We start from the raw sequence: 56,610 nt of genomic DNA, 5'->3' as shown, positions 1-56,610 counted from the left end.
AGCTGCCGTGCGGTGCGGGCCAGTTCCTGCGATTTCGCCTCAAGCTGGCTGGAATATTCCATGATCTGCGCGGTCTCATCCGCCACCGCCATCAGATCCTCGACCGAGACCGCCGCGCCGCCGACGATCTGGCTGATCATCGCATGGGCCGTCGCGGCCCCGACCGACCCCGACAATTCCCGCTCCAACTCTTGCAGGAACGTCGGGCTGGGTTCGGGCAGATACCCCGCCAACCCTTGCCTCTTGGCGGCCTCGGCAAAGAGCGCCTGCGCCTCGGTCGCCCCCATGATCCGCTGCGCCATGATCAACAGATCCTCGCTCTGCGCCATGCCGCCGGTCCAGCCGCCGGGCGTGCCGGAATGATCGAACACATTAACGAATTGCGCGCCCTGCAACCGCTCGACCGGCTGCGGAAAGCTGAGCAGCGAGCCAAGGACAAAGGCGGCGGTGTTGAGCAGCATCGACCACAGCACCGCATGCACCACAGGGTCCATCCCCTCGGCCCCAAAGAGCGCGCGGGGCCGCAGCCACTGCAGGCCAAAGAGCCCCTCGTCAAACACCACCTGCGGCAGCACAACCGAGGGTCCAAAGCTGGGCAGGAAGAGGCAATAGATCCACACCGTCGCCCCGACACAGAGCCCCGCCAAGGCCCCCGTGCGCGTAGCTCCGCGCCAGAACAGCCCGCCCATCAAGGCCGGCATGAACTGCGCCACACCTGCAAAGGCGATCAGGCCAATCGCCGCCAGCGCAGTCCCCCCTCCCGACAGGCGGAAATACATATAGCCCAAAAGCACGACCCCGGCGATGCTGAGCCGCCGCGCAAGCAGCGCCACATGCCGCACATCCCCCGACACCATCGCCGCACTTCCCGAAAAATGCAGCCAAAGCGGCATCACCACATGGTTCGACACCATGGTCGAGAGCGCGATAGCGGCGACGATGACCATCGAGGTGGCGCTGGAGAATCCGCCCAGAAACGACAGAATCGCCAACCCGTCGCGCCCATCCATCAAGGGCAGCGTCAAAACGAAGAGGTCCGGATTGGCCCCTGCCGGCATCACCTCCAGCCCCACCGCCGCGATGGGGACGACAAAGAGGCTCATCAACATCAGATAGGTCGGAAACGCCCAGGCCGCCGTGCGCAGATGGTCCTCGTCCTCATTCTCGACCACCATCACCTGAAACATACGCGGCAGGCACAAAAACGCCGCCGCCGACAGCATCGTAAGACCAACCCAGCGACTGCCTGACACCTCAAAGCGTGCAATGGCCGAGGCGTCGATCCGGTCGAGCGTCGCCGCCACCCCGCCCGATAGGCCCCAGACCACGAAAATCCCGACCGCCAAGAGCGCACAGAGCTTGACCACCGCTTCGAGCGCGATGGCCATGACCACGCCGTGATGGCGCTCGTTCGCATCCAGATTGCGCGTGCCGAAAAGAATGGTAAAGAGCGCCAGCCCCCCCGCCACCCAAAGTGCCGTGGATTGCATATCCGGCAGGGTCGTGGCCGTGGGATCGGTCTCGGCAAAGGCGGCAAAGGACAGCGTCACCGATTGCAATTGCAGCGCGATATAGGGCGTCGTGCCGATCACCGCCAACACCGTCACGATCACGGCCAGCAGGTTGGATTTGCCATAGCGCGAGGAAATCAGATCGGCGATCGAGGTGATCCGCTGACTGCGCCCCACCCGCACCATCTTGCGCAGGGTCCACCACCAGCCGATCATGATCAACGTCGGCCCCAGATAGATCGTGACGAATTCCAGCCCCGACCGCGCGGCAAAACCGACCGCGCCGTAGAATGTCCAGGCCGTGCAATAGATCGACAGCGACAGCGTATAGACATAGGGCGAGCGCAGCCAGCTTCCGCGCCCGCGCAGCGCCGCACGATCCGCCGCAAAGGCCACGGCAAAGAGAAACACCACATAAAGCACGCAAACAAGGATGAGGGCGTTGAGGATCGTCATCTAGCGCTCCTGCGATCCTTTCGGGTCATCCTCAGTATCAGTCGGGCGCAGCCGCGTCGAGATCACGCCCGAGATCACCGCCAGCACGATCCAGAGACCAAAGATATAGAACATCGCATCCGTGGTGCGCACCTCCCTCGTCTCCCACAAGAGCGGCAGCGAGAACAACACCGCCCCGGCAATCGGCAGCATCCGCGCCGCATCCGACAAACGCCGCAGCCGATAGGTGCGCCGCGCCAGAAACAACGGGCTGCGTTCGGGACTCATGGCACCACCAGCGCCCGTACCGCCGCCAGAACATCGGCGTTGGAAAACGGCTTGGTCATGTATTGGCTGGCTCCGGCACGCTCTGCCATCTCGCGATCCTTGGTCTGGCCACGTGCCGTCAGCATCAGGACCGGCGTGCGGCCATAGACGGCATCGGCGCGGATTTCCTGAAGGATGTCAAAGCCGCTCTTGCCGGGCAGCATCACATCCAGAATGATCAGATCCGGCGCGCGGGCGCGCACCGCTTCCATCGCATCATGGCCATTCGCGTGGGTCTTTACCTCCCAGCCATCCCGCGACAGGATAAAGCTGACAGCCTCGATGATGTTCGGTTCATCCTCGATCACCAGAACCCTCTTACTCATGCAACTGGCCTCCCCTCCGTTGCGCGCGCAGGCGCTGCCGCACGTCTGTCTGTCTGTCGGTCCATCCCGTCACAATCCTTTCGCGACAATCGACGGCTCACGCCGCGCCGCACAGTCGGGCACCGGACAGATCCGACAACTCACCCCCATCTGACGCAACCCGCCCCCCGCCTCGCCCGGATCGGGCACAAGCAGCATCAGCGCCTGCATCAGCGGCGGTCGATCAAAACCCGCAGCCACAGCCTGCGCGGCCACGGCAAAGGCCTCGACCACCTCGGCCCCGCGCCCCGCCTGCCGCAACCGCATCCGAATGGGCACCTGCGGCTGGCTCAGCACCTGATAGAGCGGCCAGAGCGTGCAGGCCCCCGCCATACGCGGCATGGCAAATCCGCCAATCGGCTTGCGAAATGTCAAGGTGCCCGACGCATCGCAAATCACCAGGCCGACCGGCCCCACCTCTGCCTCCGGCAGGCTCGCCAGACGCCGGAACACCCGCGCCATATCCGCCCCCGTCGCCTCTGCCAATCGGTCGGGCCTCAGCCCCAGCATCCCCACCCGCGCCAGAAACGCCCTGAGCGGCAAGGCCTGCGCATCCTCCATATACCGCAAAAGCGCGTCGCGCGTCAGGCTCTGCGCCGGACTCGACATGCCCTGCGCCGCGGCCGCCTCGATCAACCGCGCCACATCGCGCGGCCCCGCCATCTCGCGCTCCAATTCCGCCAGATGATAGCCGCGCGCGGCCAGAAAGGCATGCATTTCGTCCTGTGGCGACGTCAGTTCCGCCTCGGTATTGGGGGCCGCCTCCAGATACCGCACCAAGGCCTGCGCGCCTTCGGTCAACCGCGCGCTGTCCTCGTTGATGTTGCGATGAAACCGCGCCTGCCATTCCGGCTCGATCGCCTCGGTTTCGACCAGAATCGAAGACGTCGCCCGAATCGCCGTCACCGCCGAAATCACCTCATGCAGCGAATCCGACAGAAACGGGTCATGCGCCAGCCGGTCGGTCAATGTCTCGATGGTGCGCTCCAACGCCTGATTGCGGCGACGCAGCTCGTTCAACAGCCCCGCCCAACCGGGATAGCGCCCGGCGAATTCCTCGATCCGGTCCAGTTCAGGCCCATCCGTATCCGGCTTGCCCGCCGCCTCGCGCAGACCGGAAATCAACGTCACCTCAGCCCCTTGGGTCAATTGCGACGGCTCAACCTTGAGCGCCTCCGCAAGCTTGAGCAGGGTCTTGCCCCCGATCCGGCGGTGATTGTGCTCGATCAGGTTGAGATAGGAGGGCGAAATCCCGGCCTGCTGCGCCAAATCCGATTGCCGGATACCGTTCAACACCCGCCTCTCGCGAATTCTGGTGCCGATCATGAGCCGGTCCGGCATCTGGCGAGTCCTTGTCCCGGAGGGCTATCTGTGGGCAATCTGTGAGTGCGAGAATTTTTTTACAACAAGCGCACAAGACTTGTCTATAAGTTTACAGCCTGTTTATTCCACGAAAATAACACGGCGCGCAATATTCTTACGTCGATATCCGAGGTCACGTTTTCGTACAAGCCTGCGACCCTGCCCCAATGGCCCTCAGCACCCGAGAGGCCGCGCAGACCCCTGCCCGGTTTTTACGCATCCGCGTCGCAAAGAGGCGCGACAGTCGCTTTTGATCTCCCCAGCCTGAGACGACCCTAGGACACTGCGGCGCGCGCGCCAAACTGATAGAAATGGACCCCCATGGCCACGCTTTCGGCACATCCCACCCCCGCGCCGTCGCGCGCGCTGCAGGGGATACTCTGCGTCGAGATCGCCATGCTGCTCTTTGTCGGGCAGGATGCCATGATGAAAACGCTGCTGACCCTCTATCCGGTCTGGTTGCTGATTTTCGTGCGCTCCATCGTGACCCTCTTGGTGATGACGCCGCTCATCTTGATTCTCGGGGCCCCGCACCGCCTGCTGACGCCGCTCTGGCCGCTGCATCTCTTGCGCGCCTTCCTCTTCGCCACAGGCTTTTCCATGTTCTACGCGGCCTTCCCGTTCATGGGACTGGCCGAGGTCAGCACAATCTTCTTCTCCGCGCCGCTGATCACCGCACTCTTCGCCTCGGTCTTCTTGCGTGAAACCATCGGACCGCATCGCTGCGCGGCCCTCGTCGTGGGCTTTATCGGCGTGCTGATCGCCATGAACCCGGCGGGCGAGAATTTCTCTTGGGTGGCGATCCTGCCCTTGCTCTGCGCTGTGACCTACGCCATCTCGCAGATCATCGCCCGTCAGATCGGCGACCGCGAGAGCACATTGACCGTGGGTCTCTATACCCTGACCTTCGCCGGGCTGCTGATCCTGCCGATGGGCTGGCTGGTCAATCAGGTGATCGAGATCACCCCGGCCACCCACCACCTGCGCTGGGAATTACCACCCGAGGCCTTTGGCGACCTGCCACGCCTTGCCCTTTTAGGGGTCATCGGCATGGCAGCCTATTCGCTGGTCTCGCGGGCATACCAGATCGCCAACGCAAGCCTCGTGGCCCCCTTTGACTATACCTACCTGCCCTTTGCCGCGATCCTTGCCTACGTGCTCTGGGACGAAGTTCCGGCGCTGAATGTCCTTGCCGGTATGACGCTGATCATTGCCTCTGGCCTCTATCTCGGCTGGCGCGAATTGCGCGCGGCGCGCCATAGCGACGAGGTGCCTGTCACCGCCGAGGCGATCTTTGCCCCCGGCAGTCCCCTGCCGCCGCAAATCCCCGACGAAGAAAGCGCCAAATGACCACCGTCCTGACCCGGTCCGAGCGGGACCTGCGCGGCTATGCCCTTGTGTTTCTCGCCGGTCTGGTCTGGTCCACCGTGGGCCTTGGCATCCGCCTGATCGACGAGGCGCAGGTCTGGCAGATTCTGTTCTACCGCTCTGTCTCGATGACGCTGTTGCTCTATGGGGTGATCCGCCTGCGCACCGGACAAGATCCGCTGCGCCTTGCGTGGCGCATGGGTTGGCCCGGGGTGATTGGCGGGCTGTCACTGGTTGCGGCCTACACAGGCGCGATCTTTGCCATCCAGACCACATCCGTCGCCAATGCAATGATGCTTTTCGCCTGCTCTCCGCTCTTGGCCGCTGTCCTTGGCCGTGTGATCCTTGGCGAATATGTGCGGCCCCAGACATGGGTCGCCATTCTCGTTGCGGGCTGTGGCATCGCGGTGATGGTCTGGGACAAGTTCGGCGGGGCCGCCCTCTTGGGCAATCTCGCCGCCATCGGCTCTGCGGTGGGGTTTGCGACCTTCACCATCACCCTCCGCTGGGGCAAGGCAACAGAGATGATGCCCGCCGTCTTTCTGTCGGGTGTCTTTGGCATGGTGCTGATGGCGATCATCTGCCTCTGGCTTGGCCTGTCGCTCGGGATCACCCCCGGCGACATGGGGATTTCGCTCGGAATGGGCGTGTTTCAGGTGGGTTTGGGGCTGATCCTCTATACCATCGGCTCCAAGACCGTGCCGGCCGCCGAACTGACGCTTCTGTCCTTGGCCGAAGTGGTGCTGGGCCCGGTCTGGGTCTGGCTTGTGCTCGGCGAGACGGCCACCCCGAATACCCTGATCGGCGGCACGATCCTTTTGACTGCGATTGCGGGCAACGCCCTCTCGGGCGCGCGGCGCAGACCCCCGCCACCGATGCTGTGATCGAATATCCGCCGCTCCTCCGGTTTCCCGGATGGAACAAATCCCCCGACCCTGCGTTGAATCCTGTGTTCAAACCAAATCAAAAGGGGATTACCATGAACCGCAGTCTCATTCTCGCCAGCGTCACCAGCCTCGCCCTTGCAGGCTGCATGCAGGGCGTCAGCGACCGGGAACTGGTCGGCGGCGCAGCCGGTGCAGCCGGTGGTGCCTTGCTCGCCTCCGCCTTTGACGCCGATTCCGGCTGGACCGTCGTTTCGGCACTGGCAGGGGCTGCCGCAGGCACGCTTGTGGCCCGCAACACCGCCAAGAACCAATGCGCCTACTCGAATGGCGACGGCACCTATCGCACCGTGCCCTGCTGATGCGAAAAGTGGAGGGTCTTGGCCTTTAGGTGACGTCGGCCCCAAGCGGCGCTTAAGCGCGGACTCAAGCCCGAAGGGCGCCGCGCAATCGCTGGGCCGACGTCCCCGTCAGGCCAAACCCTGCCCCTCACCCTCTCCCGCGATAGGGTGGCACACCTTGATCAGGAATCCAGAGCCCCTCGGGCATCACCCCGGTCTGCCAGAAGACATCAATCGGAATGCCGCCACGCGGATACCAATAGCCGCCAATCCGCAGCCACTGCGGCTCCAGAAACGCCACCAAGCGCCGCGCAATCGAAATCGTGCAATCCTCATGGAATGCCCCATGATTGCGGAAACTGGTGAGATAGAGCTTGAGCGACTTGCTCTCGACCAGCCATTTGCCCGGCACATAATCAATCACCAGATGCGCGAAATCAGGCTGGCCGGTCATCGGACAGAGCGAGGTGAACTCGGGCGCAGTAAACCGCACGTTATACTGCACATCCGCCTGCGGATTGGCCACCCGCTCCAACAGCGCCTCTTCGGGGGTCTGCGGTATCTGTGCGGCACCACCCAACTGCTTGAGATCCTTGTAGATATTCTCGCTCATCGCTCTCTCCTTCACACGCCCCGCTTGTTGCCCCAGAGCATCACATGCAGTTGCGGCAAAACCTTTGCGTCAAACCATCCGTCGCCCGTCACCCGGTCCACCAACCAACGCATCCGGTCGTCAATGCCCGCCTGATCGACGGTCGCGGCATCGTCCTCGGGCGGTGGCGGCGTGTGATTACCCGGTTGCAGATAGAGCGGCAGATGCGGATAACGCCCCGCCACCTGCCGCGCCCATTGGTAATCCACCTCGTCAAACACGACGATCTTGAGCACGCTTGCCGCGCCCTTGGCCGCCGCAACACATTCCTCGAACAGCGCCCAATCCACCACCATGCTAGATGACGGCGGCTTGGGGCTGAGCACCAGCATATCAAGCGCCGCAAACCAGTCGCGCGCCACGGACCCCTGCGTTTCCATCGCGAACCGATAGCCCTGCGCATGGCCCAGGTCGATCAACGCCCCCAGCGGTTGAATCGCCGGATTGCCCCCCGACAGCGTCACCATGATAGCCCGCCCGCCCGAGAGGCGCACCACCTCGGCCATCACGGCCTCAGCGCTCATCGGCACCCAAGTCTCGCGATAGGCCGATTCGACCGCATGCAGGCTGTCGCACCAGCTACAGCGATAGTCACAGCCCCCCGTGCGCACGAATACCGTCGGCTGACCGATCAGCGCGCCCTCGCCCTGTATCGTCGGCCCAAAGATTTCCGATACCCGGATCGCGTCGCTCACGGACGAAACTCCGCCCAGGTCTTCGGCGTTTCGCTGACCTTGACCGCCGTCACCTCCGGCCAGCGCGCATGGCACCAGTCGTAAAAATGCTTGGCCATCCGCTCTGCAGTCACACAATCGTCCCCCAGCACATCGTTCAGATGCCGGTGATCCAGCGTGTCATCAATATACCGCTTCAGATCGCCCAGATCGAGGTAATCGCGCACGAACCCATGCGCGTTCAACTCGGCGGCGGTCAGTTCCACCACCACTATGTAATTATGCCCGTGCAGCCGCGCGCATTGATGCGTCTCAGGCAGGCCAAACAGCTGATGCGACGCGGAAAAATGGAATTCCTTGGTGATCCGGTACATCACGCCCCCCGTCCGGCCAGAGCCGCCAGCCAGAAATCGCGGTCCTCATAGTCGGTCGGATCAACCACCCCCGCCAGATGAAACGCCTCGCGCCGCTCCACACAGGTGCCGCAGCGCCCGCAATGCCGCGCACCGCCCTTGTAGCAGGACCATGTCTCGGCAAAAGGCGTGCCATGCTTTGCCCCATCGGTGACGATATCGCCCTTGGACCCCTGCAAATAGGGGGTATAGAGCCTGACCTCGGCATAGCCCTCCAGCGCCGCATCCTGCATTGCCTGAAACGCGTTGATGAAACCGGGGCGGCAGTCAGGGTAGATGAAATGATCCCCGCCATGCACCGCCGTGGCCACCGCATCGGCCTTTTCCGCCGCTGCCATGCCAAAGGCGATGGCCAGCATGATCGCATTGCGATTGGGCACGATGGTGATTTTCATGGTTTCTTCGGCGTAATGCCCATCCGGCACCGCCACATCATCGGTCAGCGCCGATCCCGACAGGGCCGCGCCAATCTGGCGAATATCCACCACCTTATGCGGCACGCCCAGACGGCGCGCGCAAGCAGCGGCGTACTCCACCTCTTTCACATGGCGTTGCCCGTAATCAAAGCTCAAAAGCCCCGCCAATTCATGCTCAGCGGCCACCTTATGGGCGAGCGATACGGAATCGAGCCCGCCCGAGCAGATAACAATCGTCCTCATCTTTCATCCTTGTTTTTTAAAGCGGGTAGGCTGCGACCGCTCGACCCCGCGCATCTAGCGCCTTTGATCGGCGAAAACAAGGTGGGGTTACTCGGCGAAACGCCCCCGCAACTCGGTTTTGAGCACCTTGCCGTAATTGTTCTTGGGCAGTTCGGCCACCGCTATATAGCGCTTGGGCCGCTTGAACCGCGCGATCTGGTTCAGACAATGCGCGTCAAGCGCCGCCTCATCGAGCTCGCCGTCACAAACCACGAAGGCCACCACAATCTCACCCCATTCGGCATCCATCTGCCCCACAACCGCCACCTCAATCACCGATGGATGGGTCAAGAGCACCTCTTCCACCTCGCGCGGATAGATATTACTGCCGCCCGAGATGATCATGTCCTTGGACCGATCCTGCAAGGTCACATAGCCATCGCCGTCCATCCGCCCCAGATCCCCGGTCCAGAGCCAGCCACCCCTGAGCGCCTTTTCACTGGCCGCGACATTCTGCCAATACCCCGGCATCACCGCATCGCCGCGCACGAGGATTTCACCGACCTCGCCCGGCGGCACCTCGGCCCCTGTCTCATCGGCAATCCGCACCTCCCCCACCGATTGCGCCCGACCGACAGAGGCCAGCCGTTCGCGCCAACGCGGATGGCTGCGGTCCGCCACATCGACGCGGGACAGCGCCGTAATCGCCATCGGGCATTCCCCCTGCCCGTAGATTTGCAGAAAAACCGGGCCAAAGACCTCAACCGCCTCGAGAATATCCGCCAGATACATCGGCCCCCCGGCATAAACCACGCTGCGCAGCCCCGCGACCGTCTCGCCGCTCACACGCGCCCGCGCCGTCAGCCGCTTGACCATCGTCGGAGCCGCAAACATATGCACCCGGTCATGATGCCGCGCGAGATCGAAAATCTCGGCCTCGTCAAACCCGCCCGACGCAGGGCAGACATGCCGCGCCCCGCGCAGCACATGCACCATCGCATAGAGCCCCGCACCATGGCTCATCGGCGCGGCATAAAGCGTGGCATCCGCGCCCGTCACCTCATCCACATCCGCCAGATAGCTCAGCGACATCGCCACCAGCATCCTATGCGTGATCCGAACCCCCTTGGGCCGCCCGGTGGTGCCGGAGGTGTAAAACAGCCACGCCAGATCCTCCGGCGCACGGGTCTCCACCTCGGCCACGGCCTCGCCCCGCGCCACCGCCTGCGCCGCAACGCCCTCTGCGGCCAAAGCCTCGCGCCGCGCCGCATCCGCCAGAACCACAGCTGCGCCCGCGTCCGCAATGATCCACGCCGCCTCTGCCCCGTGCAGCTTGGCGTTGATCGGCACAGCGGCCGCCCCGGCATACCAGATGCCATAGAGCGCCAGCAGATACTCGGGCGCATTGCCCATGAAAATCGCCACCCGGTCGCCGGCAACCACGCCTTGCGCCATCAACCCGCCCGCCACCTCGCGCGCCGCGCGGTCAAACCCCGCATAATCCGCGACCACGTCGACACCCTGAAACAGCGCCTCGCGCGCGGGCCACGCACGCGCCGCCCGCTCCAGCCAAATCCCGATATTCATCGCCCAATCCTCCCCGTCGCCACCAAACCACCGACAAAGCCCCGGCACAATTCCGTAGAAACACGCAAAGCCCTTGGCGCGCCGCCTCCCGCGCGCCATAAACGGGCCATGGAGACCGCCATGGAGATCAAGGAACTCGCCTTTGACCACGCCCCCGTGGGCCTCGCGCTGCTGGAACACCGCATCATCCGGCAGTGCAATCAAAAATTTGCCGTGATCTTTGGCGACGCCCCTGCCGATTACACCAACATCCCCCTCGCCCGCTATTACCCCTCGATTGAGGATTATCGCCGCATCGGGGCGGATGCGCTCTCGATCATGCGCAAGACCGGGCGCTATTCCGACGAGCGGGTGATGAAACGGCGCGATGGCACGCTCTTCTGGTGCCGGGTGCGCGGCCAATCCCTCACCCCCGAGGCCCCGTTTCAGCGCGGCATCTGGTCGTTTTCCGATCTCTCTAACGAACGCCCCATGGTGCAACTCACCCAACGCGAACGCGAAGTGGCGATTCTCACCTGTCGTGGCCTCACCTCCAAGGAAATCGGTCTGGATCTCGGCCTCAGCTACCGCACGATCGAGGTCTACCGCGCCCGCCTGCTTGAGAAATTTCAGGCCCGCAACCTTGCGGAACTCGTGGCCAAACTTTCGGGCATGCCGCTCTGAATACGCGCGCCTCTCGCAAAATTGCCCTCCCACCCCCAGATTATTGGGCAATGGCCGCTTTTCTCAGCCTCCGCCTTGCCCTATAAGCGGCCAAAACAAAATGCCATGAGCCCCGGACGGGACATCATCGCGCTGTGGTCGAGGAAGATATGTCGAACAAATCCCATGAATCGGACGTGGCCTTTATCAAGGCGTTAGCGGAACTCTTGAACGAGAACGATCTGACCGAACTGTCGGTCAAACGTGAATACGGCGACTCGGACACGCTCAACGTGCGCGTCAGTCGCCGGGGCGAGACTGTCACCACCCATTACACTCCCCCCGCAGCACCCGCCCAGATACACGCCCCCTCCGCCGCCTCGGCCCCGGTCGCCGCAGCGCCCACCGAAGACCCCGCAAGCCATCCCGGCGCCGTGACCTCGCCCATGGTCGGCACCGTCTATATGCAGGCCGAACCGGGCTCGCCCGCCTTTGTCAGCGTCGGCGCGCAGGTGGCCGAGGGCGACACTTTGCTGATCATCGAGGCGATGAAGACGATGAACCATATTCCCGCCCCGCGGGGCGGCACCGTCAAACGCATCCTGATCGAGGATGGCGCGGCGGTCGAATATGGTGCGCCCCTGATGATCATCGAATAAGGCCCGCTGCACATGTTCGAGAAAATCCTGATCGCCAACCGGGGCGAGATCGCCCTCCGCGTGATCCGCGCCGCCCGTGAAATGGGGATCAAGACCGTCGCCGTGCATTCCACCGCCGACGCCGACGCCATGCATGTGCGCATGGCCGACGAATCCGTCTGCATCGGCCCGCCTTCCTCCTCCGAGAGCTACCTGTCGATCCCCTCGATCATCGCCGCCTGTGAAGTCACGGGCGCGCAGGCCATTCATCCGGGCTATGGCTTTCTGTCGGAGAACGCCAATTTCGTGCAGATCGTCGAGGATCACGGCCTGACCTTCATCGGCCCGTCTGCCGAACATATCCGCATCATGGGCGACAAGATCACCGCCAAGGACACGATGAAGGCGCTTGGCGTGCCCTGCGTTCCCGGCTCAGAGGGCGGCGTCGCCACTCTCAAGCAAGCGCAGGCGCTCTGCGCTGACATCGGCTTTCCAATCATCGTCAAGGCCACCGCAGGCGGCGGCGGGCGCGGCATGAAGGTGGCGCAGAACGCCGCCGAGTTGGAAAAGGCCTTCCTGACCGCCCGCTCCGAGGCCAAGGCGGCCTTTGGCAATGACGAGGTCTATATCGAGAAATACCTCACCACGCCGCGTCACATCGAAATTCAAGTGTTCGGCGATGGCAAGGGCGGTGCGGTGCATCTGGGAGAGCGGGACTGCTCACTCCAGCGCCGCCACCAAAAGGTGCTGGAAGAGGCCCCCGGCCCCTGCATCACCGCCGAGGAACGCGCCCGTATCGGCAAAATCTGTGCCGATGCCTGCGCGAATATCCAGTATCGCGGCGCGGGCACCATCGAGTTTCTCTATGAAAAGGGTGATTTCTTCTTCATCGAGATGAACACACGGTTGCAGGTCGAGCATCCCGTGACCGAGGCGATCTTTGGCGTCGATCTTGTGCAGGAACAGATCCGCGTCGCCGAAGGCCTGCCGATGTCCTTTACGCAGGACGATCTGATCATCAACGGCCACGCCATAGAGGTCCGCATCAACGCCGAGAAGCTGCCTGATTTCGCGCCGCGCCCCGGTCGGATCACCCAGTTTCACGCCCCCGGCGGGCTGGGCGTGCGGATGGATTCGGCGCTCTATGATGGCTATAAGATCCCGCCCTATTACGACAGCCTGATTGCCAAGCTGATCGTGCATGGCAAGGACCGTCACAGCGCCCTCCAGCGTCTGGCCCGCGCCCTTGGCGAATTGATCGTCGACGGTGTCGACACCACCGTGCCGCTCTTTCACGCGCTCTTGCAGGAAGAGGACATCCAGTCCGGAAATTACAACATCCACTGGCTGGAACACTGGCTGGAAACGCATCTGCGCGACTGAGGTCACGTGCAACGACCGTCCGGACGGACGCGAATGGCGTGAAGGGGACGTTGGACCTTTGCTATGAGCCGCGCAGCACCCGTCCGCCGGGTGGGCGCTACGACCTCATCGGCTGGCACTTTATCCCCGCCAAATACTTATGCGTTTTCAATATGTTGAGCCGTTGCAAAAGCGCCCGCCCGAGGGGGCGGACGGGCGCTGCGCGGCGGCGCGTGCCGCGCCTTTATTCCGCGCTTTGGAGATTGGGGCGAATGTCCCTTTCAGGCCAAAACCTGCCGCCGTGCCGCCTTCGCCTCAGCCCAGCGCCACCGCCCGCAACTCGTCGTCCACATGCGGCAGATACTGCGCGAAATTCTCTGCGAACATCGCCACCAGTTTCGCCGCCTGCGCATCATAGGCTGCCGGATCATTCCATGTGCGGCGCGGCTCAAGCAGAACATCCGCCACGCCCGGCACCGACACCGGCACGTCAAAGCCAAAGTTCGCATCCTTGCGGAACTCGACCCCGTTCAGCGATCCATCAAGCGCAGCGGTCAAGAGCGCCCGCGTCGCCTTGATCGGCATCCGCGATCCGGTGCCATAGGCCCCGCCTGTCCAGCCCGAGTTGACCAGCCAGCACGACGCGCCATGGCTCTCGATCTTGGCGCGCAGGAGGTTGCCATAAACCTCCGGACGACGCGGCATGAAGGGGGCGCCAAAGCAGGTCGAAAACACCGGCTGCGGTTCGGTCAACCCACGCTCGGTCCCGGCCATCTTGGCTGTGAAACCCGAGAGGAAATGATACATCGCCTGCGCCGGGGTCAGCCGCGCAATGGGGGGCAGCACGCCGAACGCATCACAGGTCAGCATCACCACATTACGCGGATGTCCCGCAAGCCCGGTGGCCGAAGCATTGGGAATATAATCCAGCGGATAGGCGCAGCGCATATTCTCGGTGAGGCTCGAATCCTCATAGTCCAATTCGCGCGTCTCCGCGTCATAGACCATATTCTCGATCACGGTGCCGAACATCGAACAGGTTGCATAGATCTCCGGCTCCGCCTCGGCACTCAGATGGATCGTCTTGGCATAGCAGCCACCCTCGAAATTGAACGTGCCGGTGTCGGACCAGCCATGCTCGTCATCGCCCAGCAAGGTCCGGTTGGGATCAGCCGAAAGCGTGGTCTTGCCCGTGCCCGAGAGACCAAAGAACACCGCCGCATCCTCGGGGTCATCCTTGGCATGGTTGGCCGAGCAATGCATCGGCATCACACCCTTCTCGGGCAGCAGGTAATTCATCAGGCCAAAGATGGATTTCTTGTTCTCGCCGGCATATTCCGTATTGCCGATCAAGATCAGCTTGGCATCGATATTGACCGCGATCACCGTCTCGGAGCGGCAACCATGCCGCTCCGGGTCCGCCTTGAACCCGGTGCAGTTGATGATCGTGTAATCCGCCACGAAATGATCCAGCGCCTCGCGCTCCGGACGGCGCAGCATGTGGCGGATAAAGAGGTTGTGCCACGCCAGCTCATTGACCAGCCGCACATTGATGCTGTGCGCGGGGTCCGCCCCCGCCACCAGATCCTGCACAAACACTTCACGCCCCGCCAGATAGGCGATCATGTCTTTGTGAAGCTGATCAAAATGCTCCGGCGACATGGGCAGGTTGTTGTCCCACCAGATGGTGTTTTCCGTGGTGGGCGTGCGGACCGTAAACTTGTCCTTGGGCGAGCGGCCGGTGAATTCGCCAGTGCTGACTAACAAAGTGCCGCCCTGCCCCAATTCCCCCTCGCCGCGCTGCACCGAGGCCGCGACCAACGCAGGTTCCATCAGGTTGTAATGGACCTTGCCCAGCCCCGAAATCCCCTGATCTTCCAACCGAAAGCTCGGATTGACCCGTCCTGCCGTCATGTCTCTCTCCCTTTTGGGCGTGGGCGCCCTACCCTGTTCGAACCCGCCATCGCGGCGCATTGGTGTCTGGTATTCCAGCCTGACACGGATTCGCAACCCGCAAACAAGCCCGTTTTTCCAAGTTAGCGCAATCACTTGGCATGAATCCGCAATGCTGCAAGTGCAAACACCCCCCGCATCCTATCAATTCGAATTTTCCGCACATATACAGCAAAACAATTCGTTTTCAAAAACTCTCCATTCATGTCAGCCTGATGAGGCCGCACTCACAGGCAAAGGACAAGACCATGCACCCCAATAGCCCCTCCCCCGTCGACAGAACCGGCTTTGTCAGCGCCATGCGTCAGGTCGCAGCCTCGGTGACGGTGGTCACGACCGATGGGCCGATGGGCCGGTTCGGGGCCACGGTCAGCGCCTTTACCTCGGTCTCCGCCGATCCGCCCTCGGTCCTTGTCTGCCTGCATGGGCAAAGCCGCATCGCACAGGCGGTGGCCGCCAATGGCCGCTTTTGCGTCAATATCCTGCCCGAAGGCAGCACCGAGATCGCCGACCGCTTTGCCGGGCGGCATGACGGCTGGGTCACCGACCGCTTTTCCGGCATCGACTGCTACGGCACACCGGGCACCGCCCCCCTGCTCGAAGGGGCGACGGGTTTTGCCTGCGACATGGCGCAGAGCGTCCCCTCAGGCAGCCATCTCATCGTCATCGGTACTGTCACCAGCGTATTCGACGCAGGGGCCGCACCGCTGGCATGGCGCGACGGCGGCTATCATCGGGTGATCCCCAACGATGCCACCCGCTGTGCCGCAGAATGAAAGCCAGACAATGACCACTGCCTATCAAATGCTGATCGACGGCGCTTGGGTCGATGCCTCGGATGGCACCCGGTTCAATAGCTTCAACCCCGCCACCGGCGAGGTATGGGCCACGGCCCCCGAGGCGACCGAGGCCGACGTGACCCGCGCCGTTGAGGCCGCGCACCGCGCCTGCTACGACGGCCCATGGTCCCGCATGACCCCCACCGCGCGCGGCCAATGCCTGCGCCGCTTGGGCGATCTTCTGGCCGAGCACAGCGAACGCTTGGGCGAGGTCGAAACCCGCGATTCCGGCAAGATGTTCAAGGAAACCCGCTGGCAGGCCAAATATATCGCCGAATTCCTGCAATTCTACGCCGGGGCTGCTGACAAGATCACCGGCGAAACCCTCCCCATCGACAAGCCGGATATGTTCGTCTTTACCCACCGCGAACCCTTGGGCGTGGTGGCGGCCATCGTGCCGTGGAACTCCCAGCTTTTCCTCACGGCGGTCAAACTTGGCCCAGCCCTCGCGGCGGGCAACACATTGGTGCTCAAGACCTCGGAACACGCCCCCGCCGTGATCCTCGAATTCGGGCGGCTGATCGCGCAGGCGGGCATCCCCGGTGGCGTCGTCAATATCGTCACCGGCCATGGCGACCCCTGCGGCCGCGTGCTCACCTCACACCCGCTGGTGTCCCGGATCAGCTTTACCGGCGGGCCGAACGCCGCCCGCCATGTGCTGATGAACTCCACCCGTAATTTCGCCCAAGTCAGTCTGGAACTGGGCGGCAAATCCCCCTTTGTCGTCTTTGACGATGCCGATATCGAGAGCGCGGTCAACGGTGCCGTCGCGGGCATCTTCGGCGCCTCGGGTCAAAGCTGCGTCGCAGGCTCGCGCCTCCTCGTGCATGAGGATATCGCCGACGACTTCCTTACCCGCCTCAGCGCCATCGCCCGCGATATCCGCATCGGCGATCCTATGGACGAGGCCACGCAAATGGGCCCCCTCTGCACCCGCGCGCAATTGGACCACATAGAACAGGAAGTGGCCCACGCCCAAACCCAAGGCGCGCGGCTGATCTGCGGCGGCAAACGCGCGGCGGCGGGCGAGATGTTCTTTGAACCGACCATCCTCGATTGCCCCTCCGCCAACCTGCGCATCGTCGATACCGAACTGTTCGGCCCTGTCCTCTCGGTCCTGCGCTTCAAAACCGAAGCCGAGGCCCTCGCGCTCGCCAACGGCTCCGAACATGGGCTGGCCGCAGGCATCTTCACCCGCGACAACGCCCGCGCCCTGCGGATGTCCCGCGCGGTGCGCGCCGGTATCGTCTGGGTCAACACCTACCGCGCCATCAGCCCCATCGCCGAATTCGGCGGCACCAAATCCAGCGGCTATGGCCGCGAGAGCGGCTTTCAGGCGCTCTATGACTACACAAGGCCCAAAACCGTCTGGATGAACATGTCCGACGATCCCTTGGCCAACCCCTTTCAAATGCGCTGATCACAGGAGACACCGATGAAATTCCACCTCGCAATCAATCTCGAACGGCTCGACCCATCGGCGGATATGAAGGCGCTGCGCGATCACACCCTCGAAATGGTGCAAATGGCCGAAGCCGCCGGATTCGAAATCGCATGGGCGGCAGAGCATCACGCGCTGGAAATGACCATCGCCCCCAACCCGTTTCAGATCCTGACATGGTGGGGCGAGCATACCAGCCGCATCCGCTTGGGCGTGGGCGTGGTCAACGCCGCCTATTGGCATCCCATCCGTCTGGCCGGTGAGGCGGCGATGCTCGACCTGCTCAGCGACGGGCGGCTTGAGTTTGGCATCGGCTCAGGTGCCTATCAGCGCGAATTTGACCGCATGATGCCCGGACTCAATCAACCCGACAGCTGGCGCTACATGCAGGAATCGCTGCCCGCCGTGCAACGCCTTTGGGCGGGCGACTATGCCCATGACGGCGACTACTGGCAGTTCCCCACCGCCACTTCCTGCCCCAAGCCGGTGCAGCAGGAGGTGCCCATCTGGGTCGCCGCCCGCGCCCCCGTCACCTTTGATTACGCGGTCGAGCATGGCTGCGACATCATGAGCTGGCCGCTCACCATGCCTTTCTCTGAGGCCGAGAATTACCGCGCCCGGCTCGACGCCGCGATTGCCAAAAACGGTGGTCGCTATGACGGGCGTTGGGCGCTGATGCGCCACACGGCAGTTTATGAAACCGAGGACGACCGGCAGGCAGCCTTGGCGGCCCTCCGCCGCGTTCTGGGACAATTCGGCAACCTGATGATGAAACGCGGCGAGGTGGTCAACGGCTTCCCCGACCCCGTCCCGCTGGCGGAATTAGAGGGCAACGCCCGCACCGACCCTGCCATGCTCGAGGAAAACCTCGCCTTCGGCAGCCCCGACACCGTGGCCGAAAAAGTCCACCAATATGAGAGCTTGGGCGTCGATGCCTTCATCTACTACGCCTCGATGGGCCTCGATATGGAACGCCAGAAACGCTCGCTGCAACTCTTCATCGACAAGGTGATGCCACAGTTCGCAGGCCAAAACATCGCCGCTGCGGAATGACCACAACGTGCCGGTCTGTCCTGTAAAAGAGGAGAAATGGCGCGGTTGACGGGGCTCGAACCCGCGACCCCCGGCGTGACAGGCCGGTACTCTAACCAACTGAGCTACAACCGCGCGTGGGCCGCTGCATAAGCGCCCCCCGCGCGCCCGTCAATCCCAAAATCCTGCGGTTGTGCAATTCAACAGCGGTGAAACATGTCTCTCAAAACGGAACGTCTCAAACACAAAGGCCCCCGCCAAGGCGAGGGCCGTTGAGGACTGCGGTGGCGCGGTTGACGGGGCTCGAACCCGCGACCCCCGGCGTGACAGGCCGGTACTCTAACCAACTGAGCTACAACCGCCCGCAGCACGCTTGGGGTCAGCCCCAAACGTTCCGCGCTTCTATGACGGGTCCGCCCCCCCGTCAAGCGCTGGCATGCGGAAATTTCAACTTTCCTGATGTCCGTCACGCCCGTCGAAAACGTGAGACCAAACCCATGCGAAAGGTTTGATTTTCGCGGCCAGCCTTGCCACAGTCACAGCACCCCTCGCGGAGAGATGTCCATGCGGCCCCTTCTGCTCTCGATCCTGTGCCTCCTGCTCGCCGCCCCCGCCGGGGCCGCGCCCACCGGCACGTTTCGCCACGCCCATAACGTCGGCTTTGGCGCGCAGTCCAGCCTCGACCCCGCCTCCAAAGGCCGGGTGCTCCAGATCATCGAGAAAATCCAGAGCCGCCTCGTGCGCCCCGGTCGCGGCGGAAAACCCGCGCCGGATCTCGCCACCTCCTGGACCCCAAACGCCGATGGCACGCTCTGGACCTTTCAGATCCGCGATGGTGTGCACTTTCACGACGGTAGCCCGCTCGATGCGGGCGACGTGGTCTATTCGATCAAGCGCGTCATCGACCCTGATTATGGCAGCCCGGCCCGCGCGGCGGTCAAGATGATCACCCGCATCGCCGCCACCGGACCGCTTAGCGTCGAAATGCAGCTCGACTCGCCCTTTGCCGACCTGCCGCTGCAATTGATGGACCCCCGCCTGCGCATCATCCCCCAAGGCTCGGGCGACACCATCGACCAGAGCGGCATCGGCACCGGACCCTTCAAGGTCGAGAAATTCGACCCCGATGGCATCACCGTGCTCATCGCCAATGAGGGCTATTGGGAAGGGCCGCCAAGATTGGAGCGGATCGAGGTCATCGGCGTGCCCGATGCGCAGGCCCGGCTTCAGGCCTTTCTCAGCGGTCAACTCGATATGGAGCGCGGCATCGTCCCGCTCTTGCGCCGGGCGCTGGACAAATCGCTGCATTATCAATTGCTGGAAATTCCCACCGGCAACTGGATGGGACTGGCCTTTCGTACCGATGTGCCGCCGTTTGACGATCCCCGCGTGCGCCAAGCGCTGCGCCTTACCGTGGACCGCGACGAGATGCTGCAACTGGCGCTGGATGGTGGCGGGGTGATTTCGTGCGACACGCCTGTGGCCCCCAATGACCAATACCGCGCCGAGATGGAGTGTCCCGCTGATCCAGAGCGCGCCCGCGCCCTTTTGACCGAGGCGGGATACCCGGATGGGCTCGACATTGATGTGCATGTCTCGGTGCTCGATCCCAGTTGGCCGGTGATCGGCGTCACCTTTCAGGAACAGGCCGCGCGGGCAGGTATCCGCGTCAACCTGATCAATGCCGCCGCCGATGGGTACTGGTCGAATGTCTGGATGAAAAAGGACGCCTTCAGCACCTCTTGGGGCGAGCGCCCCGCCGATCAGGCCCTGAACGAGGCATTTCACTCCTCTGCCAAATGGAACGAGACCCATTACACCAGCCCCGATTTCGACCGGCTGATCGAAACCGCCCGTGCCGAACTGGATTTCGAACGTCGACGCGCGCTTTATATCGAAGCGCAGGAATATCTGGCGATGAATTCGGGCACGCTCATTCCCTTTCACGTCACGCAACTGGTGGTGCTCTCCAACCGCGTGACCCATTTCGATCCTGTGCCTAATGACGCCCTGCGTTGGCATTTGGTGACGGTGGTGGATTGAGGGGGGATGGGGGACACTAAACGCGTAGGCATTGAGCCGCGCGCTCGCTGGGCCGGGGACTAGCGATGCAACGGTAGTGGCTGCCACTTAATGCCTGCCAAGTCCGTATAACCTCAAATAGACGCGCTACATCTCAAAATCGCTAGGCCGCGGGACGGCCCAGCGATCGCGCGGCGGCGCTTCGCGCCTTGATTCCGCGCGGCTTACACCCCTAGACCCCTCTCAATACGTCCCCGCCACATATTTCGCGATAGCCCCACCGCGTGAATTCACATCCAGTTTCTGGTAAATCGCCTTGAGGTAATACTTGACCGTATTCTCCGAGAGCCCCAGCCGCGCCGAAATCTGGAAATTCGTCAGCCCATCGACCAAAAGCCCCAATATTTCATGCTCGCGCCGGGTCAGGGAATCGCCCTGCTCGCCCATCAACCGCTTGAGAATCTCCACCGGCAGGATGCTGTGCCCCTCGACCAGATGGCCCAAAACGCGCGGCAGGCTGGTCAGAACCTGCCCCATCATGCAGACCGAATGCGCGCCCGCCTTCACCGCCGTGCGGATAAACGCGAACTCGGCCTCTTCGGCCACGACCACCACCATCACGCGGGGATGGTCGCGCCGCAGCATGTCCAGCACCCGACCTAAATCAGCATCCGCGAGCCGCACCCCCAGCACGAGGATCACCCGCCCCGGTCGCTCGCCCAGCGCCTTGCGCAGGCTCGCCTGATCCGTGGCGAACGGGCCCAGACGCACCTCCGCAATCTGCGCCACCAATGATCCCAACCCCTGACAGACAATCGCCTGCCGGTCGGCCACGATCACCTCGGGCACGTCCAATTTTGCGTCCTCCAAGGTCGCCTCTTCCATATCGCGCACGGGCTCCTCCTCCTGCCCCTTTATACAAGACCAAGGAACGTCCTGAAATCAAACGATTTTTTAGAATGCAACGGCATACCGCCAATCCACCACCGGGTAGGCTGCCCCTACCCACCGGGGCAATCAGCCCCTCGCTTAGCCGCGCTTTTCCATGCGCGCGGGCATTACGCCATGTCCGCGCCCCCCGCATAAAGGGCCAAGCCTGAAGGAGGACAGACATGAACGGCAACTCGCATCTTTTCATTCCCGGACCCACCAATGTGCCTGACGAGGTGCGTCGCGCCATGAACATCCCGATGGAGGATATGCGCGCGCCAGATTTTGGCGATTTCATCCTGCCCCTGCTCTCGGACCTGAAAAAAGCGTTCCGCCTGACCCATGGCCGCGCCTTCGTCTACCCGACCTCCGGCACCGGCGCATGGGAGGCCGCGATTTCCAACACGCTCAACACCGGCGACCGCGTGCTGATGTCGCGTTTCGGCCAGTTTTCAATGCTTTGGGTCGATATGGCCGAGCGTCTGGGACTTGAGGTCGACCTCTGCGAGGTGGAGTGGGGCAAGGGCGTGCCGGTCGAGGATTACGCCGCCAAACTCGCCGCCGACAAGGACCACAAGATTAGGGCCGTCTTTGCCACCCATAACGAGACCGCCACCGGCGTCACCTCGAATATAGCGGCCATCCGTGCGGCCATGGACGCCGTGAACCACCCCGCACTTCTCTTCGTCGATGGCGTGAGTTCCATCGGCTCGATTGAATTCGAGATGGAGGATTGGGGCGTCGACCTCGCCGTCGCAGGCTCGCAAAAGGGCTTCATGCTGCCCGCCGGTCTCGGCCTCTTGGGCGTCAGCGACAAGGCGCTCGCCGCCCATGAGCGTGCCAAAATGCCGCGCTGCTACTTCAGCTTTGCCGACATGATCAAGCTGAACGACACCGGCTATTTTCCCTATACCCCCGCCACCCAGCTCCTGCGCGGGTTGCGCTGCTCGCTCGACATGCTGTTGACGGCGGGCATGGAGAGCGTGTGGGAGCGTCACCACCGCCTCGCCTCGGGCGTGCGCGCCGCGATTGCCGAATGGCAGGGCTGCCGCCTCGTGGCGGATGGCCCGGAATGGCACTCAGATACGGTGTCAGCGATCTACACGCCTGAGGGCGTCGATGCCCGCGACGTCATCGCCACCGCCTATCACAAATATCAGACCTCACTCGGCTCTGGCTTGGCCAAGCTGGCAGGCCGCGCTTTCCGCATCGGTCACTTGGGTTCGCTCAACCCGGTGATGCTCTGCGGTGCCATCTCCGCCGCTGAAATGGCGCTCTGCGATGCCGGGGCCGCGATTGAACCGGGCTGCGGGATCGCCGCCGCACAGGAACATTTCCGCGCCTCCACCCCAACACGGCAGGTGCGCGTCGCATCCGCCCGCGCCGCCTGATCGGGACACAACATGAGCTACACACTTCACCCGCTGAAAAAGCAACGCCTGCAACGCTCGGAACTCGCCGTGCCCGGCTCCAGCCCGTCGATGATCGACAAGGCTGCCGACTCGGACGTCGATTACATCTTCTTTGACCTAGAGGATGCCGTCGCCCCCCCGGACAAGGTGCAGGCCCGCGCCAATATCATTCAGGCGCTCAATGACATCGACTGGAAAGCCAAGGGCAAGACCATCTCGATCCGCATCAACGGGCTGGATACCCATTACATGTATCGCGACGTGGTCGAGATCGTGGAACAGGCGGGCCAGCACCTTGACACCATCCTTGTCCCCAAGGTGGGCGTGCCCGCTGATCTCTACACCGTGGAAACCATGGTCAGCCAGATCGAGACAGCGATGGGCTTTACCCATCAGATCGGCCTTGAGGCGCTTATTGAAACCGCCCTCGGCATGGCCAATGTCGAGGCGATTGCCTCGGCCCCCGGACGGCTCGAGGCGCTGCATTTCGGGGTCGCGGATTACGCCGCCTCCAACCGCGCCCGCACCGTGGTCATCGGCGGCCTCAACCCCGATTATCCCGGCGATCAGTGGCATTTTGCGCTCAGCCGCATGACCGTCGCCTGCCGCGCCTACGGGTTGCGCGCCATCGACGGGCCGTTCGGCGATTTCTCCGACCCCGACGGCTATACGCTCTCGGCCAAACGCGCCGCCACCCTGGGGATCGAGGGCAAATGGGCCATCCACCCCAGCCAGATTGCGCTTGCCAATGATGTCTTCTCGCCCCCCGAGGCCGAAGTCACCCGCGCCCGCCGCATTATCGAGGAACTGCGCAAGGCCGAAGCCCAGGGCAAAGGGGCCGCCAGCCTTGATGGCAAGATGATCGACGCCGCATCCGAGCGTATGGCCAACAACGTGATAAGCGTCGCCGACGCCATCGCCGCCAAAGGCTGAGGGCCAAACCAAAAGGCCAACCAGAAAAGGGAGGACTACCAAAATGGACATCCACGAATTCCAAGCCAAGGAACTCTTGAAACGCTTTGGCGTGCAGGTGCCGCGCGGCGGGATCGCCTATAGCCCCGAACAGGCCGTCTACCGCGCCTCAGAGCTGTCCGGCGACCGCTGGGTGGTCAAGGCCCAGATCCATTCCGGCGCGCGCGGCAAGGCGGGCGGCGTGAAGATCTGCAAGAACGAGATCGAGATTTCCGAGGCCGCGCAATGGATGCTGGGCCGCATGCTCGTGACCCATCAGACCGGACCCCAAGGCAAACTGGTGAGCCGCCTCTATATCGAAGAGGCCACCAGCATCGCACAGGAAATCTATCTGGCCTTCGTGATGGATCGCAAGGAAGAGCGCGTCGTCGTCGTGGCCTCCGGCCAAGGCGGCATGGAAATCGAAGAGATTTCCGCGCAGGAACCCGAATCGATCATCCGCTCGGTGGTCGATCCGGCGGTGGGCATGCAGGCGTTTCAGGCGCGCGAAATCGCATTTTCCCTCGGGCTCGACGCCGCCCTCATCCCGCAGGCGGTCAAGACCATCATCGGCTGTTACCGGATGATGGAGGAAACCGACGCCAGTATGGTGGAAATCAACCCGCTCGTCGTCACCACCTCGGGCGAAATCATGGCGCTCGACGCCAAAGTCAGCTTTGACGATAACGCGCTCTTCCGCCGCCCCGAAATCTCGGAACTCCGCGACAAGAGCCAAGAAGACCCGCGTGAAACCTTCGCAGGCGACCGGGGCCTGAACTACATCGGTCTTGAGGGTGAAATCGGCTGTATCGTCAACGGTGCGGGTCTCGCAATGGCGACACTCGACATGATCAAGATGGCGGGTGGCGAGCCTGCCAACTTTCTCGACGTGGGCGGTGGGGCCAGCCCGGAACGGGTGCTGATGTCGTTCAACGCCGTGCTCAACGACCGCAATGTCGAGGCGATTCTCGTCAATATCTTTGCGGGCATCAACCGCTGCGACTGGATCGCAGAGGGGGTGATCCGCGCGGTGCGCGAATTGAACCTCACCCTGCCCCTCGTCGTGCGCCTCTCGGGCACCAATGTCGAAGAGGGTCGCCGCCTTATAGCAGAGAGCGGCTTGCCGATCCTGACCGCCGAGACCCTGGCCGACGCCGCTGATCTGGTGGTTCGGGCTTGGTCTGACACGAAACCCGCCGCAAAAGGAGCCGCATGATGGCCATTATCATCGACAAGAACAGTCGCGTGCTCGTGACCGGCCTCACCGGCCGCATCGGCAGCTTTCATACCCAGGACATGATCAACCACGGCACCAATGTCGTGGGCGGCGTGACCCCCGGCAAGGGCGGCACCAAGCATAACGGCCTGCCGGTGTTCAACACCGTCAAAGGGGCCGTGGCCGAAACCGGCGCCGATCTCGTGATCTGCTTCGTCCCGCCCCCCTTTGCCGCCGACAGCATCATGGAAGCGGCGGATGCAGGCATCACCACCTGCGTCTGCATCGCCGACGGCATCCCCGCCAGCGACATGATCAAGGTCAAGCGCTACATGCGCCGCTACAAGGCGGAAAAGCGCATGCGCCTGATTGGCCCCAACTGCGCAGGGATCATCACCCCCGGTCAGGCCTTCGCCGGTCTCATGCCGCCGCATATCTACAAACCCGGTCGCGTGGGCATCATCGGGCGTTCCGGCACCTTGGGCTACGAGGCCGCCAGCCAGATGAAAGAGCGTGGCATCGGCGTGTCGACCTCGGTGGGCATCGGCGGTGATCCGATCAACGGCTCCTCCTTCCGCGACATTCTGGAGTTGTTCGAGAATGACGAGGGCACCGACGCCGTGGTCATGGTCGGCGAAATCGGCGGCCCGCAAGAGGCCGAAGCCGCCGCCTATATCCGCGACCACATGACCAAGCCCGTGGCCGCCTATATCGCCGGTCTCTCCGCCCCCAAAGGTCGGCGTATGGGCCATGCCGGTGCCATCGTCTCGGCCTTCGGCGAATCGGCGCAAGAGAAGGTCGAGATCCTCTCCGAGGCGGGCGTCACCATCGTCCCGACACCCTCCTCCTTTGGCGACGTGGTTGAGCGCATGGTCGCCTGAAACCCGTCCCTCCGGGGTCGCCTGTCCCTGCGGGCGGCCCCACCGGAATTTGCGTACAAAACGCGTGTACAAAATGCACATCCTGTACACGCTTGCCCTGTCTCGCACCCCACTCTAGGCTGCGCCGAACCCCAGCCAAAGGTGCCTTATGCGCGCAGCCCTCCTGACCCGTTACAATACCCCCACCGAAATCACCGATGTGTCAGATCCCGCCTGTCCCCGCGACGGCGCGGTGATCGCCGTGCGCGCCTGTGGGGTCTGCCGTTCGGACCATCACGCGTGGAAAGGGGCCGATCCAGATGTTATCCTGCCGCATGTCATGGGGCATGAGTTCGCGGGCGAAGTCCTTGAAATCGGGCAAGAATGTCGGGCTTTTGCAGTTGGCGACCGGGTCACGGCGCCGTTTATCCTTGGCTGCGGGACCTGCCCCGATTGCCGCGGTGGAGAGCCGACAACCTGCAATCACCAACAGGTCATCGGCTTTACCGGCTGGGGGGCCTTCGCCGAACGTCTCGCCATCCCGCGCGCCGATTTCAACCTCGTGCGCCTGCCTGATGCGATGGATTTTGCGGCCGCCGCCGGCATGGGCTGCCGCGTAACCACCGCCTTTCGCGCCGTGGTAGACCGGGCAAAAACTCAACCCGGTGAATGGCTTAGCGTTCATGGCTGCGGTGGCGTCGGCCTCTCGGCCATCATGATCGGCGCGGCAATTGGCGCGCGGGTTCTGGCCATCGACGTCAACCCTGAGGCGTTGCGCATCGCCAAATCCCTCGGCGCGACCGCCACCCTTGATGCCAGCCATACCCCGGATGTGGGCAGCGCTGTGCGCGACCTGACCGAGGGCGGCGCGCATGTGTCACTGGACGCGCTCGGGATTACCGACACCTTTCACAACTCTCTGAAAAGCCTGCGAAAACTTGGGCGGCATGTGCAGATCGGCATGCCCCTTGGCCGTCACGCCACGCCCGAATTGCCCCTGCTCGACCTGGTTTATTCCCGCCAGATCACATTGCACGGCACCCGTGGCATCGGGGCGGACCGCTTTGCCGCCCTCTTCGCCATGATCTCCGCCGGGCATCTCGACCCCGAGCGCCTGATCACCAAACGCATCGGTTTGTCGGGGCTGAACGAGGCATTGAGCGCAATGGACGGCTTTCAGGGCTATGGCGTCACCGTGGTTGACCAGCTAAGCGCTTGATTCGCCTTAGTTTCGCCACAATTGCGCCCTAACCGCGCCGTGAAACTTACCGATCCTGTAAGGATAATCAAAGGTCAGGCCGTCCAAGGTCTGCCACCCCATAAATGGAGCAGTCCCATGCCACAGGCCACCCCCCCGATTCCCGGGGCCAAATCCGCGCCCCCGCAACCCGCGTCGCAAGCGCAACCCAAGCCAAATGCCGCACCAGTCTATCAGGATTACGCCAGCATCTGAGCAATGAAAAAGGCCGCATCCCAATGGGATACGGCCTTTTCTTCAGGTATCACTTCAAGATCAGCCGACCAGTTCGAGACCCGAAAAGAAATAGGCGATCTCAACAGCGGCCGTCTCGGTCGCGTCCGACCCATGGACCGAATTCTCACCCACCGACTCGGCAAACTCCGCGCGGACCGTACCAGCGGCAGCATCCGCAGGGTTGGTGGCACCCATCACTTCACGGTTCTTGGCCACAGCGCCTTCGCCTTCCAGAACCTGCACCACAACCGGGCCTGACGCCATAAATTCGCACAATTCGCCGTAAAACGGGCGCTCTTTGTGCACGGCATAGAAAACACCCGCCTGTTCCGGGGTCAGTTGGATGCGTTTCTGGGCGACAATACGCAAACCTGCATCTTCGAATTTGGCATTGATCTTGCCGGTCAGGTTGCGCTTGGTCGCGTCGGGTTTGATGATGCTCAGCGTGCGTTCAACAGCCATTTCAGCCTCTTTTCCGTAGGTTTCACCGGCCCGGCCCCTTGCCCGACCGCGTTTGATCGCGGGTCCGATAGCATGCACACCGCCCCTTGAAAAGCCGCGATTGACGGCGGCGCGCACTTACGGCATGCGGGGGGCCATGTTGCACATTGATGATATCACCTATTCGGTCGCGGGCCGTACCCTGATCGACAGCGCCTCCGCCAGCATCCCCGACGGCCACAAGGTTGGCATCGTGGGCCGCAACGGCACGGGCAAGACCACCCTCTTTCGCCTGATCCGGGGAGAATTGGCGCTGGAGGGCGGTAGCATCAGCCTGCCATCTCGCGCGCGCATCGGCGGCGTGGCGCAAGAAGTGCCCGGAAACGAGGTGTCGCTCGTCAACACCGTGTTGAGCTATGACACGGAACGTGCTGAACTCATGGAAGAATCCGAGCGCTCGACCGATGGCGCGCGGATCGCCGAAATCCAGACCCGTCTGGCCGATATCGACGCTTGGTCCGCCGAGGCGCGCGCCGCGAGCATCCTCAAAGGGCTGGGGTTCACCGACGAGGAACAGCTCATGCCCTGCTCCGCTTTTTCCGGCGGCTGGCGGATGCGTGTGGCATTGGCGGGCGTGCTCTTTTCGCAACCCGATCTGCTGCTGTTGGACGAACCGACCAACTATCTCGATCTTGAGGGCGCGTTGTGGCTCGAAACCTACCTCGCGCGCTATCCGCATACGGTGCTGATTGTCAGCCATGATCGCGGGCTCTTGAACCGTGCTGTGGGCTCGATCCTGCATCTCGAGGACAAGAAACTCACGCTTTATCAAGGGGGTTACGAGACTTTCGCGGAAACCCGTGCCGCCCGTCTCGCCGCCGCCGCCTCTGAAGCCAAGAAGCAGGACGCCCGCCGCGCGCATCTCCAGAGCTTTGTCGACCGCTTTCGTGCCAAGGCGAGCAAGGCCGTGCAGGCACAATCGCGCCTCAAGATGATCGCCAAGCTCAAGCCGATCACGACGCCGCAAGAGGCGGCGCTCAAACGCTTTACCTTTCCCACGCCCGAAGAACTCTCGCCGCCCATTCTGCGGATCGAGAGCGGATCAGTGGGCTATGATGGCGTGCCGGTGTTGCGGCGGCTGAACCTCCGGATTGATCAGGATGACCGGATCGCCCTGCTGGGTCGGAATGGCGAAGGAAAATCCACGCTTTCCAAGCTCTTAGCGGGCAAACTTCAACCCATTGAAGGGCAACTGCACAAGTCTTCCAAGCTGCGCGTTGGCTATTTCGCGCAGCATCAGGTCGAAGAATTGCACCTTGACGAGACCCCCATCGACCACATTCGCCGGATGCGCCCAACCGAAACGCCCGCCAAGTTAAGGGCTCGTTTAGGGGGCTTTGGTATTGGAGCGGAGCAGGCGGAAACGCTGGTGGGAAAACTGTCAGGTGGGCAGAAGGCGCGGTTGTCGTTGATGCTGGCGACGGTGGATGCGCCGCATATGTTGATTCTCGACGAACCGACAAACCACCTTGATATCGAGAGCCGCGAGGCGCTGGTGGAGGCGCTGACCGCCTATAGCGGCGCAATCATTCTGGTCAGCCATGACATGCATCTCCTGGGGCTGGTGGCGGATCGACTGTGGCTGGTACGGGGTGGCGAAGTGGCCCCCTATGAGGGCGATCTGGAGAGTTACCGCGCCATGCTGCTCAGCGGCTCGGACACGGAAAAACCAGCCGAAAAACCCAAGGAAATCAAGGTCAAACGGCCCTCGCGCGACGCAATCCTCAAACTGCGGCAGGATGTGAAACGCTGTGAGGAGCGGCTTGAGAAACTACATGGTATGGAAGGGAAGGTCGCCGAGAAACTGGCAGATCCGAAGATCTATCACGATGTCCACGGGCTGACCCAATGGCAAAAGAAATACGCCGAAATCAAGCAGGGTCTGTCTCTGGCAGAAACCCTCTGGATGGAAGCGTTGGAGCGGCTTGAGGCGGCTGAGGGCTGAGGCGCGCCGTACGTTTGTGCGGGCGGACCGTACGTTTCGGAGCCCCTTTGGCCCGCAATCTGGGGTGAGGGCGGTTTTCTCTTGGCATTTGACCCTGAAAATGGTGCAAGGCCCCTATGGACAGCGCATTTCTGATCACCGCCTTTGTCACGCTCTTTGTGATCATTGATCCTATCGGGATGACGCCGCTCTTTGTGGCGCTGACCCAAGGCATGAACACGGCGCGACGTCGAGCGATTGCCATTCGCGCCTGTGTCACCTCGGCGCTGCTGCTCATTCTCTTTGCCGCGCTCGGTGAGGCGGTGCTGAGCTTTATCGGCATTTCCATGCCTGCGTTTCGCATCGCCGGTGGGTTGCTGCTGTTTCTAACCGCGCTCGACATGCTCTTTGAGCGGCGTGGACAGCGTCGCAAAGGACAGGCAGATGCGGCAGAAGAGGAAGAGGGTGACGATCCGTCAATCTTTCCCATAGCCATTCCCCTGATCGCCGGGCCGGGGTCGATTGCCACGGTGATCCTCTTGGCCGGGCAAAAGCCGGGGGCCGAAGGCTTGCTCTGGGTGATTGGCGTGATGTTGTCGGTGATCGCCCTGGTCTTTGTGATGTTTCTGACCTCGGGCCTGCTGGAACGCGCGCTTGGCAAGGTCGGGATCAACGTGGTGACGCGCCTTTTGGGCATGCTGCTGGCGGCGCTCGCTGTGCAATTCGTTCTGGACGGGTTGCGCGGCTTTGGTCTGGCGGGATGAGCGCCTATATCTGAGCCATGGAACAGGTTGATTATACACAGTTGACGTATCTCGTCATCCTTGGATCGGTGATCCTGATGTGGTTCGTGGTGCAGAACCGCGCCTCCTTGGGCAAGTTGATCCAACAGGCGATGATCTGGGCGCTGATTTTCGTCGGGGCTCTGGCTGTGGTCGGGCTCTGGGATGATATTCGTCAGACCGTCCGTCCCATGCAGAGCGTGGTCTCGGAGGATCGGATCGAGCTGCCGCGCGCGCCGGATGGGCATTATTATCTGACAGCAGATGTGGAGGGTGTGCCCGTGCGGTTCGTGGTTGACACCGGAGCGAGCCAGATCGTGTTGAACCAAAACGATGCAGAGCGGATCGGGATCGACACCGGAAAGCTGGCCTATATGGGGCGCGCCTTTACCGCCAATGGCGAGGTGCGAACGGCCCCGGTGCGCCTGAAAAGCGTGGCCGTGGGGCCGGTGCAACATTCAGATGTGCGCGCGGTAGTGAATGAGGGCGAGATGGGCCAGTCATTGCTGGGAATGGCGTATTTGCAGCGGTTCTCGAGCATCAAAATCACGGGTGGCCTGTTGGTGCTGACCCGGTAGTTTGGACGGGACTGCGATCTTGAAGGGCGCGCGCGGCGCCTAAGGCGGAGTGAGGGCAGGTTTGGGCCTGAAGGGGGCATTCGCCCCAATCTCCAAAGCGCGGAATCAAGGCGCGAAGCGCCGCCGCGCAGCGCCCGTCCGCCCCACCGGGCGGGCGCTTTTGCGACGTCACAACACACTGATAACGCGGATGTATTTGGCAAGCATAAAGTGACAGCCGACTATGGTGCAGCGCCCACCCGACGGACGGGCACCGCGCGGCTCACCAGTTGGAGCGGATGTTAGCAACAGGCCAATCTCGCCCCTCGCCTGCCTCAGCGAATGACAATCTCATCGCTGCGCAACAGTCCCAGAACCTCGCGGGCCTGCTGATCAAGGAGGTCGAGATCGAGATAGCTGTCCGACAGACGCCGGGTCAGGTTTTCCATCCGCGCCACCCGCGCGTCGAGCGCGTCGAGTTGGGCCTGCAACTCCACGCTCTGCGCGTCGATTTCAGCACGGCGAAACAGGCCGTAATCGCCCTGCACGGCGGCAAATGTGAAATAGGCCCCCAGAAAGAAGGCAATCACGAAAAAGATCAACAGGCCCCAAGGGCGGCTGCGGGGTGTCATGCTCTGGTCTGCCTCTTCAATCCGCCTCGTGCCGGGCGTTTCGCCTACAATGCCACAGGTGATTCGCTTTGTGAATCCCCTTTCGCCGTGGCCTTGCCCGCTCTAGCATACCCGCAAAAGGAGAGCACGATGCAGGACATCCCGGCGCAGGATAGGCTTGAGACCCATCAGGTGACCAACCAGCCCGCCCCGCGTGGCGATCTCGATCTCTGGGCGGGCGATCCGGGCTTGCAATCCCATGCGACGGCGGCAGGGGCCGATCCAGAGGCACTGGCCGCTTACGGGGCGCGTATCGGCACCGAGGCGCTGCGCGAGGCGGGGCGCGCCGCCAACCGCCATCCGCCCGAACTGGTGCTCTTTGATGCGGGCGGGCGCCGGCTGGACGAGGTGCGGTTTCACCCGGCCTATCACGATTTGATGCGCGTTGGCATCGGCGCGGGCTATGCGGCGCTTGCGTGGGAGGGGGCGAGGGGCGGGCATGCCAGCCATGCCGCGATGGTCTATATGACCTCTCAGGTGGAACCGGGCGTGTGCTGTCCGATGACCATGACCTATGCCGCCGTGCCGGCACTCCGGGTTGACAAGGCGCTCTTTGCCGACTGGGTGCCCAAGCTCACGGCGCGCGCCTATGATCCGGGTGCCAAGCCGCTGGCGCGCAAACCCGGGGCGACACTGGGCATGGCGATGACCGAAAAGCAGGGCGGATCGGACATCCGCGCCACTGCCACCACGGCCACGCCTGAGGGGAATACCTATCGCCTTGTCGGGCATAAATGGTTCTGCTCCGCGCCGATGTCGGACGGGTTTCTGACGCTGGCACAAACGCCCGAGGGGCTGACCTGCTTTCTGGTCCCGCGTTGGCTGGAGGGCGGGCGCAATGGCATCCAGATCCAGCGCCTGAAGGACAAGCTGGGCAACCGCGCCAATGCATCGGCTGAGATCGAGTATCACGGGGCCATCGCCTATCGGCTGGGCGACGAGGGCGCGGGGCTGCGGACTATTCTCGAGATGGTGCATCACACGCGGCTCGATACCGCCATGGCCCCGGCGGGATTGATGCGGGCGGCGTTGGATCAGGCGCAGTACTGGACCTGCCACCGATCGGCTTTTCAGAAACGGCTCATTGATCAGCCGCTGATGCGCACCGTTCTGGCCGATCTGGCGCTGGATTGGGAGGGCACGCTGGCGCTTGGGCTGCATGTGGCGCGGGCGTTTGACGGGCGGGGGGCCGCGGACCGGGCCTTTGCCCGCCTTGGCGTGGCTCTGGCCAAATTCATGGGCAACAAGCTCTGCCCTGGTGTGGTTTATGAGGCGATGGAGGCGATGGGCGGCATGGGCTATGTCGAGGATACGCCCCTGCCGATGCTCTACCGCGAAGCGCCGCTCAATTCGATCTGGGAGGGGTCGGGCAATGTCATCTGCCTTGATATCCTGCGCACCCTGCGTAAAGAGCCTCTGGCCGGTGAGGTTTTGAGCGCGGAACTGGCCAGCGTCGCCGGGCAGGACCGCCGCTTTGACGCGGCCCTCAAGGCGCATATGCAGACCTTTCCCAAGCTGCCCGACGAGGCACAGGCGCGCTGGTATGCCGAGAGCCTCGCCACGCTTCTCACCGCCTCGGTGCTGATGCGGCATGCGCCGGACGCGGTGGCAAGCGCCTACATCGCCACACGGCTCAGCGATCCGCGCGGACGGGTGGCCGGGGCGATTGGCGCGCTCGACACCGCCCCGATTCTGGCGCGGTTGGGGGGCGGGGCATAATAAATTCATAACGTCGCATGTGTTTGATCTAGATCAAGGCCAGCGTCTCTGCGCACGGCCTAGGGTGCCCTTATAAAATACGGATGCCGAATTCATCTTTGTCTGAAAGAGGACATCATGCGCAAAATCATCACGGCCGCCGCCCTTGGCCTTGCCACGCTGACCAGTCCCGCCATGGCCGAAGACGCCAAGCAGATGGTCACGATCCTGACCAGTGGAGAGCCGCAAACGCAGCTGATGGGCATGGTTCTGACCCTGCAGACGACTAAGGCCGGGGCAAGCTCCTATGTGCTGCTCTGTGGCCCCGCCGGTGATCTGGCCCTCAAGGACGCCCCCGCCAGTGCCACCGCCCCGCAAGCGCCGATGGGAATGAGCCCACAGGGTCTGATGCAAAAGATCATGGACGCCGGGGCCACAGTCGAGGTCTGCGCCATCTACCTGCCCAACAAGGGCGTGGACGGAACCGCCCTGCTCGACGGGATCACCGCCGCCAAACCGCCTGCCGTGGCCGCGCGCCTCTTGGCGGAGGAAACGCGGATCATGTCCTTCTGAGGCATGGTCTGCGGGGCCGCCTCACATCCTCGCCCGGTGTAACAAGTATTCTGGTTGAAAACGGGACGAACATGCGAGGCGGTCCACTTTTCAAAGAGTGGATTTGGACTGGACTGGGCCTTGGCACGCAAGCGAGGCGCTGCGCGACGGCGCGTGCCGCGCCTTGATCCCGCGCTTTGGTCATCGGGACAAATGTCGGCGACGGTCCAGACCTGACCCTGCTCACGCCTCGGCTTTCTTCTCCCAGCGGCCACCCGCCTCGGACCAATATTGGGCGGTGCAGCCAGCGCCGGTCAGGGTCTTCCACTGGCTGCGCGCCGCCTGAACCGCCGCATCGTCATTGCCGTCAAAGAGGATGCAGACCCGGTCCAGCATTTGCACCTCTTGGGCGCTGACCTCTGCCGCATCAATCGCCATGAGGCAGACCGCGCCATTGGGCCGCGCGCTGTCAGTCGTCAGCAACACCGGCTGATCGGCATCCTGCGGCCCGCCCGATAGGCCATGCGGCAGAAAGCCGTCCTCGGGCCCCAACCACAGCCGTTCATCCAGCCAGACCATCCGTGCCCTGTCCCGGCCACGCACCACCACACGCCAGCCCACGCTCAAGGATTTCTCCAAGAGCATCGGCAAGGTCGCCTCGAGCGGTTGACGCGTCAGATGATAGAAATAGGCGGCGCCCATCACCTCTCCTCGAGCAGATCCGCCACCAGCCGGTTGAGCGCCAGCACACCCCAGCCGGTTGCGCCCTTGGGGGCATAGGTGGTGTCGGCCTTGACGCTGGCGACGCCCGCGATGTCGAGATGCACCCAAGGCATGCCATCCTGCACGAAGCGATGCAGGAATTCCGCCGCCGTGATCGTACCCGCCGGCCGCCCGCCAGAGTTCTTGACGTCAGCAATCTGGCTCTTGATGATGTCGGCATAGCCCTGCCCAAGAGGCAGACGCCACGCGCCCTCGCCCTCGGTTTTGGCCGCGCGCATGAAGGCATTGCAAAGCCCGTCGTCATTGCTGAGCACGGCGGCATTTTCATGGCCCAAGGCCACGATGCAGGCCCCGGTCAGAGTGGCCAGATCAATCATGCCACGCGGCTTGTAGGTTTCCTGTGCATACCACATCACATCGGCCAGAACGAGCCGCCCTTCGGCGTCGGTGTTGATCACCTCGATGGTGTCGCCCTTCATTGAGGTGACGACATCGCCGGGACGGGTGGCACGGTCCGACGGCATGTTTTCCACGATGCCCACAAGGCCCACGACATTTGCCTTGGCCTTGCGCAGCGCCAGCGTGCGCATGACGCCCGCGACGACGCCCGCGCCCCCCATGTCCATGGTCATCTCTTCCATGCCTGCGGCGGGCTTAAGGCTGATGCCGCCGGTGTCAAACACCACGCCTTTGCCGATCAGAGCCAGCGGCGCCTCGCCTTTGGGTCCGCCCAGCCATTCCATCACCGCCAGTTTCGACGGGCTGGCGCTGCCGTGACCCACCGACAGGATTGCGCCCATGCCGAGCTTTTCCATGTCCTTTTCTTCGAGGATGGTGATCTTGAGCCCCAGATCCTGCATCGCGGCGATGCGATTGGCAAATTCCGTGGTGGTCAGGTGATTGGCAGGCTCGCTGACCAGATCGCGGGTAAAAAACACCCCCTCGGCGAGGGCCAGCACTGGAGCGGACTCGGCCCGGACCTCATCTGGTTTGCCGGTCATCAAGGTGAGGGCACCCGGCTCTGCCTTGTCCTTGGTGGTCTTGGGCGGTGTCTTGTGGGTGTTGAATTCGTAGGATCGTAGCAGCGCGCCCAAAATCACGTCCACCGGACGGCGTAGCGCGCCCCCGAGAATGAGCAATGGTTTGTCGCCTTTGATCCGGCCCAGGCTGACGCCCGCGCGGCGGCTCTCGGCGGGGCTGGCGCTGCGCGGCAGGATCACCACATCCACCGCCTCTGCCGCCATTCCGGCGGGCCAGTTGATCGTGATCACGTCGCCGGGTTTTCTATCGTTCAGGGCTGCCGCCTCGATCAGCCGGGCGAGCGCACCGCGCGTCATGCGGTTGATGCGCCGCGCACCTGCGTCCAGCTTGCCTTCGGGTGGAATGATCACCGCAATGCGGCCCGGCGCCGTGGCCAGTGCATCCAGATCGGTCTCGGCAAAGACAACAGGCAGGGGTCGGGTCATCGGGAACTCCTCATGGTTCAGCTTTTCCAAGACCTAGCGCGGCTTGCCGCCAATGACCAGTTAGCAGTTTTCCCCCGCAATCAATTCGGCTAGGTTGCCCGACAAGTCTGCTGCCATGGGGGATAAGAGTGACCAGATTCGACAGGTACATGCTGTCGCAATTCATGGTTCTGTTCGGTTTTTTTGCGCTCGTTCTGGTGTCGATCGTCTGGATCAACAAGGCGGTGCGCATGTTTGACCGGCTGATCGGGGATGGCCAGCCCGCATGGGTCTTTGTGGAGTTCACGGCACTGACCTTGCCGGGAGTGATTGGCGTTGTGCTGCCCATCGCGGCCTTTGCCGCGGCGGTTTATGTGGTCAACCGTCTCTCCTCTGAGAGCGAATTGACGGTGATGCAGGCCACGGGCTATTCGCCGCTGCGCCTGGCCCGCCCGGTTCTGGTCTTTGGGGTGATTGTTGCGGTGATGATGTCGCTGCTTGCGCATTACCTCATCCCCGGGAGCCTGAGCCAATTGCGTCTGCGCCAAGATGAGGTGTCGCGCAACATCTCGGCCAAGCTGCTGAGCGACGGCGAATTCCTGCACCCTGCCCCCGGAATCACCTTCTACATTCGCGAGATCACTCAGACGGGCGAATTGCGCGATGTGTTCCTGTCCGACCGGCGTGATCCAGAGGCTCCCGTCACCTATACCTCGTCGCGCGCCTATCTGGTACAAGAGGGCGGCGGCACACGTTTGGTTATGGTATCCGGGTTGGCCCAGAATATCGGTGCCGATCAGAACCGGCTCTTTACCACCTATTTCGATGATTTTTCCTATGACATCAGCAGTCTCGTCAGTCGTGATGTGGTCAATCTCGATGAGGTGGCCTTTGCCAATACGCTTGAGATGCTGCGTGATCCCGAAGCTGTGGCGACCCGCACCGGGACAACCTATGGCACCGTCATGTCACAGACCCATGGCCGGATCACCGCGGCGCTCTTGTGTGTCATCGCGGCGCTGGTGGGATTCTGCACCCTGCTGGTGGGGGCGCACAGCCGCTTTGGCGTCTGGCGTCAGGTGCTTTTGGCCTTTGGGCTTTTGGTGGGGATCAAGATTGTCGAGAGCATCGTGGTGGCCCCGGTTTTGCTGAATGGAGCGCTCTGGCCGCTGCTCTACTTGCCGGTTCTGCTGGGGCTGGTTCTTTCGGGGCTGCTATTGTCCATTGCCAGCCATCCGGGCGTCTGGCGACGGTTGATGGGGCGCGGTCGCCGCTCGGCAGAGGTGGCGTCATGATTCTGGAACGCTATTTCGGCCGTCGCTTTTTCATGAGTTTTCTCGGGGTCACTGTCACGCTTGTGGTGATGCTGGGACTGATTGATCTGATGGATGAATTGGGGGACTTCCCCGAACTCGCATTCGGTCAGGTGTTGGGCATCGTGCTGCTGAAGCTGCCGGAAGCCTATTACGAGATCATTCCGCTGGTGATGATTCTTGCCTCGGTGGCGCTTTTCCTGCGGCTGGCCAGGACGTCGGAACTGGTGGTGCTGCGTGCCTCGGGCCGCTCGGCGCTTCAGGGGCTACTGGCGCCGGCGGCGGTGGCGCTTGCCATTGGCCTCTTGGGGTTGGCGGTGGGTAATCCCCTCGTGGCGGCCACGTCAAAACGACATCACGATCTGGTCAACAGCTACTCCGGGCAGGCGTTGTCGGATCTGGCGATTGCCTCGGAGGGCTTGTGGCTGCGGCAGAGCGCGGCAGAGGGGCAGACGGTGATCTATGCGGCCCGCGCCAGTTCTGATCTGGGCACACTCTATGCGCCCAGCTTTTACGACTTTGCGCCGGACGGCAAACCCCTGCGCCGCATCAGCGCCACCTCGGCGCAGCTTGAGGAAGGCGCGTGGGTGTTGACCGAGGCCAAGATCTGGGATCTGGCGCAAGGGGTCAATCCAGAGGCCTCGGCGCGCGAAGACGCACAGATGACGGTGCCCTCAGACCTGACGCAAGATCGCATTCTCGACAGTTTTGGCAGCCCGGAATATGTCCCGATCTGGGAGTTGCCGAAGTTCATCGCCCAGCTTGAAGAGGCCGGATTTTCGGCCCGACGCTATGCGATCTGGTTTCAGAGCGAACTGGCCCAACCGGTGTTTCTGGTCGCGCTGGTGTTGATTTCGGCGGCCTTTACCATGCAGCACACGCGCGGGGCCAATGTGGGGCTCTCGGTACTGACGGCGGTGCTCTTGGGCTTTGGCCTGCATTATATCCGCAATTTTGCGCAGATCCTTGGTGAGAACGGACAGATTCCGATCCTGCTGGCGGCATGGGCACCGCCGGTGGCCTCGCTCTTCATCGGTCTCGGAATCCTTCTGCATCTGGAGGACGGATGACCCGGTTTGCCCGTATTCTGCTGGGCCTGCTGTTGGCGATGGCAACGCCGGTTGGCGCGCAGGATGGCTCTGTTGATCCCGCTGTTTTGGTGGCGGATGACGTGCGCATCACCGAAGACAACCAATTGATCGCCTCTGGCAATGTCGAGGCGCTCTATCAGGGGCGTCGCCTCAAGGCGCGGGAAATCGTTTATGACCGCGCCACCGAACGACTCGTGATCACGGGACCACTGACGCTTACGGATGTCGATGGCAGCGTGGTCCTGGCCGACAGCGCCGAGTTGGACCGCGACCTGACCAACGGCATTCTGCGCGGGGCGCGGATCGTGATGCAGGATCAGTTGCAACTGGCGGCGGTTGAAATGCGACGCACCGACGCCCGGTTCAACCAGCTCTACAAGACGGCAGTCACCTCTTGTCGGGTGTGCGAGACCGGACGCCCGCCGCTCTGGCAGATCCGGGCGCAGCGGGTGATCCACGACGAGGAGGCGCGGCAGCTCTATTTCGACAACGCGCAGTTCCGGATCCTGAACACGCCAGTGCTCTACCTGCCCCGCCTGCGTCTGCCCGATCCTACGCTGGATCGGGCGCATGGGTTTCTGACCCCGTCGCTGGTCAATTCGACGCTTTTGGGCACAGGCATCCGGGTGCCCTATTTCATCCCGATCGGTGAGAGCCGCGACCTGACGCTGGCGCCGTTTTGGGCCACCAGTTCGCGGCGTCTCGAACTGCGCTATCGTCAGGCGTTTCGCAAAGGAGAGATCGAATTCAATGGCGCAGTTGCGAAAGATGACTTTAGCCCGGACGAAACACGGGGGTATCTCTTTGGCAGCGGTCGGTTCGATCTGCCGCGCGATTTCGTCCTTCGGTTCAATGTCGAACTGAGCAGCGATGATACGTTCCTGCTGGATCACGACTTTTCCGACAAGGACCGGCTGAAGAACGAGCTCTCGGTCGAACGCGCGCGCCGCGATGAATATATCCGAGGCGCGATCACCCATTTCAATTCGCTCCGCATCGGCGAAAGCAATTCCACCCTGCCGACCCTTGCGGGAAATGCGGAGTATGAGCGCCGCTTCTTTCCGACGCGGTTGGGGGGTGAATTACGGTTTGGCGCTGCGCTGCACAGCCATTATCGCGGCTCGGACTCGACGATTGCCACGCTCGACCGCTATGCCGATGGGCGCGACGTGACACGATTCAGCACCCGGCTGGACTGGTATCGCGGCTGGACCCTGCCCGCAGGCGTGCTGGCCAGCTTTCGGACCGGGTTGATCCTCGATCACTTCGAAATCTCTCAGGCCGGGACCACCTCTGCCGCGGATGCGACCGAACTCACGCCCAGTGTCGCGCTTGAATTGCGCTGGCCTCTTTTGAAATCCACCCGGTATGCCGTAACCCATGTCATCGAACCTGTCGTTCAACTGGCGTGGTCTGGTGGGTCTAACCCAAACATCCCGCTGGATGAGGCAACGCAGATCGACTTTGACGAAGGCAATCTGTTCAACCATTCCCGTTTCAATGCGCCTGACCGACGCGAGCGGGGATATAGCGCGGCTTACGGCGTGAGCTGGACGCGGATTGATCCGGCTGGCTGGCAAGGCAGCCTCGCTGTCGGACAGGTCCGGCGCGACGAGCGTTTGCTCGAACGCGATGGCATTACCCCCAGCTTTAGCAAGTCATCGGGACTGCGCGACCGCACGTCGGATTTGCTGATTGCCGGTCAATTCCGCAATGCCACCGGATTGACCGTCACCGCGCGCGGCCTGTTTGACTCGATGTTTGACACCACCAAGGCCGAGGCCCGCGCCAGCTGGCAGAACGCGTACACCAATATCGGGGCGACCTATGTGTGGCTGTCGGCCGATCCCGCAGAAAACCGTCCCTCGACCGTATCGGAATGGGCGATTGATGGCAGCTACCGATTTGCCAAACAATGGACCGGCCATGCCGAATGGCGGTTTGACGAGGCGGCCAGTCGCAGCGTGCGTGCCGGTGCCGGTCTGACGTATTCCAACGAATGCGTTGATATCACGCTTTCGGTCTCGCGCCGCTTTACCTCTTCGACTATCCTTGAACCTGAAACCAACATCGGCTTTACGGTAGGGTTTACGGGGTTCTCCTCCGCAACCCGTGACCCGAGCTTTACCCGGACATGCAGGAACTGACCAGAATGACACCGATCCTCCGCCGCACGCTTGCCGCCCTGACCCTAGCCGCGATTGGCTTGACGGGGTTGCCCGGAGGGGTAAGTCCGGTGCAGGCGCAAAACCTGTTTGCACCGGCAATTCACGTTAACGATCAGGCGATCACCGGATATGAGCTGCAACAGCGCGCCCGGATGCTGACGCTGTTTCGCGCGCCGGGCGATCCACGGCGGTTGGCACGCGAGCAGTTGATCGAGGAACGCATCAAACTGGACGCCGCGCGGGCCGTAGGGCTGGTGGTAGAGGATGACATGGTCCGCACCGGCATGGAGGAATTCGCCGGACGGGCCAATATGACCGCAGATCAGCTCATTTCATCGCTCGAAGAGGCTGGCGTGTCGCAGCAATCCTTTCGCGAATTTGTGCGTGCTGGGATCACATGGCGCGAACTCACGCGCGCGCAATTTGCCTCGCGCGTGTCGGTGAGTGAGGATGATCTGGAGCGTGCGACACGCGCGCTGACAGGGGGGGCGGCGGTGCGCGTGCTTCTGTCCGAAATCATTTTGCCTGTCACCAGCCTTGGGGACGCCGAGGCAAAGCAAGCTCTGGCCACACAAATTGCCGAAGCGGACAGCGAAGGCGATTTCGCCGCCGCCGCGCGCCAGTATTCCGCAGCACCCTCGGCGGGGCGCGGCGGGCGGATGGACTGGGTCGCGCTCTCGGACTTGCCGGCGGGCCTGCGCCCTATCGTGCTGGGTCTCGCCCCTGGCGAGGTGTCCGATCCGCTGCCCATCGACGGCGGACTCGCGCTCTTTTACATGCGCGACATCGAGGAAACCTCTGTTGCTGCACCGGAGTATTCTGCCATTGAATATGCAGCTTATTACATTTCTGGCGGGCGCAGCCCCGAGGCCCTGCAACGCGCCGCACAGGTGCGCGCGGCGGTCGATACCTGTGACGATCTCTATGGTGTGGCCAAAGGCCAACCGCCCGAGGTGCTGGAACGCGGATCAAAGGCCCCTGAGGAAATCCCGCAGGATATCGCTGTGGCGCTGTCCCAGCTCGATCCCGGTGAAACCTCGACCAGCGTGACCCGCTCCAACGGGCAAACGCTGGTGTTCCTGATGCTCTGTGGCCGCTCGCCCAAGTTGGACGGCGAGGCACCGTCGGTTGAGGATCTCTCGAATTTCATCCGCAACCAGCGGATCGAATCCTTTGCCAATGGGTATCTTGAACAGTTGCGTGCCGAGGCGCGGATCGTCGAGCAGTGAGCGCGTCAATTGCGCTCAGTTGTGGGGAGCCCGCGGGGATTGGGCCGGAAATTGCGGCTGCAGCCTGGGACCGTTTGAGGGGCGCTCTGCCGTTCTTTTTGATCGGAGACCCGGCGCATTTGCCCTCTGGCACGCCGATTGCCTGCATCACCGATCCCGCTGAGGCCTCTGCTGCATCGGCCCTTGCCCTGCCGGTTTTGGTGCATTCGTTTGACGGGCCATTGACCCGAGGCGTGCCCAATCCCGCCCATGCGCAGGGCGTGATCGACGTGATCGCGCGCGGTGTGGGTTTGGTGCAATCGGGTGCTGCGCTTGCGCTCTGCACCGCTCCCATCCACAAACAGGCGCTTCAGGATGGGGCGGGATTCGCCTTTCCCGGTCATACCGAGTTTCTGGCGCATCTGGCCGGGGTGGACCGCGTCGTGATGATGCTGGCCTCGGATCAATTGCGCGTCGTGCCCACCACCATCCACATTCCGCTCAAAGACGTGCCGCAGGCGCTGACGCCCGATCTGCTGGAAGAGACGATCCGTATCACCCATGCCGCGTTGATCCGCGATTTTGGCCTGCGCGCGCCGCGTTTGGCCATCGCAGGCCTCAATCCGCATGCGGGCGAGGGTGGCAAGATGGGGCGCGAAGAGATTGACGTGATCGGGCCGGTGCTGACCCGCCTACGCGCCGAGGGGCTGGATCTGCGCGGCCCGATGTCGGCGGATACGATGTTTCACGCCGCAGCCCGTGCGCAGTATGATACCGCGATCTGCATGTATCACGATCAGGCGCTCATTCCGATCAAGACGCTGGATTTCGACCGGGGCGTCAATGTCACACTGGGCCTGCCCTTTATCCGCACCTCGCCGGACCACGGCACGGCCTTGGACATCGCAGGACAGGGGCGGGCCAACCCCACATCGCTGATCGAGGCGCTGAAACTGGCGCAGGTCATGGGCGAGGCACGCCGCGCATGAGCCCGCTCGAGAGCCTTCCGCCGCTGGCTCGGGTGATTGCTGCGCACGGTCTCTCTGCCCGCAAATCCTTGGGTCAGAATTTCCTGCTGGATCTGAACCTCACCTCCAAAATCGCCCGGCAGGCGGGGGATCTGACCACCTGCGACGTGCTGGAGATCGGCCCCGGTCCCGGTGGCCTGACACGCGGGCTCTTGATGGAGGGCGCGCGGCATGTGCTCGCCATCGAAAAGGACGCCCGCTGCCTACCCGCGCTGCACGAGATTGCCGAGGCCGCGCCGGGCCGCCTGACGGTGCTCAATGCCGACGCGCTCGATCTCGATCCGCTGGCGCATCTGACGCCACCCATTCGCGTGGTCTCGAACCTGCCCTATAACGTGGGCACCGAATTGCTGATCCGATGGCTCACACCGCCTGACTGGCCACCGTTCTGGCAATCGCTGACCCTGATGTTTCAGCGCGAGGTGGCCGAGCGGATCGTGGCACAGCCGGGCGGAAAGGCCTACGGGCGGCTTGCCCTCTTGGCCCAGTGGCGCGCGACACCGCGCATCGTGATGCATTTGCCGCCGGGTGCGTTTACCCCGCCGCCCAAAGTGTCGAGCGCGGTGGTGCATCTGACCGCCCTGCCCGAGCCGCGATATCCGGCCGATCCCAAGATATTGGAGCGCGTGGTCGCCCGCGCCTTCAACCAACGCCGCAAGATGCTGCGCGCGGCGCTCAAAGGGGCGGCGCCGGATATCGAGGATCGGCTTTTGGCAGCGGGCATTCAGCCCACGGATCGGGCCGAGACCGTGAGTCTCGAGCAGTTTTGTGCGCTCGCACGGGTGATGCCGGGCGGGACGGAAGCGTGAGGGAAGGGCGTGAAACGGACGTTGGCCACACGGGGTAAGCTGCGCAAGACGAGCGGCGCAAGACCAGGCGCACACGCGGCTTCCCCAACGTAAAATTCACACTCGCAACGGCGACGCGATTGGTGTATGAAATAGTTTAATGCTAAACTATATTCGCCAACAAGGAGTCGCCATCTCATGGTTGCCCGGAAAAGCACAAAGAAACCAAACGTTTCAGCCGACGATCTCAAGCAATACTATCGCGACATGCTGCTCATCCGACGATTCGAGGAGAAGGCTGGCCAGCTCTACGGCATGGGTCTGATCGGCGGGTTCTGTCACCTCTATATCGGGCAGGAAGCGGTGGTTGTCGGCCTTGAGGCCGCCGCCGAAGACGGCGACCGCCGCATCACCACCTACCGCGATCACGGGCATATGTTGGCCTGCGGCATGGACCCCAAGGGCGTCATGGCCGAGTTGACGGGGCGCGAGGGCGGCTACAGCCGGGGCAAGGGCGGCTCGATGCATATGTTCTCGACCGAAAAGCGGTTCTACGGCGGGCATGGCATCGTCGGGGCCAATGTGCCGCTCGGGGCGGGTTTGGCCTTTGCCGACAAATACCTTGGCAATGACCGTGTCACCTTCACCTATTTCGGCGACGGCGCGGCCAATCAGGGGCAGGTCTATGAGACCTTCAACATGGCCGCCCTCTGGAGCCTGCCGGTGATCTTCGTGATCGAAAACAATCAATACGCAATGGGCACCTCGCAACAGCGCTCCACCTCGTCGCCCGATATTTATCACCGCGGCGAAGCCTTTGGCATTCCCGGCGAGATGGTCGATGGCATGGATGTCCTGGCCGTGAAAGAGGCCGGTGACAAGGCCGTGGCACACTGCCGCTCGGGCGCCGGACCCTACATTCTCGAGATCAAGACCTATCGCTATCGCGGCCATTCGATGTCTGACCCTGCCAAGTATCGCACCCGCGAAGAGGTGCAGAAAATGCGCGATGAGAAAGACGCCATCGAGCATGTGCGCGATCTGCTGATTTCCGGCGGCCACGCCACGGAAGAGGATCTCAAGGCGATCGACAAGGACATCAAGGAAGTGGTGAACGCCAGTGCCGAGTTTGCCAAGGAAAGCCCGGAGCCTGCGATTGAAGAGCTCTGGACCGATATTATTGCCGATACGGCACCGCAGAACGCCTGAGGAGGAGAGACGACAATGGCAACCGAAATCCTGATGCCCGCGCTCTCTCCGACCATGGAGGAAGGCACGCTTGCGAAATGGCTCGTGAAAGAGGGGGACACGGTCAAGGCCGGTGACATCATGGCCGAGATCGAGACCGACAAGGCGACGATGGAATTTGAGGCGGTCGATGAGGGCACAATCGGCAAGATCCTGATTGCCGAGGGCACCGAAGGCGTGAAGGTCAATACGCCAATCGCCGTACTTCTCGAGGAGGGCGAAAGCGCGGAGGACGCAGCAAGCGCCCCCGCCGCCAAAGCGCCGGAAGAGAAACCCGCAGATAAGCCGAAATCTACCCCTGCCGCAGCGAAAGCCCCCGAGGCCCCCAAACCCGACACCAGCCCGGATTGGCCTGAAGGCACCGAGATGCAGACCATGACCGTGCGCGAGGCGCTCAATTCGGCCATGGCCGAGGAAATGCGCCGCGACGACACCGTGTTTGTCATGGGCGAGGAGGTGGCCGAATATCAGGGCGCCTATAAGATCACCCAGAACCTGCTCGAAGAGTTTGGCGCCAAGCGCGTGATCGACACGCCGATCACCGAACACGGCTTTGCCGGGATCGGTGTGGGCGCGTCCTGGGGCGGGCTGCGGCCCATCGTGGAATTCATGACCTGGAACTTTGCCATGCAGGCGATTGACCAGATCATCAACTCCGCCGCCAAGACGCTCTATATGTCGGGCGGGCAGATGGGCAGTCCCATCGTCTTCCGCGGCACCAATGGGGCGGCGGCGCGCGTGGGCGCGCAGCACAGTCAGGATTATGCCGCATGGTATGCGCAAGTCCCCGGCCTGCGCGTGGTGCAGCCCTATTCGGCGGCAGATGCCAAGGGTCTGTTGAAAACTGCCATCCGCGATCCCAACCCGGTGGTGTTTCTGGAGAATGAGATCCTCTATGGTCGCTCCTTTGAGGTGCCCAAGATCGACGATTTCACCATTCCGTTCGGCAAGGCCCGGATCTGGCGCGAGGGCACCGATGTGACCATCGTCAGCTTTGGCATCGGCATGACCTATGCGTTGGAAGCCGCTGAAAAATTGGCTGGGGACGGCATCAGCGCCGAGGTGATCGACCTGCGCACGCTGCGCCCGATGGATACCGATACGGTGATTGCATCGGTGATGAAGACCAACCGCTGCGTCACCGTGGAAGAGGGCTGGCCTGTGGCCTCGATTGGCAACCATATCTCATCCGTGCTGATGCAAAAGGCGTTCGATTATCTCGATGCGCCGGTGATCAACTGCACGGGCAAGGATGTGCCGATGCCCTATGCCGCCAATCTGGAAAAGCTGGCGCTGACGTCCACCCAAGAGGTGATCGACGCCGTGCGCCAAGTGACCTATCGTTGAGGGAGAGACGCGATGCCAATTGAGATTCTGATGCCCGCCCTCTCACCCACCATGGAAGAGGGCACGCTGGCCAAATGGCTGGTCAAGGAGGGCGATACCGTGTCCGCAGGCGACCTCTTGGCCGAGATCGAGACCGACAAGGCCACGATGGAATTCGAAGCCGTGGAGGAGGGCGTCGTCGGCAAGTTGCTGGTGGCCGAAGGCACCGAGGGGGTCAAGGTCAACACCCCCATCGCCGTCATGCTGGAAGACGGCGAGAGCGCCAGCGATATCGGCAGCGACCCGGCGAAGGCCAAGACATCCGAAGCGCCCAGCGAGAAATCACCCGAGGCTGCGCCACAGAAGGCGGACGAGGCCAAGCCTGCGCCTGCCGCACCAAAGACAGGCGATGGCAGCCGGGTCTTTGCCTCGCCGCTCGCACGGCGGATCGCGGCGGACAAGGGGATTGATCTCGCAGGGATCAAGGGTTCTGGCCCGCATGGGCGGATCGTCAAGGCGGATGTGGAAGGGGCCAAATCCTCGACCGCGCCCGCCAAGGATGCCGCCAAACCCGCAGACAAGGCCCCTGCCCCGGCATCCATCGCGTCTGGTCCGTCCTCGGATGCCGTGATCGCCATGTATCAGGGCCGCGAGTATGAGGAGGTCAAACTCGACGGGATGCGCAAGACCATCGCTGCACGCCTGACCGAGGCCAAGCAGACCGTGCCGCATTTCTATCTGCGCCGCGAAATCCGTCTGGATGCGCTGATGAAATTCCGCGCCGATCTCAACAAGCAGTTGGAGGCGCGCGGCGTCAAGCTGTCGGTCAACGATTTCATCATCAAGGCCTGTGCGCTGGCGTTGCAGGCGGTGCCGGATGCAAATGCCGTCTGGGCTGGAGACAAGGTGCTGCGGTTGAAACCGTCGGATGTGGCCGTGGCTGTGGCGATTGAAGGCGGGCTGTTCACGCCGGTTCTGAAAGATGCTGAAATGAAATCGCTCTCGGCGCTCTCGGCGGAAATGAAGGATCTGGCCAAGCGCGCGCGCGACCGCAAGCTGGCCCCGCAGGAATATCAGGGCGGCACCTTTGCCATTTCGAACCTCGGCATGTTCGGGATCGAAAATTTCGATGCCGTGATCAACCCGCCGCATGGCGCGATCCTTGCGGTTGGTGCCGGGCTGAAAAAGCCGGTGGTCGGCAAGGATGGCGAATTGACCGTGGCCACGGTCATGTCGGTGACGCTGTCGGTGGATCACCGGGTGATCGACGGCGCACTTGGCGCAGAATTGCTGACGCAGATCGTCGAGAACCTCGAAAACCCGATCGTCATGCTGGCCTGAGGTCTCTGCCCCGACCTTTGGGTCGGGGCGGGTTCAGGCCTCGATGAGCCGCGCGGTGCCCGACCGCGGGAGGGCGCTGCAACTGCATCGGCTGGCACTTTATGTCCGCAAAAAACTCCTGCGTTATCAGTATGTTGATACGTTGCAAAGGCGCCCGCCCGGGGGGCGGTCGGGCGCCGCGCGGCGGTGCCTGCGGCACCTTGTTCCGCGCATTGGAGATAGGGGCCAAAGCCCTATCAAGGCCATTCCCCACGTCACAGCGGCGCGCGAAAGATCACGAACGCCCCGGCCGCGATCAGCGAGAACCCGAGCGCGTGGTTCCAAGTGATCGGTTCCTTGAGATAGAGCACAGAAAAGCCTGCAAAGATCACCAGCGTGATCACCTCTTGCATGGTCTTGAGTTCCGCCGCTGAATAGACGCGGTGCCCAAGCCGATTGGCGGGCACCGCGAGCATGTATTCAACCAGGGCAATACCCCAGCTTATCAGGATGACAAGCCAGAGGGCGACATGCGGAAACTTGAGGTGCCCATACCACGCAAAGGTCATGAAGATATTGGACAGGCTCAAGAGCACGACCGGTGCCAGCCACAGCCAAAGGCCGTGCATGCGCGTCAGTCGCTCGCGTCGTCGTCAGTGCCGCGGACGCCCAGGAGTTGATCCATCTTGACCGAGGGCTGATCGCAACCCGCCTCACCGACGATGCGCGCGGGCACACCCGCCACGGTTTTGCACGGCGGCACCTCTTGCAGCACCACCGAACCTGCGGCGATGCGCGAGCAGTTGCCCACACGGATATTGCCCAGAACCTTGGCCCCGGCCCCGATCAGAACGCCATTGCCGATCTTGGGGTGGCGGTCCTCTTCTTCCTTGCCGGTGCCGCCAAGCGTGACGGAATGCAGCATCGAGACATTGTCGCCCACCACCGCCGTTTCACCGATCACTATGGAATGGGCGTGGTCGATCATGATGCCCTTGCCGATCCGTGCGGCCGGGTGGATATCGACGCCGAACACCTCTGAGGCGCGCATCTGGAAAAAGCGCGCGAGATCGCGGCGGCCCGTGGTCCAGAGCCAATGCGCGATGCGATAGGCTTGGATCGCCTGAAACCCCTTGAAGAAGAGAAGCGGCAGGAGAAACCTGTCGCAGGCCGGATCACGGTCATTGACGGCGACGATGTCGGCGCGCGCGGCGAGGCCGATTTCCGGGTCGGAGGCAAGCGCCTTGTCGCAAATCTCGCGCAGGATCTGTTCGGGCATCTCGTTCGAGGTCAGCTTGAGCGAAATCCGATAGGCCAGCGCTGATTCGAAGGTCCCATGGTGCAGGACACTTGAATGGATCAGCCCGCCCAAAAGCGGCTCATCGGCGATTGCAGCCTTGGCCTCTTGGGCGATCTGTCCCCAGACCGGATCAAGTTCGGCCAGCTTTCGTCTTGTATGCGCCATGGGGTATGCTCCTGTAGATCAACATGAGTATATCAGATAGGCAGGCCGGGTAAAATGCAAAGGGGTGAGGCGGGGGATCACCAAAATGAATGAGAGGCTACCCGTGGCCGAGGGCGCACGTGTTCTGGTTCTGGGCGCCACCGGAACGATAGGCCGGGCAACCGTGGCGGCGCTCTTGGCGCGAGGGCATGCGGTGGTCTGTTTCCTGCGACCCGGCGCTGAGGCGGCGGGATTGCCGGAAGGGGTCACGCTGCGGCGAGGGGCTATAACCGAGCTTGGGCGAGAGGGGGTCCGGGGCGAGCGGTTTGATGCGCTGGTCTCGTGCATGGCCTCGCGCAGCGGTTTGCCGGACGATGCCTGGGCAGTGGATCACGACACGCATATCCTGGCGCTGGAGGCGGCGCAGGCGGCGGGGGTTGGGCATATGGTGCTTTTGTCGGCGATATGCGTGCAAAAGCCGATGCTGGCGTTTCAGGCGGCCAAGCTGGCCTTTGAGGCGCGGTTGATCGCCTCGGGTATGCGCTATTCGATCGTGCGGCCCACGGCCTATTTCAAATCCTTGTCGGGACAGATTGCGCGGATTCAGGCGGGGCGGCCTTTTTTGGTGTTCGGGGACGGGCGGTTGACGGCGTGCAAGCCGATCAGTGACCGAGACCTGGGGGACTATCTGGCGGGCTGTCTGCAAGAGCCTCGGCGCTGGAACAAAGTCCTGCCGATTGGCGGTCCCGGCCCGGCAATCACCCCGCGCGATCAGGCGGCGTGGCTATTTGAGAGACTCGGGCGTCCGGCGAAGGTGCGGCAGGTGCCGGTGGGCGTGATGGATGCCATCATCGCAGGGCTTTCGCTGGCGGGGCGTATCGCGCCGCGTTTGCGGGCCAAGGCGGAACTGGCGCGGATCGGGCGCTATTACGCGACCGAGTCGATGCTGGTGTGGAACCCGGCGACGGAGGTTTATGATGCCGAGGCCACGCCTGAAACCGGGCGGGACCGCCTGTTTGACTATTATGAAGAGGTGATATCCGGGCGCGCCCGTGTCGATCTGGGCGAGCACGCGATATTCTAGGCGGCAGGGCTCTCGCCGCGTTGCAGGCGCACCGGAATTTCCCGCGCCAGTTTCAGCAAATGCGCCATATAGGGCTTGTCCGCGTCATCGTCGCGGATCGCGGCATAGAGGCGCTTGGTCTTGCCTGCGGCGGTGAGGCGGCGGGTGACGTAATCGGTGCTGGTCTTGACCTCGCGCACGACCCAATCGGGCAGCACCGCAACGCCGCGATTGGACGCGACCAGCAAGAGGATCACCGCCGTCAGCTCCACCTGCCTGATGCTCTTGGGTTCGACCTTGGCCGGGGTCAGCAATTCGGTAAAGACATCAAGTCGCGAGCGGTCCACCGGATAGGTGATGAGCACCTCATCGCGGAAATCCGCGGCCTCGACATAGGGTTTCTGCGCCAGCGGATGCTGGCTTGAGGCGACAAAGACCGGCTCGTAATCAAAGAGTGGCTTGAAGCTGATTCCCGGCAAATCCTCGGGGTCGGACGAGACCACAAGATCCACCTCTTCCTTTTGCAGGGCAGGCAGAGCGTCAAAGGCTAGGCCGGGCCGGATATCAACATCGACCTCGCCCCAGGTCTTGCGAAACCGCTCAAGCACCGGAAAGAGCCATTCAAAACAGGCGTGGCATTCAATGGCGATGTGGAGGCGTCCGGCGCTGCCCTCGCGCAGCCCTTCGAATTCGGCCTCGAGCGCCTCAATCTCGGGCAGGATTTTCTCGGCCAGACGCAGCAGGCGATGACCCGCCGCCGAGAGGCGTAAAGGCTTGGATCGTCTGACAAAAAGCTCGACACCGGTCTGATCCTCCAGCCCCTTTATCTGGTGGCTCAGAGCCGATTGAGTGATGTGCAACAGGTCCGCCGCACGGGCCAGACCGCCCGCCTGATGGATGGCGCGGATCGTTTTCAGATGCCGGAACTCGATGTGCATATATTAGCGAACCTCATTCAAACCATGAATTTAATGAAGTTGTCTCACATTGCTGCACCTGCAACAAGTGGGACAACAGATTTCACTCCTGCACAGGATGCACCCCGATGACAACGCCGCGTATCTCGTTCGAATTTTTCCCGCCCAAGACGCTGGAGGCTTCTTTTCGCCTTTGGGACACGATCCACACTCTGTCCCCGCTTGATCCGCGCTTTGTGTCGGTAACCTACGGCGCGGGCGGCACCACCCGCGAATTGACGCGCGAGGCGGTGGGTACGCTGCACAAGACCACGGGCCTCAATGTGGCGGCGCATCTGACCTGCGTCGATGCCAGCCGCGCCGAGACGCTGGAGATTGCCGAGCAATTCGCCGCTGCGGGCGTGTCCGAGATTGTCGCCCTGCGCGGCGACCCGCCCAAGGGCTCGAACGGGTTTGTTGCCCACCCCGAGGGGTTTGCCGACAGCTGCGAGCTGATTTCGGCGCTGGCCGATACCGGCAAGTTTACCATCCGCGTCGGCGCATACCCTGAAAAGCACCCCGAAGCTGTGGATCAGAAAGCCGATATCGACTGGCTCAAGCGCAAGATTGATGCCGGCGCATCCGAGGCGATCACGCAGTTCTTCTTTGAGGCCGAGACGTTCTTTCGCTTCCGCGATGCCTGTGCGGCCGCGGGGATCAATGCGCCAATCATTCCGGGCATTCTGCCGATTGAAAACTGGGTTGGCGCGCGCAAATTCGCGCTCTCCTGTGGCACGCAAGTGCCCGCATGGCTGGATGAGGCGTTTGACAAGGCGATCCGTGACAATCGCCACGATCTCTTGGCAACGGCGCTGGCAACGGAGCTGTGCAGCGATCTGCTCGAGGGCGGGGTTGAGGATCTGCATTTCTACACTCTCAATCGCCCGGAACTGACGCGCGATGTCTGTCACGCTCTGGGTGTGACCCCCAAAGTGACGCTGCGCGACGTCGCCTGAGAGCTTGCCGCTCGCGTCGGCCCCGCCTACCCTGTGAGGAGCAGGGACAGGAGGGGCCGACATGCCGAATAGCCACGCCACATCGCTGGACGATTTACCGGATATGCAGGCGATCCTTGCACGGTCCGGCTTGGCGTTCATTGAAGACCTGATTGCAGGCCGCCTGCCCGCGCCGCCGATTGGCGTGACGCTCGGGTTTTGGCCCGTTGAGGCCGCGCGCGGTCACGTGGTGTTTGAGGGGCGACCCCGGTTTGACGCCACCAACCCGATGCGCGGCGTGCATGGTGGCTGGTATGGCGCGATCCTCGACAGTTGCATGGGCTGTGCCGTGATGACGGCGCTGGAGCGCGGAGAGATCTATACCACGCTGGAATACAAGGTGAATATCATCCGCGCCCTGACCTTGGATACGCCGGTTCACGCCATCGGCACGCTCGAGCACAAGGGGCGCTCGACCGCCGTCGCGCGGGGCGAGTTGCGCGGTGTGGCGGATGGTCGGCTCTATGCCACCGGCTCGACCACTTGCCTCGTCATGCGGCCAGAGGCGGGGTCGTGAGGATTGGGGAGAGTGCGCGCGTGGCGTGTTGCTGACATTGGTCCCAACTGATGAGACGCGCGGTGCCCGTCTGCCGGGTGGGCGCTGCGACTTGGTCGGCTGGCACTTTATATCTGCCAAACACTCCCGCGATTTCAAGAGACTGCAACGTTGCAGAAGCGCCCGCCCGGTGGGGCGGACGGGCGCTGCGCGGCGGCGCTTCGCGCCTTGATTCCGCGCGTAAGCGCTTGGGGCAAACGTCCCCTTCAGGCCAATTCCCGCCCCCCGCTTCGTCACCCGATTTCAGGTCGCGAACACAGCCTCCATATCGGCAAATCCCTTGACCTCGACCGGATTGCCCGAGGGGTCGCGAAAGAACATGGTCCATTGCTCTCCCGGCTCTCCTTCAAAGCGCACCGAAGGCGGGATGACGAAATCAACGCCCGCCGCCATCAGCCGTTCGGCCACGCCACGCCACGTCTCTAGCGGCAGCACCACGCCGAAATGCGGCATTGGCACCATGTGGTCACCGACCTTGCCGGTCGCCTGTGTGGCGAAGGGCGTGCCCAGATGCAGGCTGAGTTGGTGGCCGAAGAAATCGAAATCCACCCAAGTCTGGGTCGAGCGCCCCTCGATCCCACCCAAGAGCGAACCGTAAAAGCCCCGTGCTACATCGAGATCCGTGACATTGATTGCCAGATGAAAGGGATGTGCCATATCTTACTCCTCATGCCCGTTGCATGGCACCTAGCGATGCCGTAACCGGGTTTGCAAGATTTATGACGCGGGAGGACAGATAAATGACCTATGGCTTTGATACGTTGCAAGTTCACGCAGGCGCACGGCCCGATCCGGCCACGGGCGCGCGGCAGGTGCCGATTTACCAGACCACGGCCTATGTGTTTCGTGATGCCGATCACGCCGCCGCGCTCTTTAACCTACAAGAGGTGGGGTATATCTATTCGCGCCTGACCAACCCGACTGTTGCGGCGCTTCAGGAACGTGTCGCCACGCTTGAGGGTGGCGCAGGGGCGGTGTGTTGCTCCTCTGGGCACGCGGCGCAGATCATGGCGCTGTTTCCGCTGATGGGTCCGGGGCTAAATGTGGTGGTCTCGACCCGGCTATATGGCGGCTCGATCACGCAGTTCAGCCAGACCATCAAGCGCTTTGGCTGGTCGGCCAAGTTCGTTGATATCGACGACACCGATGCGATCAATGCCGCAATTGACGAAAATACACGCGCGATCTTTTGCGAATCCATCGCCAATCCGGGGGGCCATATCGCCGATCTCGATGCGCTTGCGGCGGTGGCCGACAAGGCGGGTCTGCCGCTCATTGTCGACAACACCTCGGCCACGCCCTATCTCTGCCGCCCGATCGAGCATGGCGCAACGCTGGTCGTGCATTCGATGACCAAGTTTCTCACCGGCAATGGCACGGTCACGGGCGGTGTTGTGGTCGATTCGGGAAATTTCGACTGGTCGGCGAGCGACAAGTTCCCCTCGCTCTCGGCACCGGAACCGGCCTATCACGGGCTCAAATTCCACGAGACCTTTGGCCCCCTAGCGTTCACCTTTCACGGCATTGCCATCGGTCTGCGCGATCTGGGCATGACGCTCAATCCGCAGGCGGCGCATTACACGCTGATGGGCATTGAAACGCTGTCCCTGCGCATGGCGCGGCATGTCGAGAACGCGGAAAAAGTCGCAAGCTGGCTGGAAGGCCATCCGGCGGTTGAGGCCGTGACCTATGCCGGTCTTAAATCCTCGCCCTGGCATGATCGGGTCGCGCAGATCTGTCCCAAAGGGGCGGGCGGTCTCTTTACCGTGGCGCTCAAAGGGGGCTATGACGCCTGTATGAAGCTGGTGGATAATCTCAATCTTTTCAGCCATGTGGCCAATCTGGGCGATACCCGCTCGCTGATCATTCATTCCGCCTCGACCACGCACCGGCAGTTGACGCCTGAGCAACAGACTGCCGCCGGGGCCGCGCCCAATGTGGTGCGGATTTCGATCGGGATCGAGGATGCCAAGGACATCATCGCCGATCTGGATCAGGCGCTGGCCAAGGCCTCTGGTTGATGTGGAAAAGTGCCGGGGCCGGTCGGACTGTTGGCCTCGGCGCGAAGCTGCTGTAAAATGGCGCGGATGACACCAAGGACTCCCGCTGACGCAGGACGAGTGCTAGAGCGTTACATATGAAACCGAATTTCGCCCTTTCCCTCTCCTTCGAAGGCATCGGCCTTTTGCACCGCGCAGGCAGCGCGGGCTGGCACCTTGTGGGTGAGGTGGCACTTGATGCAGAGGATCTGCCGGGGGACCTGGCATCCTTGCGCGCCAAGGCGACGCTGCTTGATCCCTCGGGGCTTGCGAGCAAGCTGATCATCCCGGATGAGCAGATCAAGTATCTCGACCTGCCCGCCGCAAGCGCGCCGGAGGGGAATTACGATCTGGCTGCCGCCGAAGCGCTGGAAGGGGCCACACCCTATCACATCGACGATCTGGTCTATGACTGGAGCGTCGAAAATGGCCGCCTCTATATTGCCGCCATTGCCAGCGAGACCCTTGACGAAGCCGAGGCCTTTGCGGTTGAGCATCGCTTCAACCCGGTCAGCTTTGTTGCGCGCCCGCAGTCGGATCGCTTTGCCGGTGAGCCGTTCTTTGGGGCGGCGGCGCAGGCGCGGGGCGTAGACCGCGACGAGGCCCCGGTGCGCATCATCGGCAGCGCGCGCCTGCCCGAGGTGACACCGCCCGCAGAGACCGCCCCTGTGGTGGTGCCCTCGCCTGCGGCAGCGCAAGCATCCAAGATCGAGGCGGCACGCCTGCCGGATGAGGCCAAAGCCACTGGTGAGACGCCAAAGACTGCCCTGCCGCCTGCCCCGCCCAAGGCACCAGAAGAGGCCGCGGCCAAAGCTGCTTCGGCCCCAGCGGCACCCGGCGTCAAGTCTGCGGACTCGCCTGCGCTGTCCTTTTCCAGCATCCGCGCCGAGCGGGCCGCCCCTGTTGAGGGAGCGCCCAAGCTCGACGGGGCGGCGCGGCGTACGCCCCTGGCCGATACCGCCCCGACGCCGGAGTTGCCACGACCGGGGGCCGCTCCGCTCTTGACCGGGGGGGCCGACCCGACGCTGACCGATATGGCGGCGGCCAGCCTCGCGCCCAAAGCCGCCAAAGAGGCCGGGCTGTCCGGCCTGCTGGCACGCCGCGACAAAGGATCGACAGAGCCCGCCCCCGGTTCATCCTCCGGTGCCACGTCGGATGACGAAGCGCAACGCATGACCATCTTTGGCGCGCGCAGCCAGCCTGTGACACGCGGCAAGCCTCGGTTTCTGGGACTGATTCTGACAGCCGTTTTGCTGCTGTTTCTCGTAGGCGTTGCCGCGTGGTCCACGATCTTTAGCCAAGACGGCGTGTCCGGCCTGTTCGGGCGCTCTGAGCCTGAAATCGCCGTGACGCCGGCCTATGATCTGGAACCGGATGTCGAAACGGAGAGCGATCCAGATCCCTCCTCGCCAACCGACTCCGACGTGGTCCTGACGCCGCCACCGGCGCAGGACGCGCCGGTGCAGGACACTGGCGCAGATCCCACCGTGGCCGCGCCAGAGGTGGTGGCCGAAGCGCCAGAGACGCCGCAAGAGTTGACCCCCGAGCAGGCGTTGACACGCTATGCCGCGACCGGCATCTGGCAATTGGCCCCCGATGCGCCTGCGCAGGCAGAGACCACCGATGTTGGTGAATTCTACCTTACCTCGATTGACGAGGCGGTGAATTTTCAGGATGCGGTCGCCCTGCCCTCCGCCCCGGATGTAGAGGCGGATCAGCGCCCCGAAACACCCGCCTCTCCGGCCCCGCCGGGTACCGAATTCACGCTGGATGCGCGGGGGTTTGTGCAGGCCACGCCCGAGGGCGCGCTGACCCCGGACGGGGTGACGGTGCGCGCCGGTCCGCCGCCCGTGCGCCCGCCCGAAACCCCTACCCGCGCCCTGCC

The 56,610-nt window shown here is 62.9% G+C and carries 53 protein-coding genes and 2 tRNA genes (1 of these 55 only partly in view); 34 read left to right on the top strand and 21 right to left on the bottom strand.

The annotated features are described in order from the left end of the window. The 4 genes from VR71_RS00895 to VR71_RS00880 all read right to left on the bottom strand — a co-directional run. Window positions 1-1,967 carry the 5' portion of a sensor histidine kinase gene (locus tag VR71_RS00895; protein WP_045680374.1) on the bottom strand. The gene continues 718 nt to the left of window position 1, outside the view, so only the first 1,967 of its 2,685 coding nucleotides appear in the window; it begins with the start codon at window positions 1,965-1,967; its stop codon lies off the left edge, out of view. Then, a complete protein-coding gene (locus tag VR71_RS00890) occupies window positions 1,968-2,234 on the bottom strand; it encodes a hypothetical protein (RefSeq protein WP_045680372.1) in 267 nt (88 codons plus the stop codon). It abuts the gene before it with no gap. After that, window positions 2,231-2,599, bottom strand: coding sequence for a response regulator (locus VR71_RS00885; protein ID WP_040650567.1), 369 nt, complete (start codon window positions 2,597-2,599; stop codon window positions 2,231-2,233). Before VR71_RS00885 ends, VR71_RS00890 begins: the two co-directional genes overlap by 4 nt. Window positions 2,600-2,668: 69 nt before the next feature. After that, the gene (locus VR71_RS00880; RefSeq protein ID WP_045680370.1) at window positions 2,669-3,979 is read right to left on the bottom strand and encodes a helix-turn-helix domain-containing protein; all 1,311 of its coding nucleotides are present in this window, start codon (window positions 3,977-3,979) and stop codon (window positions 2,669-2,671) included. A gap of 342 nt (window positions 3,980-4,321) precedes the next feature. Here VR71_RS00880 and VR71_RS00875 point away from each other — a divergent pair, with 342 nt between their 5' ends. The 3 genes from VR71_RS00875 (at window position 4,322) to VR71_RS00865 (ending at window position 6,614) form a co-directional block, all read left to right on the top strand. Then, window positions 4,322-5,350: a DMT family transporter gene (locus VR71_RS00875; protein ID WP_045680369.1), complete on the top strand. Its 1,029-nt coding sequence runs from the start codon at window positions 4,322-4,324 to the stop codon at window positions 5,348-5,350. After that, window positions 5,347-6,252, top strand: a complete 906-nt coding sequence (locus tag VR71_RS00870) for a DMT family transporter (RefSeq protein WP_045680368.1) — start codon at window positions 5,347-5,349, stop codon at window positions 6,250-6,252. The genes VR71_RS00875 and VR71_RS00870 overlap by 4 nt, the downstream gene beginning before the upstream one ends. Before the next feature lie 95 nt (window positions 6,253-6,347). Then, window positions 6,348-6,614, top strand: a complete 267-nt coding sequence (locus VR71_RS00865; RefSeq protein ID WP_009818096.1) for a glycine zipper 2TM domain-containing protein — start codon at window positions 6,348-6,350, stop codon at window positions 6,612-6,614. A gap of 127 nt (window positions 6,615-6,741) precedes the next feature. Here the strand turns inward: VR71_RS00865 and queF are convergent, their stop codons facing one another. The 5 genes from queF to VR71_RS00840 form a co-directional block, all read right to left on the bottom strand. Beyond that, window positions 6,742-7,206 (bottom strand): preQ(1) synthase, encoded by a 465-nt coding sequence (queF, locus tag VR71_RS00860; protein WP_045680366.1) that lies wholly within the window; start codon window positions 7,204-7,206, stop codon window positions 6,742-6,744. An 11-nt stretch (window positions 7,207-7,217) separates the two neighbouring features. Further along, the gene (gene queE / locus VR71_RS00855; protein WP_045680365.1) at window positions 7,218-7,940 is read right to left on the bottom strand and encodes a 7-carboxy-7-deazaguanine synthase QueE; all 723 of its coding nucleotides are present in this window, start codon (window positions 7,938-7,940) and stop codon (window positions 7,218-7,220) included. After that, window positions 7,937-8,293, bottom strand: coding sequence for a 6-carboxytetrahydropterin synthase QueD (gene queD / locus VR71_RS00850; protein ID WP_045680363.1), 357 nt, complete (start codon window positions 8,291-8,293; stop codon window positions 7,937-7,939). Before queD ends, queE begins: the two co-directional genes overlap by 4 nt. Further along, window positions 8,293-8,991: a 7-cyano-7-deazaguanine synthase QueC gene (queC, locus tag VR71_RS00845; protein WP_045680361.1), complete on the bottom strand. Its 699-nt coding sequence runs from the start codon at window positions 8,989-8,991 to the stop codon at window positions 8,293-8,295. Before queC ends, queD begins: the two co-directional genes overlap by 1 nt. A gap of 87 nt (window positions 8,992-9,078) precedes the next feature. Continuing rightward, window positions 9,079-10,557, bottom strand: coding sequence for a class I adenylate-forming enzyme family protein (locus VR71_RS00840; protein ID WP_045680408.1), 1,479 nt, complete (start codon window positions 10,555-10,557; stop codon window positions 9,079-9,081). A 120-nt stretch (window positions 10,558-10,677) separates the two neighbouring features. Between VR71_RS00840 and VR71_RS00835 the strand changes: the two genes are divergently transcribed. The 3 genes from VR71_RS00835 (at window position 10,678) to accC (ending at window position 13,220) form a co-directional block, all read left to right on the top strand. Then, window positions 10,678-11,220: a LuxR C-terminal-related transcriptional regulator gene (locus VR71_RS00835; RefSeq protein ID WP_296429662.1), complete on the top strand. Its 543-nt coding sequence runs from the start codon at window positions 10,678-10,680 to the stop codon at window positions 11,218-11,220. A 149-nt stretch (window positions 11,221-11,369) separates the two neighbouring features. Continuing rightward, window positions 11,370-11,858 (top strand): acetyl-CoA carboxylase biotin carboxyl carrier protein, encoded by a 489-nt coding sequence (gene accB / locus VR71_RS00830; protein ID WP_045680359.1) that lies wholly within the window; start codon window positions 11,370-11,372, stop codon window positions 11,856-11,858. A gap of 12 nt (window positions 11,859-11,870) precedes the next feature. Continuing rightward, window positions 11,871-13,220, top strand: coding sequence for an acetyl-CoA carboxylase biotin carboxylase subunit (gene accC / locus VR71_RS00825; RefSeq protein ID WP_045680357.1), 1,350 nt, complete (start codon window positions 11,871-11,873; stop codon window positions 13,218-13,220). A 294-nt stretch (window positions 13,221-13,514) separates the two neighbouring features. Here accC and VR71_RS00820 read toward each other — a convergent pair whose 3' ends face one another. Beyond that, on the bottom strand, window positions 13,515-15,113 hold the full coding sequence (locus VR71_RS00820) for a phosphoenolpyruvate carboxykinase (RefSeq protein ID WP_040651389.1): 1,599 nt from the start codon (window positions 15,111-15,113) through the stop codon (window positions 13,515-13,517). 287 nt (window positions 15,114-15,400) lie between these two features. Between VR71_RS00820 and VR71_RS00815 the strand changes: the two genes are divergently transcribed. From VR71_RS00815 to VR71_RS00805, 3 genes are read left to right on the top strand one after another with little or no spacing between them, the layout of a single operon-like run. Next, window positions 15,401-15,928: a flavin reductase family protein gene (locus tag VR71_RS00815; RefSeq protein ID WP_045680355.1), complete on the top strand. Its 528-nt coding sequence runs from the start codon at window positions 15,401-15,403 to the stop codon at window positions 15,926-15,928. Window positions 15,929-15,938: 10 nt separating this feature from the next. Continuing rightward, on the top strand, window positions 15,939-17,411 hold the full coding sequence (locus VR71_RS00810) for an aldehyde dehydrogenase (protein WP_045680353.1): 1,473 nt from the start codon (window positions 15,939-15,941) through the stop codon (window positions 17,409-17,411). A gap of 15 nt (window positions 17,412-17,426) precedes the next feature. Then, entirely contained in the window at window positions 17,427-18,485 is a 1,059-nt protein-coding gene (locus VR71_RS00805) for an LLM class flavin-dependent oxidoreductase (protein WP_045680351.1), read from the top strand. 37 nt (window positions 18,486-18,522) lie between these two features. On the opposite strand, the gene VR71_RS00800 is transcribed toward VR71_RS00805, so the two are convergent. Both VR71_RS00800 and VR71_RS00795 read right to left on the bottom strand, forming a co-directional pair. Then, window positions 18,523-18,599: transfer RNA gene (locus VR71_RS00800), tRNA-Asp, on the bottom strand. A 150-nt stretch (window positions 18,600-18,749) separates the two neighbouring features. Beyond that, window positions 18,750-18,826, bottom strand: a tRNA-Asp gene (locus VR71_RS00795). Window positions 18,827-19,028: 202 nt separating this feature from the next. Between VR71_RS00795 and VR71_RS00790 the strand changes: the two genes are divergently transcribed. Then, entirely contained in the window at window positions 19,029-20,507 is a 1,479-nt protein-coding gene (locus VR71_RS00790; protein ID WP_254656417.1) for an ABC transporter substrate-binding protein, read from the top strand. A gap of 222 nt (window positions 20,508-20,729) precedes the next feature. Here VR71_RS00790 and VR71_RS00785 read toward each other — a convergent pair whose 3' ends face one another. Further along, window positions 20,730-21,371 carry a response regulator transcription factor gene (locus tag VR71_RS00785; protein WP_040650556.1) on the bottom strand — a complete coding sequence of 214 codons (642 nt, stop codon included), beginning with the start codon at window positions 21,369-21,371 and terminating at the stop codon, window positions 20,730-20,732. 227 nt (window positions 21,372-21,598) lie between these two features. Here VR71_RS00785 and VR71_RS00780 point away from each other — a divergent pair, with 227 nt between their 5' ends. The 5 genes from VR71_RS00780 (at window position 21,599) to VR71_RS00760 (ending at window position 27,074) form a co-directional block, all read left to right on the top strand. Further along, the gene (locus tag VR71_RS00780; protein ID WP_009817966.1) at window positions 21,599-22,807 is read left to right on the top strand and encodes an aminotransferase class V-fold PLP-dependent enzyme; all 1,209 of its coding nucleotides are present in this window, start codon (window positions 21,599-21,601) and stop codon (window positions 22,805-22,807) included. Window positions 22,808-22,819: 12 nt separating this feature from the next. Then, window positions 22,820-23,761, top strand: a complete 942-nt coding sequence (locus VR71_RS00775) for a CoA ester lyase (protein ID WP_008280157.1) — start codon at window positions 22,820-22,822, stop codon at window positions 23,759-23,761. A 43-nt stretch (window positions 23,762-23,804) separates the two neighbouring features. After that, window positions 23,805-24,995, top strand: a complete 1,191-nt coding sequence (locus VR71_RS00770) for a malate--CoA ligase subunit beta (RefSeq protein WP_009817965.1) — start codon at window positions 23,805-23,807, stop codon at window positions 24,993-24,995. After that, window positions 24,995-25,876, top strand: coding sequence for a succinate--CoA ligase subunit alpha (gene sucD / locus VR71_RS00765; protein WP_198134887.1), 882 nt, complete (start codon window positions 24,995-24,997; stop codon window positions 25,874-25,876). Before VR71_RS00770 ends, sucD begins: the two co-directional genes overlap by 1 nt. A gap of 148 nt (window positions 25,877-26,024) precedes the next feature. Beyond that, the gene (locus tag VR71_RS00760) at window positions 26,025-27,074 is read left to right on the top strand and encodes a zinc-dependent alcohol dehydrogenase family protein (RefSeq protein WP_045680342.1); all 1,050 of its coding nucleotides are present in this window, start codon (window positions 26,025-26,027) and stop codon (window positions 27,072-27,074) included. 294 nt (window positions 27,075-27,368) lie between these two features. On the opposite strand, the gene ndk is transcribed toward VR71_RS00760, so the two are convergent. Then, on the bottom strand, window positions 27,369-27,791 hold the full coding sequence (gene ndk / locus VR71_RS00755) for a nucleoside-diphosphate kinase (protein WP_009817962.1): 423 nt from the start codon (window positions 27,789-27,791) through the stop codon (window positions 27,369-27,371). Between the two features lie 136 nt (window positions 27,792-27,927). Here ndk and VR71_RS00750 point away from each other — a divergent pair, with 136 nt between their 5' ends. The 3 genes from VR71_RS00750 to VR71_RS00740 all read left to right on the top strand — a co-directional run bounded on the left by VR71_RS00750 (window position 27,928) and on the right by VR71_RS00740 (window position 31,114). After that, window positions 27,928-29,775, top strand: coding sequence for an ABC-F family ATP-binding cassette domain-containing protein (locus tag VR71_RS00750; protein ID WP_045680404.1), 1,848 nt, complete (start codon window positions 27,928-27,930; stop codon window positions 29,773-29,775). Between the two features lie 116 nt (window positions 29,776-29,891). Next, window positions 29,892-30,518: a MarC family protein gene (locus VR71_RS00745; protein WP_045680340.1), complete on the top strand. Its 627-nt coding sequence runs from the start codon at window positions 29,892-29,894 to the stop codon at window positions 30,516-30,518. 17 nt (window positions 30,519-30,535) lie between these two features. After that, entirely contained in the window at window positions 30,536-31,114 is a 579-nt protein-coding gene (locus VR71_RS00740; RefSeq protein ID WP_045680337.1) for a TIGR02281 family clan AA aspartic protease, read from the top strand. A gap of 314 nt (window positions 31,115-31,428) precedes the next feature. Here VR71_RS00740 and VR71_RS00735 read toward each other — a convergent pair whose 3' ends face one another. Beyond that, window positions 31,429-31,725, bottom strand: coding sequence for a septum formation initiator family protein (locus tag VR71_RS00735; protein WP_009817958.1), 297 nt, complete (start codon window positions 31,723-31,725; stop codon window positions 31,429-31,431). 129 nt (window positions 31,726-31,854) lie between these two features. Here VR71_RS00735 and VR71_RS00730 point away from each other — a divergent pair, with 129 nt between their 5' ends. Both VR71_RS00730 and VR71_RS00725 read left to right on the top strand, forming a co-directional pair. Beyond that, window positions 31,855-33,483: an acyl-CoA dehydrogenase family protein gene (locus VR71_RS00730; protein ID WP_045680332.1), complete on the top strand. Its 1,629-nt coding sequence runs from the start codon at window positions 31,855-31,857 to the stop codon at window positions 33,481-33,483. A gap of 117 nt (window positions 33,484-33,600) precedes the next feature. Then, complete coding sequence (locus VR71_RS00725; protein WP_045680327.1) at window positions 33,601-34,035, top strand: hypothetical protein; 435 nt, start codon at window positions 33,601-33,603, stop codon at window positions 34,033-34,035. A 222-nt stretch (window positions 34,036-34,257) separates the two neighbouring features. Here the strand turns inward: VR71_RS00725 and VR71_RS00720 are convergent, their stop codons facing one another. Next, window positions 34,258-34,716 (bottom strand): DNA polymerase III subunit chi, encoded by a 459-nt coding sequence (locus VR71_RS00720; protein ID WP_045680325.1) that lies wholly within the window; start codon window positions 34,714-34,716, stop codon window positions 34,258-34,260. After that, on the bottom strand, window positions 34,716-36,203 hold the full coding sequence (locus VR71_RS00715; RefSeq protein WP_045680323.1) for a leucyl aminopeptidase: 1,488 nt from the start codon (window positions 36,201-36,203) through the stop codon (window positions 34,716-34,718). Before VR71_RS00715 ends, VR71_RS00720 begins: the two co-directional genes overlap by 1 nt. Window positions 36,204-36,352: 149 nt before the next feature. Here VR71_RS00715 and lptF point away from each other — a divergent pair, with 149 nt between their 5' ends. From lptF to VR71_RS00670, 9 genes are all read left to right on the top strand, one after another. After that, on the top strand, window positions 36,353-37,477 hold the full coding sequence (gene lptF / locus VR71_RS00710) for an LPS export ABC transporter permease LptF (RefSeq protein WP_045680321.1): 1,125 nt from the start codon (window positions 36,353-36,355) through the stop codon (window positions 37,475-37,477). Continuing rightward, entirely contained in the window at window positions 37,474-38,565 is a 1,092-nt protein-coding gene (lptG, locus tag VR71_RS00705) for an LPS export ABC transporter permease LptG (RefSeq protein ID WP_045680319.1), read from the top strand. The genes lptF and lptG overlap by 4 nt, the downstream gene beginning before the upstream one ends. Then, window positions 38,562-40,733, top strand: a complete 2,172-nt coding sequence (locus tag VR71_RS00700) for an LPS assembly protein LptD (RefSeq protein WP_045680316.1) — start codon at window positions 38,562-38,564, stop codon at window positions 40,731-40,733. Before lptG ends, VR71_RS00700 begins: the two co-directional genes overlap by 4 nt. Window positions 40,734-40,738: 5 nt before the next feature. After that, window positions 40,739-41,983, top strand: coding sequence for a peptidylprolyl isomerase (locus tag VR71_RS00695; RefSeq protein ID WP_296429661.1), 1,245 nt, complete (start codon window positions 40,739-40,741; stop codon window positions 41,981-41,983). Beyond that, a complete protein-coding gene (gene pdxA / locus VR71_RS00690) occupies window positions 41,980-42,951 on the top strand; it encodes a 4-hydroxythreonine-4-phosphate dehydrogenase PdxA (RefSeq protein ID WP_045680312.1) in 972 nt (323 codons plus the stop codon). Before VR71_RS00695 ends, pdxA begins: the two co-directional genes overlap by 4 nt. Continuing rightward, complete coding sequence (rsmA, locus tag VR71_RS00685) at window positions 42,948-43,799, top strand: 16S rRNA (adenine(1518)-N(6)/adenine(1519)-N(6))-dimethyltransferase RsmA (protein WP_045680310.1); 852 nt, start codon at window positions 42,948-42,950, stop codon at window positions 43,797-43,799. Before pdxA ends, rsmA begins: the two co-directional genes overlap by 4 nt. A 177-nt stretch (window positions 43,800-43,976) precedes the next feature. Further along, on the top strand, window positions 43,977-44,987 hold the full coding sequence (gene pdhA / locus VR71_RS00680; protein WP_009817947.1) for a pyruvate dehydrogenase (acetyl-transferring) E1 component subunit alpha: 1,011 nt from the start codon (window positions 43,977-43,979) through the stop codon (window positions 44,985-44,987). A 15-nt stretch (window positions 44,988-45,002) separates the two neighbouring features. Beyond that, window positions 45,003-46,373 carry a pyruvate dehydrogenase complex E1 component subunit beta gene (locus VR71_RS00675; RefSeq protein WP_045680308.1) on the top strand — a complete coding sequence of 457 codons (1,371 nt, stop codon included), beginning with the start codon at window positions 45,003-45,005 and terminating at the stop codon, window positions 46,371-46,373. Between the two features lie 12 nt (window positions 46,374-46,385). Beyond that, window positions 46,386-47,693: a pyruvate dehydrogenase complex dihydrolipoamide acetyltransferase gene (locus VR71_RS00670; protein WP_045680306.1), complete on the top strand. Its 1,308-nt coding sequence runs from the start codon at window positions 46,386-46,388 to the stop codon at window positions 47,691-47,693. Between the two features lie 254 nt (window positions 47,694-47,947). Here VR71_RS00670 and VR71_RS00665 read toward each other — a convergent pair whose 3' ends face one another. Continuing rightward, on the bottom strand, window positions 47,948-48,301 hold the full coding sequence (locus tag VR71_RS00665) for a DMT family protein (RefSeq protein WP_009817944.1): 354 nt from the start codon (window positions 48,299-48,301) through the stop codon (window positions 47,948-47,950). A 5-nt stretch (window positions 48,302-48,306) separates the two neighbouring features. Then, window positions 48,307-49,137 (bottom strand): serine O-acetyltransferase, encoded by an 831-nt coding sequence (gene cysE, locus VR71_RS00660; protein ID WP_009817943.1) that lies wholly within the window; start codon window positions 49,135-49,137, stop codon window positions 48,307-48,309. Window positions 49,138-49,222: 85 nt separating this feature from the next. Here cysE and VR71_RS00655 point away from each other — a divergent pair, with 85 nt between their 5' ends. Continuing rightward, on the top strand, window positions 49,223-50,200 hold the full coding sequence (locus VR71_RS00655; protein WP_045680301.1) for an NAD(P)H-binding protein: 978 nt from the start codon (window positions 49,223-49,225) through the stop codon (window positions 50,198-50,200). Here the strand turns inward: VR71_RS00655 and VR71_RS00650 are convergent. After that, window positions 50,197-51,117 (bottom strand): LysR family transcriptional regulator, encoded by a 921-nt coding sequence (locus VR71_RS00650; protein ID WP_009817941.1) that lies wholly within the window; start codon window positions 51,115-51,117, stop codon window positions 50,197-50,199. The genes VR71_RS00655 and VR71_RS00650 overlap by 4 nt on opposite strands. Window positions 51,118-51,224: 107 nt before the next feature. On the opposite strand from VR71_RS00650, the gene metF reads away from it, so the two are divergent. Further along, window positions 51,225-52,091, top strand: a complete 867-nt coding sequence (metF, locus tag VR71_RS00645; protein WP_045680299.1) for a methylenetetrahydrofolate reductase [NAD(P)H] — start codon at window positions 51,225-51,227, stop codon at window positions 52,089-52,091. Window positions 52,092-52,152: 61 nt separating this feature from the next. After that, complete coding sequence (locus tag VR71_RS00640; RefSeq protein WP_045680297.1) at window positions 52,153-52,647, top strand: PaaI family thioesterase; 495 nt, start codon at window positions 52,153-52,155, stop codon at window positions 52,645-52,647. A gap of 282 nt (window positions 52,648-52,929) precedes the next feature. Here the strand turns inward: VR71_RS00640 and VR71_RS00635 are convergent, their stop codons facing one another. Beyond that, entirely contained in the window at window positions 52,930-53,343 is a 414-nt protein-coding gene (locus VR71_RS00635; protein WP_045680295.1) for a VOC family protein, read from the bottom strand. A gap of 83 nt (window positions 53,344-53,426) precedes the next feature. Between VR71_RS00635 and VR71_RS00630 the strand changes: the two genes are divergently transcribed. Beyond that, window positions 53,427-54,707 (top strand): O-acetylhomoserine aminocarboxypropyltransferase/cysteine synthase family protein, encoded by a 1,281-nt coding sequence (locus tag VR71_RS00630; protein ID WP_009817937.1) that lies wholly within the window; start codon window positions 53,427-53,429, stop codon window positions 54,705-54,707. Between the two features lie 116 nt (window positions 54,708-54,823). Next, window positions 54,824-56,610, top strand: a 1,787-nt coding sequence (locus VR71_RS00625; RefSeq protein WP_045680277.1) for a hypothetical protein, incomplete at its 3' end; no start/stop codon positions are given.

It is taken from the genome of Roseovarius sp. BRH_c41, from assembly GCF_000961715.1.
GTDB lineage: Bacteria > Pseudomonadota > Alphaproteobacteria > Rhodobacterales > Rhodobacteraceae > Roseovarius.
This window is presented reverse-complemented; position numbering and strand designations above follow the sequence as displayed.

Bases quoted from the DNA above. Each gene is read 5' to 3' on its own strand.
- VR71_RS00815 (WP_045680355.1), top strand. From the start codon at position 15,401: ATGCACCCCAATAGCCCCTCCCCCGTCGACAGAACCGGCTTTGTCAGC.
- VR71_RS00640 (WP_045680297.1), top strand. From the start codon at position 52,153: ATGCCGAATAGCCACGCCACATCGCTGGACGATTTACCGGATATGCAG.
- VR71_RS00730 (WP_045680332.1), top strand. From the start codon at position 31,855: ATGCAGGACATCCCGGCGCAGGATAGGCTTGAGACCCATCAGGTGACC.
- VR71_RS00870 (WP_045680368.1), top strand. From the start codon at position 5,347: ATGACCACCGTCCTGACCCGGTCCGAGCGGGACCTGCGCGGCTATGCC.
- VR71_RS00780 (WP_009817966.1), top strand. From the start codon at position 21,599: ATGAACGGCAACTCGCATCTTTTCATTCCCGGACCCACCAATGTGCCT.
- VR71_RS00725 (WP_045680327.1), top strand. From the start codon at position 33,601: ATGCGCAAAATCATCACGGCCGCCGCCCTTGGCCTTGCCACGCTGACC.
- cysE (WP_009817943.1), bottom strand. From the start codon at position 49,137: ATGGCGCATACAAGACGAAAGCTGGCCGAACTTGATCCGGTCTGGGGA.
- VR71_RS00790 (WP_254656417.1), top strand. From the start codon at position 19,029: ATGCGGCCCCTTCTGCTCTCGATCCTGTGCCTCCTGCTCGCCGCCCCC.
- queF (WP_045680366.1), bottom strand. From the start codon at position 7,206: ATGAGCGAGAATATCTACAAGGATCTCAAGCAGTTGGGTGGTGCCGCA.
- VR71_RS00820 (WP_040651389.1), bottom strand. From the start codon at position 15,113: ATGACGGCAGGACGGGTCAATCCGAGCTTTCGGTTGGAAGATCAGGGG.
- accC (WP_045680357.1), top strand. From the start codon at position 11,871: ATGTTCGAGAAAATCCTGATCGCCAACCGGGGCGAGATCGCCCTCCGC.
- VR71_RS00720 (WP_045680325.1), bottom strand. From the start codon at position 34,716: ATGGGCGCCGCCTATTTCTATCATCTGACGCGTCAACCGCTCGAGGCG.
- VR71_RS00630 (WP_009817937.1), top strand. From the start codon at position 53,427: ATGACCTATGGCTTTGATACGTTGCAAGTTCACGCAGGCGCACGGCCC.
- VR71_RS00840 (WP_045680408.1), bottom strand. From the start codon at position 10,557: ATGAATATCGGGATTTGGCTGGAGCGGGCGGCGCGTGCGTGGCCCGCG.
- VR71_RS00805 (WP_045680351.1), top strand. From the start codon at position 17,427: ATGAAATTCCACCTCGCAATCAATCTCGAACGGCTCGACCCATCGGCG.
- VR71_RS00650 (WP_009817941.1), bottom strand. From the start codon at position 51,117: ATGCACATCGAGTTCCGGCATCTGAAAACGATCCGCGCCATCCATCAG.
- VR71_RS00785 (WP_040650556.1), bottom strand. From the start codon at position 21,371: ATGGAAGAGGCGACCTTGGAGGACGCAAAATTGGACGTGCCCGAGGTG.
- VR71_RS00655 (WP_045680301.1), top strand. From the start codon at position 49,223: ATGAATGAGAGGCTACCCGTGGCCGAGGGCGCACGTGTTCTGGTTCTG.
- VR71_RS00750 (WP_045680404.1), top strand. From the start codon at position 27,928: ATGTTGCACATTGATGATATCACCTATTCGGTCGCGGGCCGTACCCTG.
- queD (WP_045680363.1), bottom strand. From the start codon at position 8,293: ATGTACCGGATCACCAAGGAATTCCATTTTTCCGCGTCGCATCAGCTG.
- metF (WP_045680299.1), top strand. From the start codon at position 51,225: ATGACAACGCCGCGTATCTCGTTCGAATTTTTCCCGCCCAAGACGCTG.
- VR71_RS00810 (WP_045680353.1), top strand. From the start codon at position 15,939: ATGACCACTGCCTATCAAATGCTGATCGACGGCGCTTGGGTCGATGCC.
- VR71_RS00760 (WP_045680342.1), top strand. From the start codon at position 26,025: ATGCGCGCAGCCCTCCTGACCCGTTACAATACCCCCACCGAAATCACC.
- sucD (WP_198134887.1), top strand. From the start codon at position 24,995: ATGGCCATTATCATCGACAAGAACAGTCGCGTGCTCGTGACCGGCCTC.
- VR71_RS00880 (WP_045680370.1), bottom strand. From the start codon at position 3,979: ATGCCGGACCGGCTCATGATCGGCACCAGAATTCGCGAGAGGCGGGTG.
- VR71_RS00865 (WP_009818096.1), top strand. From the start codon at position 6,348: ATGAACCGCAGTCTCATTCTCGCCAGCGTCACCAGCCTCGCCCTTGCA.
- VR71_RS00775 (WP_008280157.1), top strand. From the start codon at position 22,820: ATGAGCTACACACTTCACCCGCTGAAAAAGCAACGCCTGCAACGCTCG.
- VR71_RS00700 (WP_045680316.1), top strand. From the start codon at position 38,562: ATGACCCGGTTTGCCCGTATTCTGCTGGGCCTGCTGTTGGCGATGGCA.
- ndk (WP_009817962.1), bottom strand. From the start codon at position 27,791: ATGGCTGTTGAACGCACGCTGAGCATCATCAAACCCGACGCGACCAAG.
- VR71_RS00770 (WP_009817965.1), top strand. From the start codon at position 23,805: ATGGACATCCACGAATTCCAAGCCAAGGAACTCTTGAAACGCTTTGGC.
- VR71_RS00695 (WP_296429661.1), top strand. From the start codon at position 40,739: ATGACACCGATCCTCCGCCGCACGCTTGCCGCCCTGACCCTAGCCGCG.
- pdhA (WP_009817947.1), top strand. From the start codon at position 43,977: ATGGTTGCCCGGAAAAGCACAAAGAAACCAAACGTTTCAGCCGACGAT.
- queC (WP_045680361.1), bottom strand. From the start codon at position 8,991: ATGAGGACGATTGTTATCTGCTCGGGCGGGCTCGATTCCGTATCGCTC.
- VR71_RS00835 (WP_296429662.1), top strand. From the start codon at position 10,678: ATGGAGATCAAGGAACTCGCCTTTGACCACGCCCCCGTGGGCCTCGCG.
- VR71_RS00715 (WP_045680323.1), bottom strand. From the start codon at position 36,203: ATGACCCGACCCCTGCCTGTTGTCTTTGCCGAGACCGATCTGGATGCA.
- VR71_RS00885 (WP_040650567.1), bottom strand. From the start codon at position 2,599: ATGAGTAAGAGGGTTCTGGTGATCGAGGATGAACCGAACATCATCGAG.
- lptF (WP_045680321.1), top strand. From the start codon at position 36,353: ATGCTGTCGCAATTCATGGTTCTGTTCGGTTTTTTTGCGCTCGTTCTG.
- VR71_RS00740 (WP_045680337.1), top strand. From the start codon at position 30,536: ATGGAACAGGTTGATTATACACAGTTGACGTATCTCGTCATCCTTGGA.
- rsmA (WP_045680310.1), top strand. From the start codon at position 42,948: ATGAGCCCGCTCGAGAGCCTTCCGCCGCTGGCTCGGGTGATTGCTGCG.
- VR71_RS00735 (WP_009817958.1), bottom strand. From the start codon at position 31,725: ATGACACCCCGCAGCCGCCCTTGGGGCCTGTTGATCTTTTTCGTGATT.
- VR71_RS00670 (WP_045680306.1), top strand. From the start codon at position 46,386: ATGCCAATTGAGATTCTGATGCCCGCCCTCTCACCCACCATGGAAGAG.
- lptG (WP_045680319.1), top strand. From the start codon at position 37,474: ATGATTCTGGAACGCTATTTCGGCCGTCGCTTTTTCATGAGTTTTCTC.
- VR71_RS00745 (WP_045680340.1), top strand. From the start codon at position 29,892: ATGGACAGCGCATTTCTGATCACCGCCTTTGTCACGCTCTTTGTGATC.
- VR71_RS00635 (WP_045680295.1), bottom strand. From the start codon at position 53,343: ATGGCACATCCCTTTCATCTGGCAATCAATGTCACGGATCTCGATGTA.
- accB (WP_045680359.1), top strand. From the start codon at position 11,370: ATGTCGAACAAATCCCATGAATCGGACGTGGCCTTTATCAAGGCGTTA.
- VR71_RS00675 (WP_045680308.1), top strand. From the start codon at position 45,003: ATGGCAACCGAAATCCTGATGCCCGCGCTCTCTCCGACCATGGAGGAA.
- VR71_RS00665 (WP_009817944.1), bottom strand. From the start codon at position 48,301: ATGCACGGCCTTTGGCTGTGGCTGGCACCGGTCGTGCTCTTGAGCCTG.
- VR71_RS00890 (WP_045680372.1), bottom strand. From the start codon at position 2,234: ATGAGTCCCGAACGCAGCCCGTTGTTTCTGGCGCGGCGCACCTATCGG.
- VR71_RS00875 (WP_045680369.1), top strand. From the start codon at position 4,322: ATGGCCACGCTTTCGGCACATCCCACCCCCGCGCCGTCGCGCGCGCTG.